The following is a 56,198-nucleotide window of genomic DNA, read 5'->3' as shown; positions in this document are numbered from 1 at the left end:
AAGAACTCACCGAGTTGCTCGATGTGGAGTTTCAGGTCGGTCGCACCGGTGCCGTGACGCCGGTAGCACGCTTGAAACCGGTCAAGGTCGCCGGCGTTACCGTGGCCAATGCGACGTTGCACAACATGGATGAGGTCGCGCGGTTGGGGTTGATGATCGGCGACACCGTGATCATCCGTCGCGCCGGTGACGTTATTCCGCAAGTGGTGCAAGTGGTCATCGAGCGTCGTCCTGAGGATGCGCGACCGGTACAGATTCCCGAGCAGTGCCCGGTCTGCGGTTCGCATGTCGAGCGTACGCAGCTGGTCAAGCGCAGCAAGGGGCGCGAGACTGTCAGCGAAGGCGCGGTGTATCGCTGCGTCGGCCGTCTGGCCTGTGGTGCGCAACTCAAGCAGGCGATCATTCACTTCGTTTCGCGTCGCGCCATGGACATCGAAGGGCTGGGCGAGAAGAGCGTCGAGCAACTGGTGGATGAAGGTCTGGTGAATTCGCCAGCCGATTTGTACGCATTGACCTTCGAACAAATCGTCGACCTTGAAGGCTTTGCCGAGCTGTCGAGCAAGAACCTGCTCGGCGCCATCGAAGACAGCAAGCAGCCGAGCCTGGCGCGGTTCATCTATGCCTTGGGTATCCCTGATGTCGGCGAAGAGACGGCCAAGGTGCTTGCGCGGTCTCTCGGCTCGCTGGAGCGTGTTCAGCAGGCGTTGCCGCAAGTGCTTACGTATCTGCCGGATGTCGGGCTGGAAGTAGCTCACGAGATTCACAGCTTCTTTGAAGATGCGCATAACCGACAGGTGATTGCCAATCTGTTGAAGCACGGCCTGCAGATTCAGGATCAGGGGGAGTTGGGTGCCGAGTTTGCGGCGAGCACCACGCTTGGCGGTTTTCTCGATAAGCTGAACATTCCTTCGGTCGGACCGGGCGGGGCGCAGAAGCTTGCCGACAAATTCGGCTCGCTAGAAGCGGTAATGAATGCGGATTGGCTGGACATGCGCCAGGCGCTACCGGAGAAGCAGGCGACTTCGGTTCGGGAGTTCTTTGCAGTGCCGCAAAATCGTCAGCTCGCCGAGGCCGCCGAAAAGCAGCTGCGCGATTTCGGCATGCATTGGCAGAGCGAGAAAAAAGTCGTCGAAGGATTGCCGCTGGCCGGACAGACCTGGGTGCTGACCGGTTCGCTGGAACTGATGAGTCGCGATGTCGCCAAGGACAAACTTGAAAGCCTCGGGGCCAAGGTGGCCGGTTCGGTATCGGCCAAGACCCATTGCGTGGTCGCCGGACCGGGCGCAGGTTCGAAGCTGGCCAAGGCTAATGAGCTGGGGTTGAAGGTGCTGGATGAGGAGGCGTTTGTCGAGTTTCTTGGCAGGCACAATATTTCGGTTTAACTGATCGTTCCCACTCTCTGCGTGGTAACGCATCCCGTGACGCTCTGCGTCACAGCGGACGCGGAGCGTCCGGGGCGGCATTCCCACGCAGAGCGTGGGAACGATCATGTCTGAGCAATGATCTAGTCTTGGCAGTCCCCAAAGAGAGATCGCCATGTACCGCTTCTTCGAACAGCTCAGCTCGCGCATCGCCGCGCCCTTCATGGGTGAGCATTTGCGCAACAGCAAGGTCTGGCATTGTCGCTGCGGGCAGTCGCTGTTCTTTCGCAACAGCCAGTGCCTGGCCTGTTCGGCGGCGCTGGGCTATCAGCCGCAGCAAAGTCGCTTGTCATCGCTGCAACCCGGCCCGCAAGCGGATACCTGGTTGCTCGACGCCGACCCTGACGCCGGTATTTTCCGCCGTTGCGCCAATCTCGATTCCCCGGCTGCGTGCAACTGGTTATTGCCGGCCAATCATCACGATGGGTTGTGCATCGCCTGTAGCCTGAATCGCACCATCCCCGACCTGTCGATTTCCGAGAATCACGAGCGCTGGCGCAAAGTGGAAACCGCCAAGCGTCGCCTGGTGGCGCAGTTGCTCAGCCTGGGCTTGCAGGTCATTCCCAAAACGGTGGACGAAGGGGCTGGTCTGGCCTTCGATTTCATCGGTATCGACCTCGAAGGCAAGCCGCCGACCACCGGGCACGCCAACGGCCTGATCACGCTCGATATCAAAGAAGCCGACGACGCCCACCGCGAGCAGGTTCGCGTGCAGATGCACGAACCCTATCGCACGCTGCTCGGTCACTTTCGGCACGAGACAGGGCATTACTACTGGGACCGGCTGATCGCCAACAGTGCCTGGCTGGAACCGTTCCGCGGCCTGTTCGGCGACGAGCGTGCCAGCTACGCTGAGGCTCTTGAACAGCATTATCAACAAGGTGCGCCGCTCGACTGGCAGCAACATTACGTCAGCGCCTACGCCACCATGCACCCTTGGGAAGACTGGGCGGAAACTTGGGCTCACTACCTGCACATGATGGATGCGGTGGACACCGCCCTGGGTTTTGGCATGAGTGCCCAGGAAATGGATTTCGACTATCAGCCGTTTCCGCCCAGCACGCTGTTCGATCCGCAGCACCCCGGCGGTCCGGCGTTCCTGTCGTTCGTCAATGCGTGGATCGAACTGGCCGGCATGCTCAACGAGCTGTCACGCAGCATGGGGCAGCCGGATTTCTATCCGTTCGTCTTGCCGCCGGCGGTGATCGCCAGGCTGCACTTCATTCACCTGGTGATCCAGCAAGAGGGTGGCCGGGCGGATGAAGTGTTGGTGCAATAGGATCAAAGGATCGCGGCCTGGTCGCGATCTTTTGAAGGCCGGCGCATGTCCTTGAAGCAGCTCATGTTTTTTAATCCGCCCGAACGGTTGTAACTTCGTCTCAGATAGGTACAATGGCGCGGCTCGCCGTCAGGTGAGCGTCGTTATGGTGACCCCATCGGTCCCCCCGCAACGATTACCCGTGAACCTGGTCAGATCCGGAAGGAAGCAGCCACAGCGGGAACATTGTGTGCCGGGGTGTGGCTGGTGGGGTTGCCTCCATAACGCAACACGAACCCTCTCTCGTGTTTTCTATCTAAAAATACTGTTTTTCTTTACCTGCCATGGAGTTCATCCAGGGCGGCTTTTCGTCGTTTCCGAATGAAACAGCGGGATATATAAAAGGAGGCCGATCTGTCGCGTTCGACAGGTCGGCCTCCTTTTTTATTTGTTAGCATCAAGGCTTGGACAAGGCCTGGTCAACCGCTGCGATCAGCTTTCCCAGATCCTTCGGGGTGGCTTTGTGTATGACGTTGAACAGGTACGCTCGCTGTTCATCCTCGTCGCCTAGATCTGCGAAAAAGGCTTTCAGCTTCACACCCAGCACGTCGGCAAGCAGGAACAATGCTTCCACGCTGGGGGTATAGGTGCCAGTTTCGAAGCGGCTGATGGTTTTGGGGTCAAAACCGGTTTTTTCGCCGAGTTCAGCCTGAGTAAGCCCTGCGACCTTGCGGTAGCGTCGGATGGCTGGACCCAAACTTGAAATTTGCATCGCTCAATTCCCATTTAGAATCAAGAACTTAACGATAGATTTTTGCATTAGGCAACTGCATGATCCATCACCTTGCTTTGCAAAATGTGATGCATTTCGTAGAATCGCCGCTTCGGAGGGGGTTTTGGTGATCTGCTGTCTGAAGTTTAGGCGATATGAAACAGCCAGCATTGTCTTCCCTTGCCGGGTGTGCAGAGAAGCCGTTGGCGGTCTGAAACCCTCGCGAAATGTTACCAGAGTCGGTGTTGCTACCTTGCCCGAGACTAGTTGATCTTCGGCGGTCCGGGGGCCATCAAATGCTGTTCATGGAGTGATAACGTGTCTCTGCGCTGTACGTCTCAAAACATCTCTTCCGGGCATCCTGCACTGGTCGAGCGGTACCTCCGCTAGCGACAGTGAGCCTCACTCATGGATGAGAAATACCGCAGGGCCGTGGATGCCGCCGCAATTTTTTCCGAGACTGATCTGAACGGCCGGATTACTTACGTCAATGATCAATTCTGCGTCGTGTCCGGCTACAGCCGCGAGGAATTGCTGGGGCAAAACCATCGCCTGCTGAACTCCGGCCTGCATTCCGCCGATTTCTTCGCTGCCATGTGGCGCACCATTGCCCTGGGCAATATCTGGAAAGGCGAAATCTGTAATCGCGCCAAGGATGGCAGGTTGTATTGGGTCGACAGCACCATGGTGCCGGTGCTCGACGACACCACCGGGCTCGTTGATCGATACCTGTCGATTCGTTTCGACATCAGCGAAAAACGCCAATTGCTGCAATCCCTGCAATGGCGAGTCGGGCATGACGTACTGACCGGGCTGCCCAATCGCGCGTTCCTGTCGGATTTGCTGGATCAGGCGCTGGAATTCTCCCGGCAGGAAAACATTCCGCTGGCAGTGTGCATGCTTGACCTCGACGGGTTCAAAGCGGTCAACGACGGCTACGGTCACGCCAGTGGCGATATGTTGCTGGTGGAAGTGGCCAAGCGTCTGCGTGACATTGTGCGCGGCGAAGATGTGGTGGCACGATTGGCCGGTGACGAGTTCGTGCTGGTGTTGCGTTACGTGCGTGATCTGCCGGAATTGCGCGCGGCGTTGAGTCGCGTGCTGGGGGCGATCTCGGCGCCTTACACATTGCACGGCAAGGACATCAATGTATTTGCCAGTATCGGCGTCACCCTGTTTCCCCATGACAATGAAGATGCCGAAACCCTGCTGCGCCACGCCGACCAGGCGATGTATGTGGCCAAGCAGCGCGGGCGAAACCGCTTTCATCTGTTCGATGTGTCCCGGGATCAAGAGGTCAAGGCCACGCACCAGACCGTCGAGCGGGTGCGTCAGGCGCTGGTCGCCGGTGAATTTCGCCTGCACTTTCAGCCCAAGGTGAACATGCGCCGTGGCGAGGTCGTCGGTTTCGAGGCCTTGTTGCGTTGGCAGCACCCGCAAAACGGCATGGTGCCGCCCCGGGAGTTTTTGCCGCTGGTAGAGGATACCGACCTGATCATCGATATCGGCGAATGGGTGATGGACCAGGTGCTGGCGCAGTTGCACCGCTGGCAGCAAGCGGGGCAGGGCTGGCCGATCAGTATCAACATCGCGGCGCGACATTTTCAGCGCGCGGATTTCGTTGACCGGCTCAGACAGGTACTCGCTCGGCATGCTCAGGTTGCCCCGCGGATGCTCGACCTGGAAATCGTCGAGTCGGTGGCGATCGAGAATATCCAGCATGTCAGCGCCTGTTTGCAGGCCTGTCAGGCGTTGGGGGTGCAGTTTTCCCTGGGTGATTTCGGCACCGGTTATTCGTCCCTGAGTTATCTCAAGCGTTTACGCACCCAGACTATCAAGATCGACAAGTCATTTGTGCGTGACATTCTGAATGACCGGGATGACCTGGCCCTGACCACGGCGGTGATTGGCCTGGCCCGCGCATTCGGTCGGCAGGTGATTGCCGAGGGGCTGGAAAGCCTTGAGCACGGTGAGTTGTTGTTGCGGCTGGGGTGCGAAGTCGCTCAAGGCTATTTCATCGCCCGTCCGATGCCGCCCTCCGAGGTGCCGGCCTGGGTGGCGGGGTTTGTCGCCCCGTCGCAATGGCAGGCACTCGATCAAATAGCCTGACTCGCTCTATATAGCAGCCTTCGGCAGCTGCTACGGGGTCGGGTTACCGGTATAGAGCCGGATGATGTCATTGATCTCCCCCGACGTTTTCATTTGCTGCAACGTACGCAAAATGCGTTGTACTGGCACTTTGGGGTCATTGCGCACGTAACAACTGATAGGCTGTTCCTGCACCAGCGCTACGCTTTTCAGTTGCTGGTCGGGCAGCAGGCGCTGGTTGAACCAGTCCAGGGTCCATTGGTTACTCACCGCGTAGCGATAGCGTCCAGCCAGCAGCTTTTCCAGCACCTGTTCCTGATTGCGTGCGTCCTCGCGGTGCAGCCGGTTGGCGTCGAACAGCGGTTGCAGGGTCGGGTAGCTATAGCCGAGCACGGTGCCGATCGACTGTTGTGGCAGGTCCGCTGGATTAACAGAGTCGGGTGGGCCTTGCCGGCCAATCAGCATGTCGCGCTGAACCAGCAGCGGAACGCTCCAGATATAGTCGCCGGACGGGGTCGGCAGCCAGTCTTGTGAGACGAAACAGCGCACATCGGCTTCGCCGTGTTCCATGGCGTTCTGTACTCGCGGCCGAGGCAACACGTGAAATTGCGCCGGCGCGCCGACCTGAGTCGCCAGGCTAAGCATGATGTCGTGCAGAATGCCCTGGGTCGGCCGGTCGCGCTCGATTTGCACCAAGGGCATGGCCCAGCTGTCCGGCACGACAAAGCGCAACGGCACTTCGGCGGCCGCGACGCTCAGGCTGACTAATAGCAGTGCCCCCAAGGCAAAGTGCATAAATGCTCCGGTACGGCTCAAGCCTGAGCTGATAAAAGCTCCTCAAAGTGCAGCTTAGCCAGAATAGACGAGCGCACCGGATGCAATTTTGGCCTTGCTCCGCTAGCATTAGCCGCTTCTGCTTCCTTCGCTGCGACGGTTTTCGATGAGTTATCAGGTTCTTGCACGTAAATGGCGTCCGCGCTCGTTCCGCGAAATGGTCGGCCAGACCCATGTGCTCAAGGCTCTGATCAATGCCTTGGACAGCCAGCGGCTGCACCACGCCTACCTGTTTACCGGTACCCGCGGGGTCGGCAAGACCACCATCGCGCGGATCATCGCCAAATGCCTGAATTGTGAAACAGGTATCACTTCGACGCCCTGTGGCGAGTGCTCGGTGTGCCGCGAAATCGATGAAGGCCGCTTCGTCGACCTGATCGAGATCGACGCCGCGAGCCGGACCAAGGTCGAAGACACCCGCGAACTGCTCGACAACGTGCAGTACGCGCCGAGCCGCGGGCGCTTCAAGGTCTACCTGATCGACGAAGTGCACATGCTTTCCAGCCATTCCTTCAATGCGCTGTTGAAAACCCTCGAAGAGCCGCCGCCCTACGTCAAGTTCATCCTGGCTACCACCGATCCGCAGAAACTTCCTGCAACGATTCTCTCGCGGTGCCTGCAGTTCTCCCTGAAGAACATGACCCCTGAGCGGGTGGTCGAGCATCTGAGCCATGTGCTGAGCGTCGAGAACGTACCGTTCGAAGACGATGCGCTGTGGCTGCTGGGTCGCGCCGCCGACGGTTCGATGCGCGATGCCATGAGCCTGACCGACCAGGCCATCGCCTTCGGTGAAGGCAAGGTTCTGGCCGCCGACGTGCGGGCGATGCTCGGCACCCTCGATCACGGCCAGGTCTACGACGTCCTGCATGCGCTGATCGAAGGCGACGCCAAGGCGTTGCTCGAAGCCGTGCGCCATCTGGCCGAGCAAGGCCCGGACTGGAACGGCGTGCTCTCGGAAATTCTCAACGTGTTGCACCGTGTTGCCATCGCCCAGGCCCTGCCTGAAGGTGTCGACAACGGCCATGGCGACCGTGATCGCGTATTGGCACTGGCCCAGGCACTGCCGGCCGAAGATGTGCAGTTCTATTACCAGATGGGCCTGATTGGTCGCCGGGATTTGCCGCTGGCACCGGATCCGCGCGGCGGTTTCGAAATGGTCCTGCTGCGAATGCTCGCATTCCGGCCAGCAGACACCGAGGGCGCTCCGAGGCAACCGCTAAAGCCAGTGGGGATCAGCCAGGCCACAGTTGATTCCGCAAACTCAGTGGCTGCCGCGCCGATTGTTGCGCCGGTAGTCGCTGCGGCCGTGGCACCGGTTCCAGTGGCGCCCGTGGTTGCACCAGCACCTGTCCCGGCCGTTGCGCCTGAACCCGTCGCGCCGGTGGTCGTGCCTGAGCCCGAGCCAGTGGTCGAGCCCGTAGCGGTCGAAGAAGTCGTCGATCTGCCCTGGAACGATCCGGTAGAGCCTGAGGTTGTCCAGCTGCCCGCCGTCGAGCCGGTGCTGGAGACGGCCGGCGAACAACCCGAATTACCACCGATGCCCATGCCGACGCCGGACAGCGTGGTGCCGGATGCGCCTGAGTGGGCCGCTGCGCCGATTCCGGAACCGTCCGTGGCCGAAGTCGATGCCGCCACGCCAGGCATCGACCTGGATGACGAACCGCCGCTGGACGAGGACTACATCGAGCCGGACATGGATTCGGCCTACAGCTACCTCGACGATCTGGCCAGTGAGCACACCGCCGAACCTGCGGCGCAGCCCGAGCCTGAACCGGCCGCGATGCCAGCCACCGGCCTGGCCCTGCAATGGCTGGAGTTGTTCCCGAAATTGCCGGTGTCCGGCATGACCGGCAGCATCGCCGCCAACTGCACGCTGATCGCCGTCGATGGCGACAATTGGCTGTTGCATCTGGACCCGGCTCACAGCGCCTTGTTCAACGCGACGCAACAACGTCGTCTCAACGATGCGCTGAACCAGCACCACGGGCGCACGCTGACCCTGAGCATCGAGCTGATCAAGCCTGAGCAGGAAACCCCGGCCCAGGCAGCGTCCCGGCGTCGTGCCGACCGTCAGCGCGAGGCCGAAGAGTCGATCCATGGCGATCCGTTCATCCAGCAAATGATGCAGCAGTTCGGAGCGGTGGTCCGTCACGATACTATTGAACCTGTCGAGGTCCTGGTCAGTCAGGGCTAATAACTGAAGGCGCTTGGCCGCACTCGCCGGGCGCTGTTTTTATCCAAGTACTTTTGAGGTGATTCCCATGATGAAAGGTGGCATGGCCGGCCTGATGAAGCAGGCGCAGCAGATGCAGGAAAAAATGGCCAAGATGCAGGAAGAGCTGGCCAACGCCGAAGTCACCGGTAAGGCCGGTGGCGATATGGTCACCGTGGTAATGACCGGTCGTCACGACGTCAAGCGCGTGACCATCGACCCAAGCCTGGTCGAAGGCCTGAGCGAAGACGACAAAGAGATGCTGGAGGCTGTATTCGCCGCCGCCGTCAACGATGCCGTGCGCAAGATCGAAGCCAACAGCCAGGACAAAATGGGCAGCATGACCGCTGGCATGCAACTGCCACCGGGTATGAAATTGCCATTCTGATTCGCCAACGCGCGTCGGATGGGTTAAAAAAAATGCCAGGCATCGCGCCTGGCATTTTTGTTTCTGCCCGCGGTTTACCCTGTGGCGAGGGGGCTTGTCGGAACGCCGCACCGCCCCGTTCGGCTGCGCAGCAGTCGTTAAATCAGTCAATACAGTTTTTGATGCTGGGCCCGCTTCGCGAGCCAACGGGGGCAAGCCCCCTCGCCACAGGGTAATTGGCGCTGCTATTTGACGCTAAACAGAGGCGCGGGTATAAACCGCGTCTCGTTGTTATGTCGGACTTTTCTCCATGAGCTTCAGCCCTTTGATTCGCCAACTGATCGATGCCCTGCGAATTTTGCCGGGTGTGGGTCAGAAAACTGCCCAGCGCATGGCGTTGCAACTGCTCGAGCGCGATCGCAGCGGCGGTTCGCGGCTGGCCCAGGCGCTGAGCCAGGCCATGGAAGGGGTGGGCCACTGCCGTTTGTGCCGCACGCTGACCGAAGACGATCTGTGCCCGCAATGCGCCGATCCACGTCGCGACGACACCTTGCTGTGTGTGGTGGAAGGTCCGATGGACGTGTACGCGGTGGAGCAGACCGGTTTTCGCGGTCGCTACTTCGTGCTCAAGGGCCACTTGTCGCCTCTGGACGGGTTGGGGCCGGAAGCCATCGGCATTCCACAACTGATGGCGCGTATCGAAGAGGCGGGCACGTTTACCGAAGTCATCCTCGCCACCAACCCGACGGTGGAAGGCGAGGCCACGGCGCATTACATCGCCCAGTTGCTCAGCAACAAGGGCCTGGTTGCCTCGCGCATTGCCCACGGCGTGCCGTTGGGTGGCGAGCTGGAACTGGTGGATGGCGGGACATTGGCGCATTCGTTTGCCGGGCGTAAGCCGATTTCGCTGTAACCGCATCTTCAATCCTCACTTGAAAACCAAGCAAGCGCTCGGTTAACTTCGCTGAACCTTCAGTGGAGTTCGCCGATGCCTGTCCTCCAGGAATACTTCGACCCCAGCCACCAATTGGTCCGCGACAGCGTCAGACGTTTCGTCGAGCGCGAGATTCTTCCGGACATCGATCAGTGGGAAGAAGCCGAAAGCTTCCCTCGTGAGCTCTACCTCAAGGCCGGCGCGGCGGGGATTCTGGGCATCGGCTATCCCGAAGCCTTCGGCGGTAGCCATGAAGGCGATGTGTTCGCCAAGATCGCCGCCAGTGAAGAGCTGATGCGCTGCGGTTCCGGTGGTCTGGTCGCAGGGTTGGGCTCGCTGGACATCGGCCTGCCGCCGATCCTCAAGTGGGCCAGGCCCGAAGTTCGCGATCGCGTAGTACCTCAGGTGCTGGCGGGCGAGAAAATCAGCGCCTTGGCCGTCACCGAGCCCAGCGGTGGCTCCGACGTCGCCAACCTGCAAACCCGCGCCGTGCGTGATGGCGACTTCTACCGGGTCAGCGGCAGCAAAACCTTCATTACCAGCGGCGTTCGCGCGGATGTCTACACCGTGGCGGTGCGCACCGGCGAGCCGGGGTTCGGCGGCATCAGTTTGCTACTGATCGAGAAGGGCACGCCGGGTTTCACCGTCGGTCGTCAGTTGAAGAAAATGGGCTGGTGGGCGTCCGACACCGCCGAGCTGTTTTTCGATGATTGCCGGGTGCCGGCCAGCCATTTGATCGGTGCCGAAAACGGGGGCTTTGCCTGCATCATGGGCAACTTCCAGAGCGAGCGTCTGGCTCTGGCGCTGATGGCCAACATGACCGCGCAGTTGGCGCTGGAGGAGAGCCTGAAATGGGCTGGTCAGCGTGAAGCTTTCGGTAAACCCATCGGCAAGTTCCAGGTGCTCAAGCACCGCCTCGCGGAAATGGCCACGGCATTGGAGGTGTCTCGGGAATTCACCTACCGCCAGGCGGCGAAAATGGCGGCCGGGCAGAGTGTGATCAAAGAGATTTCCATGGCGAAGAATTTCGCTACAGACACGGCGGATCGCATTACCACCGATGCGGTGCAGATTCTGGGGGGATTGGGTTACATGCGTGAAAGCCTGGTGGAGCGGCTGTACCGCGATAACCGGATTCTGTCGATTGGCGGCGGGACGCGAGAAGTGATGAACGAGATTATCAGCAAGCAGATGGGGCTGTAGTTGGCGGTATGGCAACTGACGCCATCGCGGGCAAGCCCGTGAAGGCGTCCTTCCAGACGCCGCTTACTTATCGCTCAACGCAAACTGCGTCAGACAGAAAGTCGCAATCCCCATGTCTTCCAGCCGTTGCGAACCACCCAGCTCCGGCAAGTCAATGATCGCCGCCGCTTCATGCACCCGCGCGCCCATGCGCCGAACCAGGTTGGCCGCCGCAATCAGCGTGCCGCCGGTGGCGATCAGGTCATCGAACAGCACCACCGAATCCCCCTCGCACAGGCTGTCGGCGTGGACTTCAAGGAAGGCTTCGCCGTATTCGGTCGCGTAACCTTCGGCCAGCACGTCGGCAGGCAATTTGCCCTGCTTGCGGAACAACACCAATGGCTTGTTCAGCTGATACGCCAATATCGAACCGATCAGGAACCCGCGCGCGTCCATGGCGCCGATGTGGGTGAAGTCGGCCTCGACGTAGCGATGGGCAAAGCTGTCCATCACCAGGCGCAGGGCCGTGGGCGACTGGAACAGCGGGGTGATGTCGCGAAAGATCACGCCCGGCTTGGGAAAGTCGATCACGGGGCGGATCAGGGATTTGATGTCGAAGGAGTCGAAGACCATCGTCGAAGTGTCCTGGCGGGCTGCAAACGTCGCAGTATAACGGCGGCTGAACCGTTTCGCTCAGCCGCCGTCGAGAGGATCAGCCTTCGATCGAGCCACCGGCCAGGGCGCAGAGCTGGATCGGGTCGAGGATGTGCACTTCCTTACCCTCGGCGGCGATCAGTTCGTTTTGCTGGAAGCGGGTGAACACCCGAGACACGGTTTCCACCGCCAGGCCCAGGTAATTGCCGATTTCGTTGCGCGACATGCTCAACCGGAACTGATTGGCCGAGAAGCCCCGGGCGCGGAAACGGGCCGACAGGTTGACCAGAAAAGTAGCAATGCGCTCGTCGGCGGTCTTCTTCGACAGCAGCAACATCATTTGCTGATCGTCACGAATCTCGCGGCTCATCACGCGCATCAACTGGCGGCGCAGTTGTGGCAGTTGCAGGGCCAGTTCGTCGAGGCGCTCGAACGGGATCTCGCACACCGAAGTGGTTTCCAGGGCTTGCGCCGAGACCGGATGCTGTTCGGTGTCCATGCCCGACAGGCCGACCAGTTCACTGGGCAAATGGAAACCGGTGAGTTGTTCTTCGCCGCCATCGCTCAGGCTGAAGGTCTTCAGGGCGCCGGAGCGTACTGCATAAACGGAATCGAACGTGTCGCCCTGGCGAAACAGGAATTCGCCTTTTTTCAGCGGGCGACCACGTTTGACGATATCGTCCAGCGCATCCATGTCTTCCAGATTCAGAGAAAGTGGCAGGCAGAGAGGGGCCAGGCTGCAATCCTTGCAATGGGCCTGGTTATGAGCGCGCAGTTTTACTGGCTCGGACATTTCTTTAATCCTTGTGGGAAAAAACACACATAAGCCGTAAGGGTACCCCACCGGAGGACATTCGGGCCAGCCTGCGACAATTTATCCTCAAGGGGGTGTTCTCAATTAGTTTCCCCGGCGCGGCGGGGAAACTAATTGAGAGCGCCCCCCCTAAATCACGCGTGAGAAACGCTGGCGATTACTGTGTTCCAGGTATGCATCGAACACCATGCACACCGAGCGCACCAGCAGCCGGCCTGCGGGCAGTACGGTGATTCTTTCATTGTTCAACTCGATCAATCCGTCCTCGGCCATGCCTCGCAGCTGTGGCCAGAGTTCGCCGAAGTAACCCCGAAAATCGATATTGAAGGCCTGCTCGACTTCCGCGAATTCCAGGTTGAAATGGCAAATCAGTTGCTGAATCACCGCCCTGCGCAAGCGATCGTCGGCATTGCACAGCAGGCCACGGGCGGTGGCCAGTTGCGCGGACGCCAAAGCGTTCTGGTACTGGGTCAGGTCGCTGCTGTTCTGGCAGTACAGGTCACCGATCTGGCTGATGGCCGATACCCCCAGACCGATCAGGTCGCAATGACCGTGGGTGGTGTAGCCCTGGAAGTTGCGTTGCAGGGTCGACTCTTCCTGGGCAATCGCCAGTTCATCATCGGGCAGGGCGAAGTGGTCCATGCCGATGTAGCGGTAACCGGCGGCCGTCAGTTGTTCGATGGTGCGCTGGAGCATTTCGAGCTTCTGCGCCGGTGCCGGCAGATCGTTGCTGTTGATCCGCCGTTGCGGCATGAAGCGCTCTGGCAGATGGGCGTAGTTGAACACCGAGAGCCGGTCCGGTTGCAGGCTGATGACTTCGTCGACGGTGCGGGCGAAGTTCTCGGGCGTCTGCTTCGGCAAGCCGTAGATCAGATCGATGTTGATCGAGCGATATTGCAGAGTCCGGGCGGCGTCGATCACCGCGCGGGTTTCTTCCAGGCTTTGCAGGCGATTGACCGCCCGCTGTACCGCCGGGTCAAGGTCTTGCAGGCCGATGCTGACCCGGTTGAAGCCCAGTTCCCGGAGCAGGCCCATGGTCGACCAGTCGGCCTCGCGCGGGTCGATCTCGATGCCGTAGTCGCCGGAATCGTCGTCCAGCAGATTGAAATGCTTGCGCAGCCGGGCCATCAGCTGACGCAGTTCATCGTGGCTGAGAAAGGTTGGTGTGCCGCCGCCGAAATGCAGTTGCTCGACTTTTTGCATGGGGTCGAGGTGGCAGGCGATCAGCTGGATTTCCTGTTCCAGGCGCTGCAAATAGGGCAGGGCGCGGCCGCGGTCCTTGGTAATGACTTTGTTGCAGGCGCAGTAGTAGCAAATGTTCGCGCAGAACGGCACGTGCACATAGAGGGATAACGGCCGCAGCGCCTTGCGGCTGTCGCGCAGGGCATGAAACAGGTCGAAGGTGCCGACCTGGCTGTCAAATTGTACGGCCGTCGGATACGAGGTATAGCGTGGCCCCGCCAGGTCGTAACGGCGGATCAGATCTGTGTCCCAACGAATGGCGTCGAGCATGCGGGCATTCCCCCGGATAGGCTGGCAGTGTCGGCGAGTCTAGGGGCTGCGACGTTGCGGCATCTTGATTTGCATCAACGGTGATTGGATGTGCGCCGCACTTTTGTAGCAGCTGCCGAAGGCTGCGTTCGAGGACGAAGTCCTCGCAAGAACGGCTACCCGGTATACCTGAAATGTTGAGGTGAATGGTTTACGACGGCTTCGCCGCCGAACGCAGCCTTCGGCAGCTGCTACAAGGGGCGCGTTGATCTAATGCCCCATGAGCCAATGCTGATGCGGCCCCGGCAAGGTCCAGATGCCGAACACCATCACCAACAAGCCGCCGGTCATGCGCACGCTGCGTTTACGCAACAACGCCGTGACCCGCTCGGCCGCCAGGCCTGTGGCGAGCAGCACCGGCCAGGTGCCCAACCCAAACGCCAGCATCAGCAACGCACTGTCCAGCGCATTACCCTGACTCGCCGACCACAGCAATGTGCTGTAAACCAGCCCGCACGGCAGCCAGCCCCACAGCGCGCCGAGCAGCAAGGCGCGGGGCAGGTTCGACACTGGCAACAGTGTGTTGGCCACCGGCTGGATATGCCGCCACAGGCCGCGACCGAGGCTTTCGATGCGGGTCAAGCCGCTCCACCAGCCGGCCAGGTACAGCCCCATGGCGATCAGCAGCAATCCGGCGAGGATGCGCATGAACATCGCCGCCGGGCTATTGGCCACGGCCCATCCAGCCAGGCCGATCAGCAGGCCGGCCGCGGCGTAGCTGAGAATCCGCCCCAGGTTGTAGGCCAGCAACAAGCGGAAGCGTCGGCTGCGCTGTTCCTTGGGGATCGCCAGGGTCAACGCGCCCATCAAACCGCCGCACATGCCCAGGCAATGGCCGCCACCGAGCAGGCCGAGGATCAGCGCAGAGACCAGCAGTGGCGCCAACTCAAGCATGGGGTGGCGCCTTGTCGTCCGGTTTGGCCGGATGGCCGCTGGCCTCGTCGACCGCTGCCGTGTGCTTCGGGTCCTGGTCGTCGAACAGGATGCTGTGGGCCGGGCCGTCGAGGTCGTCGTACTGACCGCTGTCGACCGCCCAGAAGAAAATGTAGACAGCGATGGCCACGATCAGCAGTGCGGCCGGGATCATCACGTAGAGAGCTGGCATCTGGACTCCATGCCCGCGCGGCTCAGGCCGGCAGCGGGCGGGTTTCTGGCGTGGCGCTGGCGGCAGGCGCGCTCGGCAGGCGAGTCAGGCGCAAAGCATTCAACACCACGGTCAACGAACTGATGGACATGCCGACTGCGGCCCACACCGGAGTGATCCAGCCGAGGGCGGCGAATGGCAACATGAGGCCATTGTACAGCGCTGCCCACAGCAAGTTCTCGATGATGACCCGACGGGTGCGACGGGCCAGGCTGAAGGCTTGCACCAGCGCGTCGAGGCGGTTCGACAGCAACACCGCGTCGGCACTGGTTTTCGCCAGATCGGTGGCCGAGCCCATCGCCACGCTGATGTCGGCGGCGGCCAGCACCGGCACGTCGTTGACCCCGTCGCCGAGCATCAACACCTTGCGACCTTCCAGGTGCAGTTGTTGCAGCACCTGCAATTTATCGTCCGGACGCAAACCGCCACGGGCCTCGTCGATGCCCAGTTCGGCGGCGACGCTGGCGACCATCGGCGAGCTGTCGCCGGACAGCAGCAAGGTGCGCCAGCCGCGAGCCTTGCAGGCCGCCAGCAGGGCGGGGGCGTCGGCGCGCAAACGGTCGTCGAGTACGAACCATGCCAGTGGTCCCTGGCTGTCGCCGAGCAGCAGCCATTGGCCGGGCTCATCGGGCATCACCGGCATTTGCGCACCGCTGAGCTCGCAGACAAAACCCGGTTGGCCAATGCGCAGGCGTTGCGCGCCGACCAAGCCTTCAAGGCCCAGGCCTGGCGTGCTGTGGACTTCTTCGGCAGCCAGCGGCGCGCGGCCAAAAGCCCGGGCGATCGGGTGTTCGGAGCGGTTTTCCAGGGCGGCGGCGAGGCTCAGGCATTGATCGCTGGCCAGTGCCCCAAGCGGTCGGATCGAACGCAAGGCCAGCCGACCTTCGGTGAGGGTGCCGGTCTTGTCGAAAATCACCGTGTCGATCTGGTTCAGGCCTTCCAGTACATGGCCGCGCGTCAGCAGCAAACCGAGTTTGTGCAGTGTGCCGGTGGCGGCGGTGAGGGCGGTCGGCGTGGCCAGGGACAAGGCGCACGGGCAGGTCGCAACCAGCATCGCCAGGACAATCCAGAACGCTCGCGATGAATCCAGCTCCCACCAGAGCAGGCCGATGGCGGCCACTGCGATAAGCGTCAGCAGCAAGAACCATTGCGCGGCGCGGTCGGCGATTTCCGCCAGCCGCGGCTTTTCGGCCTGGGCGCGATCCAGCAGGCGGACGATGGCCGACAGGCGCGTGTCCTGACCCAGCGCGAGGACCTCCACGGTCAACGCACCCTCGACGTTCAAGGTGCCAGCGGTGACAGCGTCGCCCAGGGTTCGTGGCTGCGGCAGGTATTCGCCGGTGAGCAGGGATTCGTCAATGCTCGACTGACCGTCAAGGATCTTGCCGTCGGCCGGAAGAATCGCACCGGGGTGCACCAACACCTGATCGCCCACGCGTAACTCGCTGAGCAGAATCCGCTCGCTCTGGCCGTCCGCACTCAGCCGCAGGCAGGAGGCGGGCAACAAATTGACCAGTTGTGCGGTCGCGGCAGCGGTGCGTTCCCGGGCGCGGCGTTCCAGATAGCGCCCAGCCAGCAGGAACAGCGCAAACATTCCCACCGCATCGAAATACAACTCGCCGACCCCGGTGATCGAGGTCCAGATCCCGGCGATATAGGCACTGCCAATTGCCAGTGACACCGAGACGTCCATCGTCAGGTGCCGGGTGCGCAGATCGCGCATCGCCCCTTTGAAGAAGGGCGCGCAGCTGTAGAACACGATCGGCGTGGTGAGAAACAACGCGACCCAACGCAGGATGGTGTGCAGTTCGGGGCTGAGGTCAATGTTGAATTCCGGCCAGGTGGCCATGGTCGCCATCATCGCCTGGAACCACAGCAACCCGGCGACCCCGAGTTGGCGCAGGGCCAGACGGTTTTCGCTGGCCAGTTGTTCGCTGGCACGGTCGGCCTGATAAGGGTGAGCGGCGTAACCGATGTGGCGCAATTCGCTGAGCAACTGGCTTAACGGCAATTGCGCGTCGGCCCAGCGCACGTGCAGGCGATGGTTGGACAGGTTCAGACGTGCTTCGGCCACCGCCGGCAGGCTGCGAAGATGCTTTTCGATCAGCCAGCCGCAGGCGGCGCAACTGATGCCTTCCATCAGCAGGGTGGTTTCGGCGAGTTCGCCTTCGTGGCGGACAAAGGGTTGCTGCACATCGGCGCGATCATACAGCGCCAACTCGTCGACCAACTGCACCGGCAAGGCTTCGGGGTTGGCCGAGGCTTCGCTGCGATGCTGGTAATAACTTTCCAGCCCACCGGCCACGATGGCCTCGGCCACCGCCTGGCAACCCGGGCAGCAGAATTCGCGGGTATCCCCGAGGACGGCGGCGGTAAAGCGGCTACCGGCCGGGACGGGCAGGGCGCAGTGGTAGCAGGGGATTGGAGTGGTCATGTTTGTTGCCATGAAAACCATTGTGGCAGGCCCAAAGGCCTCTGTGGCGAGGGGGCTTGCCCCCGTTGGACCGCGCAACGGTCCCAAAGACAGTCAGCGCGAACTTCTCGATAGATCGAGTAGACAACTTGCGGCTGCTGCGCAACCGAACGCGGGCAAGCCCGCTCGCCACAGGAGATCGTTGTGACTATTTCTTCAGGTCTTCGGCACCTTGCAACGGCTCATCACCGAGCAACAGATCCTTGGCATGGCTGACCTGTTCTTCCTCGAACATGCGCCAGGTCTTGTCATCCTGCACACCCAGCAACTCAACGAACCGGCGGCCTTCGACCTTGTCGCTCAACTGGCCAATGTAGCGGCCCTGTTCAGTTTCGCTGCGGACCAGGGTGATCTTGCGATCCTTCTCCGGCTGGGTCGGCGAAATCAGATTCAGCTCAAGGGTTTTCGGTTGGCTGTTGCCGCTCAGGCGCAGGTCGACTTCGCCGGTCAGCTCATCCAGGTGCACGCTGGCTCGCAGTTGCAGGGTCTGGGCCAGCAGTTCCCGGTCCAGGGAGCGATTGATGCCTTTGCCGGCCTCGTAATAGTTGTCATTGACCAGGTTGTCCGGGTGATTCACCGCGATGGTCACCATCGACAGGGTCAAGGTCACCGAGCAGGCCAGGATGGCGATGATGATCCACGGCCAAAGGTGCTTGTACCAGGGACTTGCGGCAGTTGCTGCGGGCATGATCACTTCTCTCAACGAATTTGTGGGCCGATGAATCGGCTCTTGGCTTCAACGTGGACGCTGGCGTCATCGGCATCCTTGAGGATGAATTTCACCTCGTTGGTGCTCGACGGCAGTTGCTCTGGCGAGCTGGACAACTCGACCGGCTGGCTGAAAATTTCCCCGGCGGCGACTTTGATCTCGCGCTTGCCTTGCAGCTTGAGGTCCGGCAGGCCGGTGGCTTCCAGCACGTAGGTATGGTCGCGCTGGTCCTTGTTCATGATCTTCAGGCTGTAGACGTTTTCGATCCGGCCTTCGGCGTTTTCGCGATACAGCACGCGGTCTTTGCTGACATCAAAACCGACCAGCGAGCGCATGAAGAACGCGGTCACCAGCAACGCGATCATGGTCAGCAACACCAGGGCATAGCCGATCAGGCGCGGGCGCAGTTTATGGGTTTTTTGCCCCGACAGGTTGTGCTCAGTGGTGTAGCTGATCAGGCCACGCGGGTAATCCATCTTGTCCATGATGCTGTCGCAGGCGTCGATGCAGGCCGCGCAGCCGATGCATTCGATTTGCAGGCCGTCGCGGATGTCGATGCCGGTGGGGCAGACCTGGACGCACATGGTGCAGTCGATGCAATCGCCCAGGCCCTGAGCCTTGTAGTCGATGCCTTTCTTGCGCGGGCCACGGCTTTCGCCACGGCGCGGGTCGTAGGAGACGATCAGCGTGTCCTTGTCGAACATCACGCTCTGGAAGCGGGCGTACGGGCACATGTAAATGCACACCTGTTCGCGTAGCCAGCCGGCGTTGCCGTAGGTGGCGAGGGTGAAGAAACCGACCCAGAAATACGACCAGCCATCGGCTTCACCGGTGAAGAAATCGATCACCAGTTCACGAATCGGTGAGAAGTAGCCGACGAAGGTCATGCCGGTCACGAAACCGATCAGCAGCCACATCGTGTGCTTGCTGAATTTGCGCAGGAATTTGTTGGCGCTCATCGGCGCCTTGTCGAGCTTGATGCGCTGGTTGCGGTCGCCTTCGGTGACCTTTTCGCACCACATGAAAATCCAGGTCCAGACGCTTTGCGGGCAGGTGTAGCCGCACCAGACCCGACCGGCATACACGGTAATGAAGAACAGGCCGAAGGCGCTGATGATCAGAATGCCCGAGAGCAGGATGAAGTCCTGGGGCCAGAAGGTCGCGCCAAAAATGAAGAACTTACGCTCCGGCAGGTTCCACCAGACGGCCTGATGACCGCCCCAGCTCAGCCACACCGTGCCGAAATACAGCAGAAACAGTGCGGCACCACCCGTCATCCGCAAGTTGCGGAACAGACCGGTGAAGGCGCGGGTGTAGATCTTTTCTCGAGAGGCGTAGAGGTCGACGCTGTTGTTCGCGTTCTTGGCGGGTGGAGTGACGTCGTGTACCGGAATCTGATTGCTCATCATTGCATCCCACGGCAGTGGAAAAATGCCCCGGTCAGTACGTGCCGACCGCGGTCAAAAAGAGGTGTTGCAGTGGCGCAATGATACGCCTGTAGCTCTAACTCAAGGGTGCGACCTTTGGTCACGTTGGTGGAAATCAACTGACAGTGTAATGACTTGAATCAATTGACTTGTGAATTATGGACGGTTACGCGAGTGTCGGCGCTCAATCGGCCCATGGATTGATCAGGGCAACACCACTGGATTGAAAATCGCTGATGTTACGGGTGACCACTGTAAGGCCATGAACCAGCGCGGTCGCTGCGATCAGTGCGTGGCTTTCGTTGGCGCGGTCCGGAACATGCAGGCTGGCACAGCGTAGCGCCACAGCGGCGTCGACCGGCAAGATTCTGGCATCGAAGGCCGGAATGACATGTCGCTTCAGCCACGCACGCAAAACCTTCCCTTGCGCGGGGTCACGTCGCTCCATTCGTAATACCCCTGTCTCCAGTTCCTTCAAGGTAATGGCCGAAATAAACATGCGTGGCGCGATGATACTTTTAGCCCAGGCGACGACATTTACATCAGCCTGGGGTTTGCGTAGTTCAGAAATCACGTTGGTGTCGAGTAGAAACATCAGGACAAGTCCACGGGGCGATGAATAATCACGGCGCGCTCGGTTTCGAATTCGATGTCGGCTGCTTCTGGCATCACCAACAGATCGACGATGTTGGCGTTTATGCCAGTCAGTTTTTGGTACTCCTCAATGCTTAGCAGTACGTGAGCAGGCTTGCCACGGTCGGTGATGATAACCGGCCCCTGACGCGTGGCTTTTTTGGCACTACTTGTGTCCTGATTGAATTCACGGCTGGAAATGGTGGTGATGGCCATCATGGCTGACCCTCTTGAAAGTGCTTTGTAGAAACGTTACTACTCGGTAGGTCGTATCGCAACCTCATGGATGACGGGGCTGCTACCACTGGTCGGTAGGGGGCAGGCATGATTGTGTTGAAAACAAAACGGCCCCGCCAATTCTCATTGGCGGGGCCGTTTTGTTTGCATCGAGCGTTTGCCTTACTGGGCGTCTGTCACCGGCGCTTTCTCACCGTGAGAGAGGCTGTAGACGTAAGCGGCCAGCAGGTGAACTTTGTCGTTGCCTTGCAGCTGTTCTTGCGCAGGCATCTGGCCCTGACGGCCGTAACGGATGGTCTGCTGCAGTTGAGCGAAGCTCGAACCGTAGATGAACGCTGCCGGGTGAGTCAGGTTAGGGGCGCCCATGGCCGGGGTGCCTTTGCCTTCCGGACCGTGGCAAGCCACGCAGTTGGCAGCGAACAGCTTCTGGCCGGCAACCGGGTCAGCCTTGGCGCCTTCCGGCAGTTTGCGGCCATCGAGGCTAGTCAGCACGTAAGCGGCAACGTCGCTGACGCCTTGTTCGCCGATCACTTCGGCCCAGGCCGGCATCACGGCGTGACGGCCGCCCATGATGGTGGTCTTGATGGTTGCCGCTTCACCGCCCCAGCGCCAGTCGGCGTCGGTCAGGTTAGGGAAGCCATAAGCGCCCTTGGCGTCGGAACCGTGGCAGACCGAGCAGTTGGAGGCGAACAGGCGGCCACCCATCTTCAGGGCTTGCGGGTCCTTGGCGACTTCTTCGATTGGCATGGAAGCGAACTTGGCGAAGATCGGGCCGAACTTGGCGTCCGACCTGGCCATTTCCTTTTCCCACTCGTGAACGCCGGTCCAGCCGGTCTGGCCGTTGGCGAAAGCGGTCTGCTTCTCGTTATCCAGGTAGTTGTAACCTGGCAACAGGCCTTTCCAGTTACCCAGGCCCGGGTACAGGACCAGATAGCCAAGGGCGAAGATGATGGTGCCCACGAACAGCATGAACCACCATTTCGGCAGTGGGTTGTCGTACTCCTCGATCCCGTCGAAGGAGTGGCCGACCGTCTCGTCGGTCTGCTCGGCGCGCTGGCCCTTGCGGGTGGACAGCAGCAGCCAGGTCAGGGCGAAGATGGTGCCGAGACTGAGGACTGTGACGTACAGACTCCAGAACGTAGTCATTCTTTGTTACTCCTAGAAGCTTGCTCGACGTGCTTGATGGCTTCGGGATCATCCGCGAAAGGCAGCAAGGTCGCGTCTTCAAACTCCGACTTGCGCTTGGGACTGAATACCCACAACGCCAGACCGATGAAGGCCACCATCACAACAACGGTGCCCAGGCCACGAATCATCCCGATATCCATCTAAATCACCGTTTGCTTTTGATGATGGTGCCCAGGCCTTGCAGATAGGCCACCAGCGCGTCCATTTCGGTTTTGCCCTTCACAGCATCCTTGGCGCCGGCGATGTCTTCGTCGGTGTAAGGGACGCCGAGCGTGCGCAAGACTTCCATTTTCTTGGCGGTGTCTTTGCCGTCGAGCTTGTTTTCCACGAGGAACGGGTAAGCTGGCATTTTCGACTCGGGCACCACGTTGCGCGGGTTGTACAAGTGCGCACGCTGCCAGTCATCGGAGTAACGACCGCCGACACGGGCCAGGTCCGGACCGGTACGCTTGGAACCCCACAGGAACGGGTGATCCCAGACGCTTTCACCGGCGACCGAGTAGTGGCCGTAGCGTTCGGTTTCAGCACGGAACGGGCGGATCATCTGCGAGTGGCAGCCGACACAACCGTTGGCGATGTAGATGTCACGGCCTTCCAGTTCAAGGGCGGTACGAGGCTTCATGCCCTCGACCGGCTTGTTGGTAACGTCCTGGAAAAACAGCGGAACGATCTGGGTCAGGCCGCCGATGCTGACGGCGATAACCATGAAGAAGGCCAGCAGGCCAATATTCTTCTCGACTGCTTCATGCTTCATCAGTGAGCTCCAACTACAGCAATCTTGGCGGCGGCTTCAGCTTCAGCCGGGTCCGAGGCACGAACGGTACGGAACACGTTGTAGGCCATCAACAGCATGCCGCTGGCAAAGAACGCGCCGCCCAGGGCACGAACGATGAAACCAGGGTGGCTGGCCTGCAGCGCTTCCACGAACGAGTAGGTGAGGGTGCCATCGTCGTTGATTGCACGCCACATCAGGCCCTGGGTGATGCCGTTGACCCACATCGAAGCGATGTACAACACGGTACCGATGGTCGCGAGCCAGAAGTGCGCGTTGATCAGACCGGTGCTGTGCATTTGTGCACGGCCGAACAGTTTCGGGATCATGTGGTAGATGGCGCCGATCGAGATCATCGCTACCCAGCCCAAGGCGCCGGCGTGTACGTGGCCGATGGTCCAGTCGGTGTAGTGCGAGAGCGAGTTGACGGTCTTGATGGCCATCATCGGGCCTTCGAAGGTCGACATGCCGTAGAACGCCAGCGATACCACGAGGAAGCGCAGGATCGGGTCGGTGCGCAGCTTATGCCAGGCGCCCGACAGGGTCATCATGCCGTTGATCATGCCGCCCCAGCTCGGAGCCAGCAGGATGATCGACATCGCCATGCCCAGGGACTGAGCCCAGTCCGGCAGTGCGGTGTAGTGCAAGTGGTGCGGACCGGCCCAGATGTACAGGGTGATCAGCGCCCAGAAGTGCACGATCGACAGGCGATAGGAGTAGATCGGACGCTCGGCCTGTTTCGGCACGAAGTAGTACATCATCCCCAGGAAGCCAGTGGTCAGGAAGAATCCCACGGCGTTGTGGCCGTACCACCACTGGATCATCGCGTCGGTCGCACCCGAGTAGGCCGAGTAGGACTTGAACAGGCTGACCGGCAGCGACATGTGGTTGACGATGTGCAGCATCGCGGTCACGACGATGAAGGCACCGTAGAACCAGTTACCGACATAGATGTGCTTGGTCTTGCGCTTGACGATGGTGCCGAAGAACACCAGACCGTAGGTGACCCAGACGATGGCCAGCAGAATAGCCAGGGGCCATTCCAGTTCCGCGTATTCCTTGGTGGTGGTGAAACCCATCGGCAAGGTCACGATCGCGCCGACGATCACCGCTTGCCAACCCCAGAAGGTGAAGGCCGCGAGGCTGTCGGAGATCAGTCGCGTTTGGCAGGTTCGCTGCACGACGTAATAAGAAGTGGCAAACAGAGCACAACCACCGAAGGCGAAAATCACCAGGTTGGTGTGCAACGGGCGTAAGCGTCCAAAAGTCGTCCACGGCAGACCGAAGTTCAATTCCGGCCATACGAGCTGTGAGGCGATGAAGACACCAAGCCCCATGCCAAGGATCCCCCAGACCACCGTCATGATGGCGAACTGGCGGACTACCTTATAGTTATAAGCAGTCGGACTGATTGCTGTGCTCATTCTAAGGTTCCACGGTTTGGGTGTTTTATTAGGAGTAAAAATCGGCCGCAAGTATGGAGAAAGCGGGGGGTCATTGCAACGCGCCATGACCTGGGTCAATGCTTTCAAAACCTGATTCTGCGGCCTTTCCATGCGCCGCGTAAGGACAAAATTGCCCTCTGACAAAATGTCGCAGCGGATGAAAAAGGCGAGGGGTTCAAGTCAGATGTAACGGGGTGTGTTCAAACGCAACGATCGAGGGACAGACGGCAATTTGCGCGACAGCCGGTATCTACCAGCCTTTGCGGCCTGTCATCGAACAGAATCGTCGAACACATCGGGTAAAATCGACCTGGAACCGACTCATGCCAGTCCGCACCGAGGAAGCTTAGACCCGAATCTGGTGAACCGAAAGGAAGGGGAACGGGAGGGTGCGACAATGAGTCGCAAAGAGGCAGGGAACTGCCGCATTCCGCAGAATGCGGCAGCAGAGCGGTCAAAAATTATTCGCTTTTGCCTTGTGCCTGCAAACGCTCGGTGCCGACTCCGTGGGACAAGCTGTACACATAAGCGGCCAGCAATTGCACCTTGTCGTTGCCCAGCAGTTCGTTTTGCGCTGGCATATGGCCCTGGCGGCCGTGGCGAATAGTCTGTTGCAGTTGCGCCAGGCTGGTACCGTAGATAAAACCGGCCGGGTGCGTCAGATTCGGCGCGCCCATGGCTTCAGTGCCCTGGCCGTTTGCCCCATGACAGGCTACGCAGGTGGTGCTGAACAGTTGCTGTCCGGCTTGCACGTCGGCACCACTGTCGGCCGGCAGCGGCAGGCCGGCCAATTCGTGACGCACGTACGCGGCGACGTTCTTCACCCCGGTCTCACCCAACACTTCACCCCAGGCCGGCATGGCCGCCATCCGGCCACCCATGATGGTGGTCTTGATGGTCTCGGCATTGCCGCCCCAGCGCCAATCGCTGTCAGCCAGGTTGGGAAAACCGAACGCGCCCTTGGCATCCGAGCCGTGGCACACCGAGCAGTTGGAGGCGAACAGGCGGCCGCCCATTTTCAGCGCTTGCGGGTCTTTCGCTACTTCTTCCACCGGCATTGCCGCGAATTTGGCGAAGATCGGCCCGAATTTGGCGTCCGCCTTGCTCATCTCCTTTTCCCATTCGTGCACGCCGGTCCAGCCGTTTTCATAACCGGGCAATATGCCTTTCCAGTTGCCCAGGCCCGGATAAAGAATCAGGTAGCCGACCGAGAACACCAGGGTGCCGGCGAACAGCATGAACCACCACTGCGGCAGCGGGTTGTCGTACTCCTCGATGCCGTCGAAGCTGTGGCCCATGGTCTGGTCGACGCTGCCCTTGGTTTCGCCGCGGCGGGTGCCGATCAGCAGCCAGGTCAGGCCGATCAGGCTGCCGATGGTCAGTACGCAGATCCACGCACTCCAGAAGGTGGTCATGGCCGGGCGCTCCTTGTTGTTGCAGATTCTTGGGTAGTTTCGGGTTGCGGCTCGTCAGCGAACGGCAGCAGGCGCGCTTCGGCGAATTGCGGATTGCGCTTGCTGTTGAACACCCACAGTGTCAGACCGACGAAGGCCACGAACACCACGACTGTGCCGAGGCCGCGGATCAGGCCTGTGCTCATATCAATGACCATGACTCACCTCTTGCTCTTGATGGCAGTGCCGAGCACTTGCAGGTAGGCAACCAGCGCGTCCATCTCGGTCTTGCCCTTGAGCGAAGCGACCGAGCCTGCAATGTCTTCGTCGGTGTACGGCACGCCGAGGGTGCGCATGGCGCGGATCTTGGTTTCGGTGTGGCTGCTGTCGAGCGGGTTGGCCACCAGCCATGGATACGCCGGCATCTTCGATTCCGGCACCACGTTGCGCGGGTTGTACAAGTGCGCGCGGTGCCAGTCTTCGGAGTAGCGCCCGCCGACTCGCGCCAGGTCCGGGCCGGTGCGCTTGGAGCCCCAGAGGAACGGGTGATCCCACACGCTTTCCCCGGCCACCGAGTAATGGCCGTAGCGTTCGGTTTCGGCGCGGAACGGGCGGATCATCTGCGAGTGGCAACCGACGCAGCCTTCGCGGATGTAGATGTCGCGACCTTCCAGTTGCAGCGCGGTGTAGGGCTTCATGCCTTCCACCGGTTTATTGGTCACGTCCTGGAAGAACAGCGGGACGATCTGGGTCAGGCCGCCGATGCTCACGGCGAACACCATCAGCAACATCAACAGGCCGACGTTTTTCTCGATTGTTTCGTGTTTCATGGCGGACTCCTCAGGCGATCTGCGCGGCAGCGACGGCTTCGGCAGGCTGCGAGGCCCGCACGGTGCGCCAGGTGTTGTAAGCCATCAGCAGCATGCCGCTGAGGAAGATCGCGCCGCCCACCAGTCGCACGATGAAGCCAGGATGGCTGGCCACCAGGGTTTCGACGAAGGAGTAGGTCAGCGTGCCGTCCTCGTTGATTGCGCGCCACATCAGGCCCTGGGCGATGCCGTTGACCCACATCGAGGCGATGTACAGCACTGTGCCGATGGTGGCGAGCCAGAAGTGCGCGTTGATCAGGCCGATGCTGTGCATCTGCTCGCGGCCGAAGACTTTCGGGATCATGTGATACAGCGCACCGATGGAAATCATCGCCACCCAGCCGAGCGCGCCGGCGTGAACGTGGCCGATGGTCCAGTCGGTGTAGTGGGAGAGGGCGTTGACCGTCTTGATCGCCATCATCGGCCCTTCGAAGGTCGACATGCCGTAGAACGCCAGGGACACCACGAGGAAACGCAGGATCGGGTCGCTGCGCAACTTATGCCAGGCACCCGACAGGGTCATCATGCCGTTGATCATCCCGCCCCAGCTGGGCGCCAGCAGGATCAGCGACATCACCATGCCCAGCGACTGTGCCCAGTCCGGCAGCGCGGTGTAGTGCAAGTGGTGGGGACCGGCCCAGATGTACAGGGTGATCAGCGCCCAGAAGTGCACGATCGACAAGCGATAGGAATACACCGGGCGTTCGGCCTGTTTCGGCACGAAGTAGTACATCATCCCGAGGAAACCGGCGGTGAGGAAAAAGCCTACGGCGTTGTGGCCGTACCACCACTGCACCATGGCATCGGTCGCACCGGAGTACAGCGAGTAGGACTTGGTCAGACTCACCGGCAATTCCAGGTTGTTGACGATATGCAGGATTGCCACGGTGATGATGAATCCACCGAAGAACCAGTTACCGACATAGATGTGCTTGGTCTTGCGCTGCATGATCGTGCCGAAGAACACGATGGCGTAAGCCACCCAGACGATGGTGATCAGGATGTCGATCGGCCATTCCAGTTCGGCGTATTCCTTGGAACTGGTGTAACCCAGCGGCAGGCTGATCGCCGCCAACAGGATCACCAGTTGCCAGCCCCAGAAGCAGAACGCGGCGATTTTCGGCGCAAACAATCGAGTCTGGCAGGTACGCTGTACCGAGTAGAACGAACTGGCGAACAACGCGCAGCCGCCGAAGGCGAAGATCACCGCGTTGGTGTGCAGCGGGCGCAACCGGCCGAAACTGGTCCATGGCAGATTGAAGTTGAGTTCGGGCCAGACCAACTGGGCGGCGAGAAAAACCCCGAGCCCCATGCCGACGATGCCCCACACCACCGTCATAATGGCGAATTGGCGGACCACCTTGTAGTTGTAGGCGGTACTGATAGAAGTGTTCATGGTTCCCCATCCACGGTTCAGCCGAAGGAGAACGCGTGCGCAAGGCAACGCTCCCTTCGCCTGGAGTTATAGGCAGACTAAAAGCGAGGCAAGCATGGACAAACAGCACAAGGCCAGTATTGACGGGGATCAATGGGCGCAGTGCGTGCGGGATCACGGATGGCTGTGGAATGCCGCCTCGGTACCGGCCTCGGCGACACTGATTCTCGCCCATGGCGCCGGTGCGCCGATGGACAGCGGCTGGATGAGCGACATGGCTGCGCGCCTTGCCGCGCAAGGCGTCAACGTGTTGCGCTTCGAGTTTCCGTACATGGCCCAGCGGCGAGTGGACGGCTGCAAGCGCCCACCGAACCCGACGCCGAAACTGCTGGAATGCTGGCGCGAGGTGTACGCCGTGGTGCGACGCCATGTCACTGGGCGTCTGGCCATTGGCGGCAAGTCCATGGGCGGGCGGATGGCCAGTCTTTTGGCTGATGAACTGGGTGCGGATGCCTTGGTGTGCCTCGGTTATCCGTTCTATGCCGTCGGCAAACCGGAGAAACCTCGGGTTGAGCATTTGGCTGCGCTAAAGACACGGACGTTGATTGTGCAGGGCGAGCGCGATGCGCTGGGGAATCGTGAAGCCGTTGAGGCTTACACGTTGGCACCAGGTATCGAAGTGTTCTGGCTGGGGGCGGCGGACCATGATTTGAAACCGTTGAAGGCTTCGGGGTTTACGCATGAGCAGCATTTGGACGCGACAGCGAAGAAAGTCGCCGGGTTTCTGTGAGAAGCAAGATCAAAAGATCGCAGCCTTTGACTTTGTTGTCAGCGGTTAAACCGCTCCACCAACGAATACTGGGTATTCGCGGTCTTGGTCAGTTCCTCACTCAGCAGCGCCGAGTTTTGTGCCTGTTCCGAGGTCTGGTCCGTCATTTGAATCAACAGTCGTCCAGGTCGGGAAAGATGACTTTACCCACTACCTAAGGCCCAACGATTTCACAATGCACAGTGCGCAGGAATGAACCCCACTCACTTCGGTTATGGGCATCAGGGCCGGTGACAGTCAGCAAAAGGTATTCATCCCGAAAGGCGTCAAAGGCATAGATCAGCCAGAAGTCATTGTCAGGATCTTCAACCAGAGCGGTTCGGTAATACTGGCGGTCGATTTTTGCCCATTGGGCTTGAATCGCTTGAGTGCTTGCCAGGTGGATGTGGTGCATATCGCTGAGGTCGAGCCGTTCGTCTCGCCCGAAAATAGTCGGCAGTTCGCCGCACAACTTTGTAGTTGTAAAAGTGTGCGGCGAAGTTTTGCCAGTTGTTTATTTGTTCAAAAAGTGCAGAGATTTTGGCAGCTGGCATCCATGGCCATGCAGGTGGAAACTGTGTTTGCCAATGTCGATACCGAGAAGCGTCATCGTGTTCATGAGAGATCCTCCGCCGAAAACGAGAAAAGCCCTGCAAGCGTAAACCTGCAGGGCTTCTCGGTCAGGCTGACCATCTCATTAAACCCGGAAGCTTTCGCTGTCCGGGTTTTTTGTTTTTCGACCACGATCAGCGGTTAAACCGCTCCACCAACGAATACTGGGTATTCGCGGTCTTGGTCAGTTCTTCACTCAGCAGCGCCGAGTTCTGTGCCTGTTCCGAGGTCTGATCAGCCAGTTGCGAGATGTTGCTGATGTTGCGGCTGATTTCTTCGGCCACCGAACTTTGCTCTTCGGTCGCAGCAGCGATTTGGGTGGTCATGTCAGTGATGTGGGCTACCGCTTCGCTGATGCCCACCAGCGCCTGATCCGCTTCCAATACCCGCGCCACACCTTCTTCGGCCTGGCGATGGCCGGCCTCCATGGTTTGCACCGCCGTGCTGGCGGTTTGTTGCAGCTTGGCGATCAGGGCGTGGATCTGCCCGGTGGATTCGCTGGTGCGCTGCGCCAATTGGCGCACTTCGTCGGCCACCACCGCAAAACCACGACCCATCTCACCGGCACGCGCGGCTTCGATCGCAGCGTTCAAGGCGAGCAGGTTGGTCTGGTCGGCAATGCCTTTGATCACGTCGACCACGCCGCCGATTTCGTCGCTGTCCTTGGCCAGTTGCGTAACGGTCAGGCCGGTTTCACCGACCACCACTGACAGGCGTTGAATGGCTTCGCGGGTTTCACCTGCGATGTCGCGACCGCGACCGGTCAGGCGATTGGCTTCCTGAGTGGCGTCGGCGGTGCGCTGCACGTGACTGGCGACTTCCTGAGTGGTAGCGGCCATCTGATTGACGGCGGTCGCCACTTGCTCGGTTTCGACGCGCTGACGTTCCAGGCCGGTGGAGCTGTTGTGAGCCAGCGTGTCGGACTGTTTCGCTTGTTCGTTCAGATGCTCGGCGGTGTCTTGCAGGCGCGTCAGGCAGGTTTTCAGGCGAGCTTCCTGGCTGAGAATGGACATTTCCAAGCGTGCCTGGGCACCGCGGCTGTCGGTGTACATCTGCGCGATCAGCGGGTCGGACGTGGTCTGTTCGGCCAGGCGCAGCAAACGCTTGATGCCGCGCTGTTGCCAGCTCAAGCCCATCAAGCCCAACGGCACCGAAAGACCGGCGGCGAGGGCGAAGCCCCATTGCGACGTCAGGGTGGCGCCGATCATGAAGCTCAACTGGCTGACCAGAATGAACGGCAGCCAATCCTGAAGTACTGGCAACCACTTATCTCTTTGAGGAACGGCGGACTTGCCCTGGTTGATGCGTTGGTAGAGCGCTTCGGCACGGCGGATCTGCTCGGCGGTGGGCTTGACCCGCACCGACTCGTAACCGATCACCTGATTGCCTTCGAACACCGGTGTGACATAGGCGTTAACCCAGTAGTGGTCACCGGTCTTGCAGCGATTCTTGACAATGCCCATCCATGGCAAGCCTTGTTTCAGTGTGCCCCACATGTGCGCGAACACCGCAGCCGGGACGTCGGGGTGACGAACCAGGTTATGCGGCGCACGGATCAGTTCCTCACGCGAAAACCCGCTGATTTCGATGAAAGCATCGTTGCAGTAGGTGATCATGCCCTTGGCATCGGTGGTGGAAATCAACCGTTGCTGAGCCGGGAAGGTCCGTTCGCGTTGTGTAATGGGCTGGTTGTTACGCATGGCTTTTTCAATCCGCAAGGCTTTGATGGTGTATCGGCATCGTCGGGCATTTATTGAAGTTTTTTTTCAATAGATCAGTAACGCGTCGCAAAACGACCGCTGCGTCATCATCCCGCGAGCATCGGATACGTGAACAAGCCGAAATGCAGCAGATTCAAACCAAAATGGGTGGCGATGGCCGCACCTAACCCACCGAATCGGTAAGCCAGGCCATAGCCGATACCGGCCAGGCTCGCCAGCAACACCCATTGCCAGCCAGCGCCCAGATGAACGAGGCCAAATAGCAATGATGCGAGCACCAGCGCGAGGCTTTCGCCATAAGGCAGGTGTTTAAACTGCCGGCTCAGACCGCCCTGGATGTAGCCGCGAAACAGCGCTTCTTCCACCAGCGTCACCAGCAACAGATTGTTCAGCATCCACAGCCAGGCCTGATCCGGCCATTTCGGTGCCCAACTGATCACCCCCAGCAACAGCGCACCACCCAGAGCCAGTACGGCACTCACGGTCAGGGCGAGGGCGGTGGCATACACGGACAGGCGCAGGGAGCGCCGACCGATAATCCACGGACAAACCAGCAACAGCCAGAAGCCGATCAGGGGTTTGTCCAGATTCAGGTACATGGCGAACCGCACGGCATCGTCGGTGAAACGCTGGGGATCGATGGCTCGACCGTTGTAGAAACCGGGAAGCCAGTGTGTCGCCAGCGCCACCGCCAGGACGATGAACAAGCCGTGGCCGAGGTAGCGGCCGAGGGGAATCTGTTGTTGGCGAACGGCGAAACCGGCGATCAGCAGTAACCCGAAAGAAATGGCAGCCAGCCAGCCGAGATGGCCGTAGATCAAAGCCAGGCCGTAGCCGAGCGAGAGAAGTGCCAGATAGATCCATGGCAGAGCGATCATTTGAAGTCCTTGAGGGCGGAGGTGCCTGTTTTCTTGGGGCGCGCAATTATAGAGACATACACCGCCCAAACAAAAACACCGCCCGAAGGCGGTGTCGTTGTCAGCTGGCTGTTACGAGGCAATCAACTGCCGCAACACGTAATGCAAAATCCCTCCGGCCTTGAAGTACTCCACTTCGTTCAGGGTATCGATCCGGCACAATACCTCGACCTTCTCCTGGCTGCCGTCTTCACGGGTGATGACCAGCGTCAGGTTCATCCGCGGAGTCAGTTCGACGCCCGTCAGGCCAAGAATGTCCAGGGTTTCCTTGCCGGTGAGGTTCAGGCTCTTGCGGTTCTGATCCAGCTTGAACTGCAGCGGCAACACGCCCATGCCCACCAGATTTGAACGGTGAATCCGCTCGAAGCTTTCTGCGATGACGGCTTTGACCCCCAGCAGGTTGGTGCCCTTGGCCGCCCAGTCACGGCTCGATCCGGTGCCGTATTCTTGCCCGGCGATCACCACCAGCGGCGTGCCCGATGCCTGGTAACGCATGGCCGCGTCGTAGATCGGCAGTTTTTCCCCGGTCGGAATGTAAATCGTGTTGCCGCCTTCTTCACCGCCGAGCATTTCGTTGCGAATGCGGATGTTGGCGAAGGTGCCGCGCATCATCACTTCGTGGTTGCCGCGACGTGAGCCGTAGGAGTTGAAGTCCCGCGGTTCCACTCCTTGTTCACGCAGGTAACGGCCGGCGGGGCTGTCGGTCTTGATGTTGCCGGCCGGGGAGATGTGGTCGGTGGTCACCGAGTCGCCGAGCAGTGCGAGGACTTTCGCCCCTTCGACATCCTTGACCACCGGCGCAGGACCGCCAATGTCATCGAAGAAGGGCGGATGCTGGATATACGTCGAATCGTTGTTCCAGACATAAGTCGCCGCCTGCGGCACTTCGATGGCTTGCCACTGCTCGTCGCCGGCGAACACTTCGGCGTACTCCTTGTGGAACATCGCGGTGTTCACCTGAGTCACCGCGTCGGCGATTTCCTTGGTGCTCGGCCAAATGTCTCGCAGATAAACCGGGTGGCCGTCCTTGTCGTGTCCCAAGGGCTCGCTGCTGATGTCGATGCGCACCGTGCCGGCCAACGCATAGGCGACGACCAACGGCGGGGAGGCCAGCCAGTTGGTTTTCACCAGCGGATGCACGCGGCCTTCGAAGTTGCGGTTGCCCGACAGCACCGAGGCGACGGTCAGGTCGGCTTTCTGGATGGCTTTTTCAATGGGCTCCGGCAACGGCCCGGAGTTGCCGATGCAGGTGGTGCAGCCATAACCGACCAGGGCAAAACCGAGTTGGTCGAGGTAGTGGGTCAGGCCGGCTGCCTTGTAGTAGTCGGTGACCACTTTCGAACCGGGGGCCAGCGAACTCTTGACCCAGGGTTTGCGCTTGAGGCCTTTTTCCACGGCTTTTTTTGCCAATAGTCCAGCCGCCATCATCACGCTGGGGTTGGAGGTATTGGTGCAAGAGGTGATCGCGGCAATCACCACCGCACCGTTTTTCAGCCGATGCGTATGGCCTTCGTGGGCGTAGTCCGCCTCACCGATCAGATCGGCGTTGCCCACTGCGACACCACCGCCGCCCTCACTTTCGAGGCGACCTTCTTCCTTGCTGGTCGGTTTGACTTGCAGGCCGAGAAAGTCAGTGAACGCTTGCGCGACATTCGGCAACGAGACGCGGTCTTGTGGGCGCTTCGGCCCGGCGAGGCTGGCTTCGACGCTGCCCATGTCCAGCGCCAGGCTGTCGGTGAACACCGGCTCTTTGCCGGGCAGGCGCCACAGGCCCTGGGTCTTGCTGTAGGCCTCCACCAGTTTCACGGTTTCCGTGGTGCGGCCGGACAGGCGCAAGTATTCCAGGGTCACCTCGTCCACCGGGAAGAAGCCGCAGGTGGCGCCGTATTCCGGAGCCATGTTAGCAATGGTCGCGCGGTCGGCCAGCGGCAGGTCGGCGAGGCCGTCGCCGTAGAACTCGACGAATTTGCCGACCACACCTTTCTTGCGCAGCATCTGGGTGACGGTCAGCACCAGGTCGGTGGCGGTGATGCCTTCCTTGAGCTTGCCAGTGAGTTTGAAGCCGATCACTTCCGGAATCAGCATCGACACCGGTTGACCAAGCATCGCCGCTTCCGCTTCGATCCCGCCGACGCCCCAGCCGAGTACGCCGAGTCCGTTGATCATGGTGGTGTGGGAATCGGTGCCGACCAGGGTGTCCGGGAAGGCATAGGTGCGGCCGTCCTCATCCTTGGTCCAGACCGTGCGACCCAGATATTCAAGGTTTACCTGGTGACAGATGCCGGTGCCCGGCGGCACCACGCTGAAGTTGTCGAAGGCGCTCTGGCCCCAGCGCAGGAAGGCGTAGCGCTCGTGGTTGCGCTGCATTTCGATGTCGACGTTCTGTTCGAAGGCGCTACTGCTGGCGAATTTGTCGACCATCACCGAGTGGTCGATCACCAGGTCCACCGGCGACAGCGGATTGATGCGCTGCGGGTCGCCACCGGCCTTGGCCATGGCGGCGCGCATGGCGGCCAGGTCGACTACGGCCGGGACGCCGGTAAAGTCCTGCATCAATACCCGCGCGGGGCGGTATTGGATTTCGCGGTCGGAGCGACGCTCCTTGAGCCAGGCGGCAATCGCCTTGAGATCGGCGCCGGTGACGGTTTTCTCGTCCTCCCAGCGCAGCAGGTTTTCCAGCAACACTTTCAACGACATGGGCAGCTTGTCGAGATCACCCAGGCTCTTGGCGGCTTCGGGCAAGCTGAAGTAGTGATAGGTCTTGTCGTCGACTTGTAAGGTTTTAAGGGTTTTCAGGCTATCGAGGGACGGCATTGAAATGACTCCTTTAAGTCCACACGGCTACGGACTGAGGGACGGGCAGAGGTTTAAACCTAGTCCTGTTTGGTGCTTAAGGCTAATAACTGGACCCTAAGGGCAAGTCCAAGGTTCCGAACTCGGCTATCATGCGCCGGTTTTCGTGACAGGCTTTGCTTCAACGCAAGTCTGGGCATCGCGCAGTGGCGCAATTTTTCCGCCAACTGCCCAGGAGTAAGAATGAACACCCTCTTTATGCATTGCCGACCGGGCTTCGAAGGCGAAGTCTGTTCCGAGATTTCCGAACATGCCGCGCGGCTGAACGTGGCCGGTTATGCGAAGGCCAAGACCGCCAGCGCCTATGCCGAATTCATCTGCACCGAAGAAGACGGTGCCGAGCGCCTGATGCGTGGCCAGCGTTTCGCCGACCTGATCTTCCCGCGCCAGTGGGCCCGTGGGATCTTTATTGATCTGCCGGAAACCGACCGCATCAGCGTGATCCTCGCCCACATGGCGGACTTCCCGCTGTGCGGCAGCCTGTGGCTGGAAATGGTCGACACCAACGATGGCAAAGAGCTGTCGAACTTCTGCAAGAAGTTTGAAGTGCACCTGCGCAAGGCGTTGATGGCGGCCGGCAAGCTGGTGGAAGACCCCAACAAGCCGCGTCTGCTGCTGACCTTCAAGAGCGGCCGCGAAGTGTTCATGGGGTTGGCGGAGTCGAACAATTCGGCGATGTGGCCGATGGGCATCCCACGCCTGAAGTTCCCCCGTGAAGCGCCGAGCCGTTCGACGTTGAAGCTGGAAGAGGCCTGGCATCACTTCATTCCCCGCGACCAGTGGGATGAGCGTCTGCACAGCGACATGACCGGTGTCGACCTCGGCGCCGCCCCGGGCGGCTGGACCTGGCAACTGGTCAACCGCGGCATGCTGGTGACCGCCATCGACAATGGCCCGATGGCCGAAAGCCTGATGGATACTGGTCTGGTGCAGCATTTGATGGCGGACGGTTTCACCTTCAAGCCCAAGCAGCCGGTGGACTGGATGGTCTGTGACATTGTCGAGAAGCCGGCGCGCAACGCGGCGATGCTGGAAGAATGGATTGGCGAGGGGCATTGCCGGGAAGCGGTGGTCAACCTCAAGCTGCCGATGAAACAGCGTTATGCCGAAGTGAAGCGCTTGCTGGAGCGTATTGCCGAGGGGTTCAAGGCGCGGGGCATTCGGGTTGAAATCGGCTGCAAGCAGCTGTATCACGACCGTGAAGAAGTGACCTGCCATTTGCGCCGGCTTGACGTGAAAAAACCGAAATCCCGCTGATTCACACGGTCCCGCTCCCACAGGTGACCGAACACCCGGCAATGCGCGACAATGCCGGCAAGTTTCAGGAGTAAACCATGAGTGAAATGATCGATACGCCGGTCGACGGCACCCTCGACGCCACCGGCCTCAATTGCCCGGAACCGGTGATGATGCTGCACCAGCACATCCGTGACCTGGTGCCCGGCGGCCTGCTGAAGGTGATCGCCACTGACCCGTCGACCCGTCGCGACATCCCCAAGTTCTGCGTGTTTCTCGATCACGAACTCGTCGCGCAGCATGAAGAGGCAGGCACCTACCTGTACTGGATCCGCAAGAAACTCGCTTAAAGGGCACAAAAAAGGGCCTGCATGTGCAGGCCCTTTTTTTGCGCTCGCTTAACCGGCCGAACGGCTGATGCGGATCCGTTTGCGTGCGCTGCGCGCCAAGCGGATCGACAGCATCAGCGCCGCGCAACTCAAGCCGACGATCAAACCCTGCCACAGCCCGCTCGGGCCACTCGGCGCGCCGAACCAATCGGTCAGGCCCAAGGCGTAACCCACCGGCAAACCGATGCCCCAATAAGCGAACAGCGTCAGGATCATCGTCACTCGCGTGTCTTGATAGCCGCGCAGTGCGCCGGCCGCTGTCACCTGGATCGCATCGGAAAACTGGAACAGCGCCGAGTACACAATCAGCATCGCGGCTACGTGAATCACCGTCGGATCGGCGGTGTAGATTGCGGCGATGGGTTCACGCAGCAACAGCATCATGCTTGCGGAAATGCACGCATAAGCCAGTGCCGTGCCCATACCGACCCCGGCGGCGAAGCGTGCTTCGCGTGGTTCTTCACGGCCCAGTGCCTGGCCGACCCGCACGGTCACGGCCATGCCCAGGGAGTAGGGGATCATGAACACCAGTGAGCTGAAATTCAGGGCGATCTGGTGCCCGGCGACCACCGTGGCGCCGAGGCTGCCGATCAGCAGGGCGATCACCGCAAAGATGCTCGACTCGGCGAAAACGGCGATGCCGATTGGCAGGCCGATGCCCAGCAAACGTTTGATCACCGCCCACTGGGGCCAGTCGAAACGGCTGAACAACTGGCTCGACTGATAGGCTGGCGCCCACCGTTCCCAGCCGGCCATCCCCAGGGCCATCACCCACATCACGATTGCCGTGGCCCAGCCGCAGCCGACACCGCCCATCGCGGGCACACCAAAGTGGCCATAGATGAAAATGTAATTGAGCGGAATATTCAGCGCCAGCCCGCACAAGCCAAGGACCATGGCCGGACGCGTGCGACCCAGGCCATCACTGAAGCAGCGCAATACGTGATAGAACGCGACGGCGGGCAGGCCGCTGGCGATGCCGTGCAGGTACTGCATGCACGGGCCGATCAGCTCGGGATCGACCTTCATGATATGCAGGATCGGTTCGGCGCTGAACAGCAGGCCGGTCGCCATCAAACCCACCACCAACGCCAGCCACAAGGCCTGACGCACGATCGGGCCGATCTCGCTGTGAGTGCCGGCACCGAAGCGCTGGGCGACTTTCGGGGTGGTGGCCAGCAGCGTACCGGTCATCAACAGAAACACCGGCACCCAGATCGAGTTGCCTAACGCGACGGCCGCAAGATCGCGAGGCCCGACCCGTCCCGCCATCACCGCATCGACGAAGCCCATGGCGGTGGTCGCCAGTTGCGCGATCATGATCGGCAACGCCAGGCCGAGCAGGTTTTTCAGCTCCAGGCGAACCCGGGCCGGGCGGTTGAGGGAAATAGCGGCGGTGGGGTCGGTCACGGAATTCAAGGCGAAACGTCCAAAGGATTTTGATGCGCGAGGCGGCGCATTCTACGCCTTGACGCAATGGTCAGGAAAAATCCTGTGTTGCGGATTTGTAATCAGTTTTACAGGCATCCCCCACTCCCTGTGGCGAGGGAGCTTGCTCCCGCTGGGCTGCGCAGCAGCCCCAAAAGCAGCTGTCCAGTTCCTTCAGACACACCGCGGCATCAGTCTTTGCGACTGCTTTGCAGCCGGATGGGAGCAAGCTCCCTCGCCACAGGGGGGCAACTAAGGTGCTTAATACCTGCTGGCCCATCACCTCCATCTGCGCCTAAACTGCCGGTCCGCCAAAGGAGCCTGCCATGTTGATTGTTGCCGACGAAAATATCCCGCTGCTCGATGCCTTCTTCGAAGGTTTCGGTGAAATCCGCCGAGTGCCGGGACGTTCCATCGACCGCGCCACCGTCGAACAGGCCGATGTGCTGCTGGTGCGCTCAGTGACCAACGTCAATCGCGCATTGCTCGAAGGCAGCAAAGTGCGCTTTGTCGGCACATGCACCATCGGCACCGATCATTTGGATCTGGACTACTTTCAGCAGGCCGGCATCACCTGGTCCAGCGCGCCAGGCTGCAATGCCCGGGGTGTGGTCGATTACGTGCTGGGCAGCTTGCTGACCCTGGCCGAAATCGAAGGTGCCGACCTGACTCAGCGCACTTACGGCGTGGTCGGCGCCGGCGAGGTGGGCGGGCGGCTGGTCAAGGTTCTGCAAGGCCTGGGCTGGAATGTGCTGGTTTGCGATCCGCCACGGCAAGCCGCTGAAGGGGGCGATTACGTCAGTCTCGAGCAGATCATCGAGCAATGCGATGTCGTCAGCCTGCACACGCCGCTGGACAAACAGGGCCCCCAGGCAACCTGGCATCTGTTCGATAAAAAACGTTTAAACCAACTCAAACCCGGCACCTGGCTGATCAACGCAAGTCGTGGCCCGGTGATCGACAACGCCGCCCTGCGTCAGGTGCTGTTGCAGCGTGAAGATCTGCAAGCGGTGCTGGATGTCTGGGAGGCTGAGCCTGAAGTCGATGTAGCGCTGGCGGAGTTGTGTGTCATCGCGACGCCGCACATTGCCGGCTACAGCCTCGACGGCAAACAGCGCGGGACGGCGCAGATCTATCAGGCGTTTTGCAAATTTCTTGGGCAACCGGAACAGGTCAGCCTGAACGATTTGCTGCCAGCGCCATGGCTGTCGGCTGTTACGTTGAATGCTGACACCGATCCGGCCTGGGCGCTGGCGATGTTGTGCCGTGGCGTGTATGACCCGCGCCGTGACGACGCGGATTTCCGTCGTAGCCTTGTAGGTAATGTGAACGAACAACGTGTGGCGTTCGATGCGTTGCGCAAACATTACCCGCTGCGGCGTGAAATCGATGGGTTGAAAGTGCGGGTCGAAGGGGATTCGCCGGCGTTGCAGCAGATCGTGGCGGCCTTAGGCGCAACCTCTGCCTAGCAAACTGACCGGATCCCTACAAAAGCCACACAAAACAGACACCCATAAAAAACCCGGTCAACAGGGCCGGGTCAAGAAGACGGTGGCTATATCACTTTTGTTCGGCAGGCTTGACCAATCGCTTTTCCAGTTCGCGGCAAGCGTCCTGGATCATGCTTTCAGTGATCGGTACTTCGCGCCCATCCTCATCAATAATCGAGCAACCCAGAGACTGGTCTGGCTGCGTGCGGATCACTGGAATCTTGTCATCGCTGCTGTTTTGCAAGGACATGGCCTGTCTCCTCATCAGGTTGTTTGCTTACTGTAGAACCGCCAAGTGACCGGGCTGTGACAACTCCCTGCGATCTTTCAGGTCGGCCTCTTCAGTCCATCAGAAATACCCTGACGTTTCCACCCGGACTTTAGACCAATAACCTCTAGCCACTAGTCTTGGTGGTCATAATTAACGTTACTCATTGTGATTTACAGCGTTCAAGCCGATTGACCGGTGTAGGCTTGATCGGGTCAAAACCCATTGGTTGCATCATCGGATGATCTTCATGCTCTCTGCCCGTCACCGCCGCGCCATTCGCCTGGCCAGCCGTTTCATCACGCCTTATCGCTGGCCGGCCTTAGGCGCCTTGCTGGCGTTAATTGTCACTGCCGGCATCACCTTGTCCATGGGGCAGGGGATTCGCCTGTTGGTGGATCAGGGTTTCATGACCCAGTCGACGCATTTGCTCAATCAGTCCATCGGCCTGTTCATGTTGCTGGTGATCGGTCTGGCGATCGGCACCTTTGTCCGCTTTTACCTGGTGTCGTGGATCGGCGAGCGCGTTGTCGCGGACATCCGCCGTCGGGTGTTCAACCACCTGGTCTATCTGCATCCGGGCTTTTATGAAGACAACCGCAGCTCCGAGATCCAGTCACGACTGACTGCCGACACCACGCTGCTGCAATCGGTGATCGGCTCTTCGCTATCGCTGTTCCTGCGCAACGGGCTGATGGTGATCGGCGGGATTGTCTTGTTGTTTATTACCAACCCCAAGCTGACCAGCATCGTAGTGGTCGCGTTGCCGTTGGTGGTCGCGCCGATTCTGATTTTTGGCCGCCGGGTACGCACCCTGTCGCGCCAGAGCCAGGATCGGGTTGCCGATATCGGCAGTTATGTGTCCGAAACCCTGAGTCAGATCAAAACCGTGCAGGCCTACAACCATCAGGTGCAGGACGAGCAGCGTTTTGCCGCGACCGTGGAAGAGGCTTTCAATACCGCCCGCAAGCGCATCTTCCAGCGGGCCTGGTTGATTACCCTGGTGATCCTGCTGGTGTTGGGGGCTGTCGGGGTAATGCTCTGGGTCGGCGGCATGGATGTGATCGCCGGGCGGATTTCCGCAGGCGAACTGGCAGCGTTTGTCTTCTACAGCCTGATCGTCGGCGGCGCCTTCGGCACCTTGAGTGAAGTGATCGGCGAACTGCAGCGAGCAGCAGGGGCGGCGGAACGGATTGCCGAATTGCTGCGTTCGGAAAACATCATTCAGCCCCCGACCCATGGGCTGGTGACCTTGCCTGAGCGGGTGAAGGGCGATCTGGTGCTGCAAGATGTGCGCTTTTCCTACCCGTCGCGTCCTGAGAGCTATGCCGTCGATGGTTTGAGTCTGACGATCAACGCCGGCGAAACCCTCGCTCTGGTCGGGCCGTCAGGTGCTGGCAAATCGACGGTGTATGACCTGCTGTTGCGCTTTTATGACCCCGCTGAAGGACGCATCCTGCTGGACGGTGTGCCGCTGACCCAACTCGACCCTCTGGACCTGCGTCGCTGCTTCGCCCTCGTCTCGCAAACCCCGGCGCTGTTCTTCGGCAGCATCGAAGAGAACATTCGCTACGGCCACCCGACGGCGACTTTGGCCCAGGTCCAGGAAGCCGCCAAAATTGCCTACGCCCACGACTTCATCGAGCAAATGCCCAACGGCTACCAGACCCACCTCGGCGACGCGGGTCTCGGTTTGTCCGGCGGTCAACGCCAACGCCTGGCTATCGCCCGGGCACTGTTGGTGGACGCACCGATCCTGCTGCTCGACGAAGCCACCAGCGCCCTCGACGCCCAGAGCGAGCACCTGATCCAGCAAGCCCTGCCCAGCCTGATGAAAAACCGCACCACACTGGTCATCGCCCATCGACTGGCGACAGTGAAAAACGCTGACCGAATCGCGGTGATGGACCAAGGTAAACTGGTGGCGGTGGGGACGCATCAAGAGTTGATTGCGAGCAATGCGTTGTATGCGCGATTGGCTGCATTGCAGTTTAGTGATGGGCTCCATACCCCAATCGACCAAGTAACTGACTAAGTAACCGACCAAGTCGAGCACCATAAAAATGCCCGCATCAATCGATGCGGGCATTTTTGTCAGCGTTTCAAAGCAGGCTTATTGATCGTCAAAGTAACGTTCATGCCAATCCACCAGCGGCTGCGGTGAATTGAGCTTCTGGCCGTAGATCACCGAATACGACAGCACGTTCTGCACGTACTGGCGGGTTTCGTCGAACGGGATGCTTTCCACCCACACATCGAAACTCAAGTGATCGGCGCCGCGCAGCCATTGACGCACGCGGCCGGGGCCGGCGTTGTAGGCAGCGGAGGCGAGGACGCGGTTGCCGTTGAACTGGCTATGGACCTGGCTCAGATAAGCGGCGCCGAGCTGGATGTTTTTGTCCGGATCGAGCACTTGCTGTGGCGAGGCCAGGGGAATGCTGAACTTGCGCGCGGTTTCCTTGGCGGTGCCGGGCATCAGTTGCATCAGGCCGCTGGCGCCAACGCCGGAACGGGCGTCGTCCATGAAGGCGCTTTCCTGACGAGTGATCGCGAACACCCAGCTCGAGTGCAGGCCACGGACCTTGGCTTCACGCACCAGGGTATCGCGGTGAGCCATCGGGAAGCGGATGTCCAGGTCGTCCCAGTACTGCGCCTTACTGATGGTGCGGATTGCCGGGAAATACCATTTCAGGTCATAGGCCAGTTTCGCCTGGGCGACCATCTCGTCACGACTGAAATGCTGGCTGACGTGGTACCACTCGCGTCGGCCGTCGACGATCTGTCCGCGTGCATGGAACTCCAGCGCGCGGCGCACGCCGGGTGTATTGCGCACCTTGTTGATCAGCGCTTGGCTGAGCATCAGCGGTTTGTTGATCAGCGAGTAGGGAGACTGCGAACGATCGGCCGCCAGGAAGCCGTAGAAGTCGCGTTCGCGAGCCAGGCCCTTGTAAAGCGTTTGCGCTTGTGGATTCTGTGGCTGCGCCAACTCCAGGGTGCGAGCCTGCCAGTAACGCCAGCGGTTGGTGGTGGCCAGGTCCTGAGGCAGGCGGCGGGTCAACTGATAGGCGTCGTCCCAGCGAGCCAGGCGCAACAGCAGGCGCAAGCGCCATTCCGAAACGGTGTTGTCCCGCAGTTCCGGGTCATATTTGGTCATCACGTCCAGTGCGCGACTGTCAAAACGTCGAGCGAGGGTCAGCCCGATTTCCCGGGCGATCGCGACTTTCTCGTCCCGGGAGAAGTGCATGCTGCTGGCGTAGCCGTCGAGCAGGGCCATGGCCCTGTCCGGATCCTGACGGGCCAGGCGGCGCAGGCCAAGGCTGACGATGTCGGACATCGGCTCATCGGCCGGGGTAAAGCGCGACGGCTGATTCAGCAGTTCGGGTTTCTGCGCCACATCCACCAGCAGGCGACCGCGCGGGGCGAGGGTCGTCAGGCCATTGATCAGGCTGTTGGCCAGCGGGTAATTGCCGGCCTGGGCGGCGAGCTTGGTGCGTTCCCAGCGTTTCTGTTCAGTCAGTTGACCATCGGCGGCCCACATGCCGAACACTGCATCGCATGCCTCGGGCCGGGTTTTGCCGCTCAGCCAGAGTTTGTCAGCGTTGGCGTAACCTTCGGCCTTACGGTTATGGCTGATCTGATACTGCGCGTTCAGGCAGTCCAGTTCGGTGAAATTGAGCTTGGGGTCATAATATTTGACGAACGTTTCCCAATCGCCGCGTTCAGCCAGCCAGCGCAGCCAGCGCAATTTCATCCAGTTGGCTTGCGGCAGGTCACCATGTTCGGCGAGGAAACTCTCGATTTCGGCGTTGTTCGCGGTTTTCAGTCGCGCGGTCAGTTCGTCATAGGCCAGGTAGGGTGTCAGCGGATAATCGCTGAGCGCCTGGCTATAACGGAAATATGGGCCGGAATCGCCCTTGGCCAAGGCACGCTTGGCTTCGTCGTAATATTGTCGTTGGGTAGACAGGTCTACCGCCTGGGCGGATTGAACGGCAGCGGCTGTAAGAAGCAAGCATGAAAAAAGACTGAAAAGGCGACTGCGCATGAGACATCCGGGCAGAGAAATCATGACAAGTGCCGATAAAACCGGCACCTAATTATCTGTAGCTTAGCCTTTTGCCAGCAACGGGCGAAAGCTTTGCCGACATGCCAGCATAAGTTCGCAACAATTGTTGTGCAGAGTGCTTCGACATTGAAATTGCCGGCCTTCTGTAGCCTCAAGTCAGGTAGAATGCGCGCCCGGTTTTTGGAGAAGCTCATGACCCTGCTCAAATTCAGCGATGTGTCCCTTGCTTTCGGCGCTATGCCGTTGTTGGACAAGGTGTCCTGGCAGATCGCCCGTGGTGAGCGGGTGTGCATCATCGGCCGCAACGGCACTGGCAAGTCCAGCATGATGAAGCTCGTCAAGGGCGACCAGAAGCCCGACGATGGCTCCGTTTGGCGCGCACCTGGCCTCAAGATTGGTGAATTGCCGCAAGAATTGCCGGTAGCCGACGAGCGGACCGTGTTCGACGTGGTCGCCGAAGGCCTCGACGGCGTTGGCGCGTTGCTTGCCGAATATCACCATCTGAGCCAGAACATCGTCACTGACGCCGATCTGGACAAACTGATGCACGTCCAGCACGACCTCGAAGCCCGAGATGGCTGGCGCTTGCAGCAACTGGTCGACAGCACCTTGAGCCGTCTGCAGTTGCCTGCCGACAAGACCCTCGCCGAATTGTCCGGCGGCTGGCGTCGTCGCGTCCTGTTGGCTCAGGCGCTGGTTTCCGAACCGGACCTGCTGCTGCTCGACGAACCGACCAACCACCTGGACATCGGTGCCATCGCCTGGCTTGAAGAAGCGCTGAAGGATTTCCAGGGCGCCGTGCTGTTCATCACGCACGACCGTTCATTCCTGCAGAACCTTGCAACCCGGATCCTGGAACTGGATCGCGGCGGCTTGATCGACTGGAACGGCGATTACGCCAGCTTCCTCGTGCACAAAGAGGCCACATTGGCCGCTGAAGAAACCGCCAACGCGCTGTTCGATAAGAAACTGGCCCAGGAAGAAGTCTGGATCCGCCAGGGCATCAAGGCGCGTCGCACCCGTAACGAAGGTCGTGTCCGTGCACTGAAAGCCCTGCGCGTCGAGCGTAGCGAGCGTCGTGAGCGTACCGGCAAGGCCAACATTCAGCTGGATACCGCCGACAAGTCCGGCAAGCAGGTAATGGTGCTCGAGAACGTGAGTTTCGCTCACCCGGGCGGCCCGTTCCTGATCAAGGATTTCTCGATGGTCCTGCAGCGCGGCGACCGCATCGGTCTGCTCGGCGCCAACGGTACCGGCAAGACCACGCTGTTGAAGCTGATGCTCAACGGTCTGCAACCGACCAGTGGCACAGTGGAAGAGGGGACGCGCATCGACGTGGCCTATTTCGACCAGTTGCGCCATCAGTTGGATCTGGAAAAGACCGTGATCGACAACGTGGCTGAAGGTCGCGACTTCATCGATATCGATGGCCAGAGCCGTCACGTGCTGAGCTACCTTGGCGACTTCCTGTTCAGCCCGCAGCGTGCCCGCACGCCGGTCAAGGCGTTGTCCGGTGGTGAGCGTGCGCGTCTGCTGCTGGCCAAACTGTTCAGCAAACCGGCGAACCTGCTGGTGCTCGACGAACCGACCAACGACCTCGACGTGGAAACCCTCGAACTGCTGGAAGAGGTCTTGCTGACCTTCAACGGCACCGTGTTGATGGTCAGCCACGACCGGGCATTCCTCGACAACGTGGTCACCAGCACCCTGGTCTTCGAAGGCGAAGGCAAGGTTCGCGAATACGTCGGCGGTTATCAGGACTGGCTGCGTCAGGGCGGCTCGCCGCGCCTGCTGGGTGTGACCGAGAGCAAGTCCGGCAAAGCCGACCTGAATTCGGCTGTCGTGACGGCCGAACCTGCGCCGGTTGCTGCAGTGGAAACGCCAGCGCCGGTGGCAAAAAAGAAACTCAGCTACAAGTTGCAGCGCGAGCTGGAAGCCTTGCCTGGCCAGATCGAAGCCATGGAGCAGCAGATCGCGGTGGTTGAAGCGCAGATGGCGGACGCCGGTTTCTATCAGCGTCCTCCTGCCGAGACGGCTGCAGTGATCGCTCAGCTTGAGCAGTTACAGGCTGAACTCGACGTGATGGTCGAGCGCTGGGCAGAACTGGATGCCTGATTGATCCGGCTATAAAAAAGCCCGGCTTCACTCGTGTGAATGCCGGGCTTTTCGTAAGGGTTTTATTGTTGCTAGTTGTCAGCTTTTTTGCAGGCGCACGGCAAGTACATCGCAAGGCGCGCCGTGCAGCACGTCATTGGCAGTGGAACCGAGCAACAGTGCCAGGCCATGCCGGCCATGACTGCCCACCACGATCAGGTCGCACGTTTGCTCCTTGGCGAGATGGTGAATCTCCTGTCGCGGCTGGCCGTAGGTCAAGTGGCTGTATTCCTTGGAGAGCTCCGGGTATTTCAGGATCAGCCGCTCAAGGCGCTCCTTGGCCTGATCGAACTGTTGCTGTTGCAACTGGGAAAGGTCCATCGGCACGTCGCCGCCAAAGGCCATGGCCATCGGCTCGACGATATGCACCAGGGACAGCTTTGCGCCATTGCTCACCGAAAGTTCGCGGGCGCGGTGGATTACAGGATCGCACTCTTCGGTTAGATCTACAGCGACCAGAATATGGTGGTAGGGCATGAGGTGCTCCTCCTGAGGATTGCAATATTGGTAAGTATGGCTGGTTTCAAGCGCATTGGTTTCAACGTGACCCAATGGGCTCATCAAGAATCGGGAGTACAGATATGACGGTCTGGATAGTGGTGTCAATCCTGCTGGTGGTGCTGAGCCCGCTGGCCTGGTTGCGACCGTCTCGTGTCCAGAGCGGTCGCATGGCCCTGCGCATGGAGGCGCGGCGCATCGGCCTTGCCATGCAATTGTCGCCCCAGGAGTGGCCGCACTGGCTGAGCCAGGAGCCGCCAAGCCCTTGCGCCCAGTACCACCGGCCGCGCCGTGGCACTCAGCCGGCGTGCTGGAGCTATTGGCAGAAGGCGCCGGGTGTGTGGGTCAATCAGTGGCAGGAAGTCTGCGAGGATGGAGTGCTGCTGAATCATTTCGAAAAATTGCCTGCCAACGTCTACAAGGTCGAGGCAGACAAGCAAATGATTGCCCTGTATTGGGGCGAGAAGGGCGAAGCCGAGGTTCTGCAACAGATCGACGCTACGCTCAAAGCACTCGCCTGAACCCCGATCTGCTGCGGAAGGCAATAAAAAGCCCGACATCATCATCGGGCTGGGGTTGGCCAGGCAGGCCGGTAATTCTTTGTGGCACAGATCTTACGCTGGGCATTCGTCAAAAGCGTTCAATTTTTTCTCCAGGGTCCCGCCAGCGTAGCCTGTTAAACACAGGTTGCGGCGAATTAGGGCGACTTTTCTAACTATTGATTCTATGAATGGCCTCACATGCATCCGCGTGTTGCAGGGCTTCGTGGTACGGAAGTGACCGGAAAGTCGCGTTTCAACCAGTATTTTGGGCGATTGACAATTGCCGGAAATTCCGTGAAGGTGACACACCCAAATCAAACGGGCGTATGAATTGAGCGTTTGTATTACAGACTGCTCCTACAGAATCCCGACTATCGCGTTGGCGGGTGTGCCGGGTGAGTTGGCGTTAGCATTGACGATAAACGTCCCTGCCGAGCCAGCCGCCTGCGTCCGACGTGTACTGTTCAGCTTCCATATCGTGGAGATCAGTTGATGATTTACGAAGGTAAAGCCATCACGGTTAAGGCTCTTGAAAGTGGCATCGTCGAACTGAAGTTCGACCTCAAGGGTGAGTCCGTCAACAAGTTCAACCGTCTTACCCTGAACGAACTTCGTCAGGCTGTAGACACCATCAAGGCAGATGCTTCGATCAAGGGTGTGATCGTCAGCAGTGGCAAGGACGTATTCATCGTCGGCGCCGACATCACCGAATTCGTCGACAACTTCAAGCTGCCGGATGCCGAGCTTGTTGCTGGCAACCTCGAAGCCAACAAGATTTTCAGCGATTTCGAAGACCTCAACGTCCCGACTGTTGCCGCGATCAATGGCATCGCACTGGGTGGCGGTCTGGAAATGTGCCTGGCGGCGGATTTCCGCGTCATGGCCAGCACCGCCAAAATCGGTCTGCCGGAAGTCAAGCTGGGCATCTACCCAGGCTTCGGCGGTACCGTCCGCCTGCCGCGCATCATCGGTGCCGACAACGCCATCGAGTGGATTGCCGCCGGTAAGGAAAACCGCGCTGAAGACGCACTGAAAGTCGGTGCCGTCGACGCGGTGGTCGACTCGCAGAAGTTGCACGAAGCGGCGCTGAACCTGATCAAGGGCGCCATCTCCGGCACGTTTGACTACAAGGCCAAGCGTCAGCCGAAGCTCGAAAAGCTCAAGCTCAACGCCATCGAACAAATGATGTCGTTCGAAACCGCCAAAGGTTTCGTGGCCGGCCAGGCGGGCCCGAACTACCCGGCGCCGGTCGAAGCGATCAAGACCATCCAGAAAGCCGCGAACTTCGGTCGCGACAAGGCCCTGGAAGTCGAAGCCGCCGGTTTCGTCAAACTGGCCAAGACCTCTGCCGCACAGAGCTTGATCGGTCTGTTCCTGAACGATCAGGAGCTGAAGAAAAAGGCCAAGGCCTACGACGAAATCGCCAAGGAAGTGAAGCAGGCCGCCGTATTGGGCGCCGGCATCATGGGTGGCGGTATCGCTTATCAGTCGGCCTCCAAAGGCACGCCGATCCTGATGAAGGACATCAACGAGCACGGTATTGAGCAAGGTCTGGCCGAAGCCGCCAAGCTGCTGGTTGGCCGCGTTGATAAAGGTCGCATGACCCCGGCGAAGATGGCTGAAGTGCTCAATGGCATTCGTCCGACCCTGTCCTACGGCGATTTCGGTCACGTCGACCTGGTGGTCGAAGCCGTGGTCGAGAACCCGAAGGTCAAGCAAGCCGTTCTGGCCGAAGTCGAAGACAAGGTCAAAGAGGACACCATCCTCGCGTCCAACACTTCGACCATTTCCATCACCTTGCTGGCCAAAGCCCTCAAGCGTCCGGAAAACTTCGTCGGCATGCACTTCTTCAACCCGGTGCACATGATGCCGCTGGTTGAAGTGATCCGTGGCGAGAAGTCCAGCGAAGTGGCCGTTGCCACCACCGTTGCCTACGCCAAGAAAATGGGCAAGAACCCGATTGTCGTCAACGACTGCCCGGGCTTCCTGGTCAACCGCGTGCTGTTCCCGTACTTCGGCGGTTTCGCCAAGCTGGTCAGCGCCGGTGTGGACTTCGTCCGCATCGACAAGGTCATGGAGAAGTTCGGCTGGCCAATGGGCCCGGCATACCTGATGGACGTGGTCGGCATCGACACCGGCCACCATGGTCGTGACGTCATGGCTGAAGGCTTCCCGGATCGCATGAAGGACGATCGCCGTTCGGCCGTCGACGTGCTCTATGAAGCCAAGCGCCTGGGCCAGAAAAATGGCAAGGGCTTCTACGCCTACGAGACCGACAAGCGCGGCAAGCAGAAGAAAGTCGCCGATCCGTCGGTGCTGGAAGTGCTCAAGCCGATCGTGTTCGAACAGCGCGAAGTCACTGACGAAGACATCATCAACTGGATGATGATCCCGCTGTGCCTGGAAACCGTACGTTGCCTGGAAGACGGCATCGTCGAAACCGCTGCCGAAGCCGACATGGGTCTGGTCTACGGTATTGGTTTCCCTCCATTCCGTGGCGGTGCGCTGCGCTACATCGATTCGATCGGTGTTGCAGAGTTCGTTGCCCTGGCTGACCAGTACGCTGATTTGGGCGCGCTGTACCACCCGACCGCGAAGCTGCGTGAAATGGCCAAGAACGGTCAGAGCTTCTTCGGTTAAGCGCCCACACTAGAGCGAGAGTGAAAGTATATGAGCTTGAATCCTAGAGACGTCGTGATTGTCGACTTCGGTCGTACGCCGATGGGCCGCTCCAAGGGCGGCATGCACCGCAACACCCGCGCCGAAGACATGTCGGCACACCTGATCAGCAAATTGCTGGAACGCAACGTCAAGGTCGACCCGAGCGAAGTCGAAGACGTGATCTGGGGCTGCGTTAACCAGACCCTGGAGCAGGGCTGGAACATCGCCCGCATGGCGTCCCTGATGACTCAGATTCCACACACCTCGGCCGGCCAGACCGTCAGCCGTCTGTGTGGCTCCTCGATGAGTGCGCTGCACACTGCCGCACAAGCAATCATGACCGGCAACGGTGACGTGTTCGTCGTTGGCGGCGTCGAGCATATGGGTCATGTGAGCATGATGCACGGTGTCGATCCGAACCCGCACATGTCCCTGTACGCGGCGAAAGCCTCGGGCATGATGGGCCTGACTGCAGAAATGCTCGGCAAAATGCACGGCATTACTCGCGAACAGCAAGACGCCTTTGGCGTGCGCTCCCACCAACTCGCCCACAAGGCGACCGTGGAAGGCAAGTTCAAGGACGAAATCATCCCGATGCAGGGCTACGATGAGAACGGTTTCCTGAAACTGTTCGACTACGACGAAACCATTCGTCCGGAAACCACCCTGGAAAGCCTGGCGGCTCTGAAACCAGCGTTTAATCCGAAGGGCGGCACCGTGACCGCGGGTACTTCGTCGCAGATCACCGACGGTGCTTCGTGCATGATCGTGATGTCGGCACAGCGTGCCCAGGACCTGGGTATCCAGCCGCTGGCGGTGATTCGCTCGATGGCAGTGGCAGGTGTGGACCCGGCGATCATGGGCTATGGTCCAGTACCGGCAACGCAGAAAGCATTGAAGCGCGCGGGTCTTGGCATCAACGATATCGACTTCTTCGAGCTCAACGAAGCTTTCGCTGCACAGGCCCTGCCAGTGCTGAAAGATTTGAAAGTGCTCGACAAGATGAACGAGAAGGTTAACCTGCACGGCGGCGCGATCGCCCTGGGTCACCCGTTCGGTTGCTCCGGTGCACGTATTTCGGGCACCTTGCTGAACGTGATGAAGCAGAATGGCGGCACCTTCGGGGTGGCTACCATGTGCATTGGTCTCGGCCAAGGTATCTCCACCGTCTTCGAACGCGTTTAAGCGTTTCGTCGATGGAAGCCGGGGCCAAGTGCCCCGGTTTTTGTTTTTCCGGATTTATTTTTGTTTTTATTTTGAAAAAATTTGAGTGAGGGCCAAAGCATGCCGATACAACCTGGGCTCTACCAACATTACAAAGGTCCGCAGTACCGCGTATTCAGTGTTGCGCGGCATTCGGAGACCGAAGAAGAAGTGGTCTTCTACCAAGCCCTGTATGGCGATTACGGCTTTTGGGTGCGCCCCTTGAGCATGTTCCTGGAATCGGTCGAGGTTGACGGCGAACAGGTGCCACGCTTTGCTTTGGTGCAAGCCGAACCGAGCATTTTTCCGCAGCCATAAGGGGAGTGCGCGCAGAACCCTGCGCTTGACCTCACCTTGTAGCCACTATATATAGCGGTGCCGCGTCAGGCGCCAACCGCCTTTCACTTCTAGAATTCAGGAATTTTCTGATCCATGGGCAAATCGCTGGTCATTGTGGAATCCCCGGCTAAGGCCAAGACCATCAACAAGTATCTGGGTAACCAATACGTGGTGAAGTCGAGTATCGGCCATATCCGAGACCTGCCCACCAGCGGTTCGGCTAGCGCCAGCAAAGAGCCTGCCGCCAAGCGTGGCAAGGCCGCCGCAGGCGAAGGTCCGGTGCTCACGCCGAAAGAGAAAGCGCGCAAGCAGCTGGTCTCGCGCATGGGTGTCGATCCCGATCATGGCTGGAAAGCCAAGTACGAGATCCTCCCGGGCAAGGAAAAGGTTATCGAAGAGCTGCGCCGGCTCGCCAAAGATGCTGACACCATCTATCTCGCAACCGACTTGGATCGCGAGGGGGAAGCCATTGCATGGCACCTGCGCGAAGCCATCGGTGGTGACGACAGCCGCTACAAGCGCGTGGTGTTCAACGAAATCACCAAAAAAGCGATCCAGGAAGCTTTCTCCCAACCGGGCGAGCTGGACATCGATCGCGTAAACGCTCAGCAGGCGCGTCGCTTCCTCGACCGCGTGGTGGGTTACATGGTTTCGCCACTGCTGTGGGCCAAGGTTGCTCGTGGCCTGTCCGCCGGTCGCGTGCAATCGGTTGCCGTGAAGCTGGTGGTTGAGCGTGAGCGTGAAATCCGCGCGTTCAACCCGGAAGAGTACTGGGAAGTTCACGCTGACCTCGGCACCGCCAAGGGCGCGACTGTGCGCTTCGATGTGGCTCGCGAGAAAGGCGAAGCCTTCAAGCCGCTCAACGAAGCCCAGGCCATGGCCGCGCTGGAGAAGCTCAAGGCTTCCAGCTACAGCATCGTCAAGCGCGAAGACAAACCGACCAGCAGCAAGCCGTCGGCACCGTTCATCACCTCCACCCTGCAGCAGGCCGCGAGCAATCGCCTGGGCTTCGGTGTGAAGAAAACCATGATGATGGCCCAGCGTCTGTACGAAGCCGGCTACATCACTTATATGCGTACCGACTCCACCAACCTCTCGGCTGATGCCGTGACGATGGCGCGTACTTATATTGAAGGCGAATTCGGCAAGAAGTACCTGCCGGAAACCCCGAACGTCTACAGCAGCAAGGAAGGCGCACAAGAGGCTCACGAAGCGATTCGTCCGTCTGACGCCAATACCGAGCCAAGCAAGCTGTCGGGCATGGAGCGTGATGCCGAGCGGCTTTACGAGCTGATCTGGCGCCAGTTCCTCGCCTGCCAGATGCTGCCGGCCCAATACCTGTCGACCACGGTCACCGTCGGTGCCGGTGACTTCGAGTTGCGCGCCAAGGGCCGCATCCTGAAGTTCGACGGCTACACCCGTGTCATGCCGCAAATCACCAAGCCTGGCGATGACGACGTGCTGCCGGACATGGCCCAGGGCGACGCGATGAAGCTGATCAAGCTTGATCCGACCCAGCACTTCACCAAGCCGCCGGCGCGTTACTCGGAAGCGAGCCTGGTAAAGGAAATGGAAAAACGCGGCATCGGTCGTCCTTCGACCTACGCTGCGATCATTTCGACCATCCAGGACCGCGGCTACGTGGCGCTGCACAACCGTCGTTTCTATTCGGAAAAGATGGGCGACATCGTCACCGAGCGTCTGGCCGAGAGCTTCTCCAATCTCATGGACTACGGCTTCACCGCCGGCATGGAAGAGAATCTCGATGACGTGGCCCAGGGCGAGCGCGACTGGAAAAACGTGCTCGACGAGTTCTACGGCGACTTCAAGAAGAAACTCGAAGTGGCCGAAAGCGCCGAAGGCGGCATGCGCGCCAACCAGCCGGTAATGACTGATATTCCATGTGTGGTGTGCGGTCGTCCGATGCAGATTCGTACTGCATCGACTGGCGTGTTCCTCGGTTGCTCGGGCTACAGCCTGCCGCCGAAAGAACGCTGCAAGGCCACCGTCAACCTGGTGCCGGGCGACGAAATCGCTGCGGACGACGAGGGCGAGTCGGAGTCGCTGGTTCTGCGCGGCAAGCACCGTTGCCCGATCTGCAGCACGGCGATGGACGCTTACCTGCTCGACGAGAAGCGCAAGCTGCACATCTGCGGTAACAACCCGGATTGCGCAGGCTACGAGATCGAAGAGGGCGCTTACCGCATCAAGGGCTACGAAGGTCCGAGCCTGGAATGCGACAAGTGCGGCAGCGAGATGCAGCTCAAGACCGGCCGTTTCGGCAAGTTCTTCGGTTGCACCAACGCAACCTGCAAGAACACCCGCAAGCTGCTGAAAAGCGGTGATGCGGCGCCGCCGAAGATGGATCCGGTGAAGATGCCTGAGCTCAAATGCGAAAAGGTCAACGACACCTATATCCTGCGTGACGGTGCTTCCGGCCTGTTCCTGGCGGCCAGCCAGTTCCCGAAAAACCGCGAGACCCGTGCGCCATTGGTCGTCGAGATCGTGCCGCACAAGGATGAGATCGATCCGAAGTACCACTTCCTCTGCGAAGCACCGAAGAAAGATCCTGACGGTCTGCCAGCAGTGATCCGTTACAGCCGCAAGACCAAAGAGCAATACGTGCAGACGGAAGTCGACGGTAAGCCGACTGGCTGGAAAGCGTATTACGATGGTGGCAAGTGGACGGTTGAAGACAAGCGTCCAGCAGCCAAGGCTTAAAAGCCGCTGCACATAAAAAGGCCGCATGACAACCCTCGGGTTTTCATGCGGCCTTTTTGTTTTGGGCTTGCGGTGAGCTTGGGTGATCCATGACACTGTCAGACCTGCGTGAAGCAATTATTTCGTTGTGGAGGCTGCCGTTATGGCCCACGAACTCTATACCCGTACCAACCAGAAAATTTATTTCGCCGGCTTGTCGCTGGAAGCGCTCGCCAAGGCCGAAGAGGGGCGAGCGATGAACTCCCTGGCGCTGATTCAGGCCGGTCGCGAATCGGCGTTGTTTCACCTGTACGGGGCGCTGTTGGGGCTGTGCCATGAAATCGCCGGTTTCTATCGCTTGCCTCAGGCCAATGCGCCACGGGCAGAGATGCTGCTGACCCGCGAAGTACTCGAAACCATCGCTATTCCGGAAATGGCCGAGATGGTCGAGTTGGCGCAAAACCCTGAAACCTGGCTGGCCAAGCTGCTGTCGGCTTATGCCGCACTGTTTCAACCGCCTCGTGCTCCACACAAGCCCAAGGGTGATGTGACGCAGCCGCTTATTCTGGCCGTCAACCTGGACGAAGAAGAGGCGTCTGAAGAGCTGAGCCGGGAAGAACTGGAGAGCTGGCGCCAGAATCTGAAAAGCTTGGCGATCCGGTTTCGCGACGGGCTGAACGAGTGCTGAAAGATTGAGTGCTCGGTGAATGGTCCGCTCAAGGAAGCGTGATGTCAGAAATTTCTCTTCGTGATGGCATCTGGTCAAGATCCTGAGCGAAGCTTGGCCGATGCCTATATAATCCCTGCCTTTCGTGGAGAACAGTCCTTTATGCCAACGTCCTTTCTAGAAATTGTCGAGTTACCAGACGGCCGAATCGAGCTGCGTAGGGCCGAGGACGAGGGTTCTCTGGTTACTTTGGATTTCTCCGAGGATGCCAAGGCTTTCCTGCAAGGCCAGCACGTGGAAGTCGCCAAGGCGATGTTGAGCGTCGGTGTTCAGATGGCAGGACGCCTGGTTGAAGGCGAATTTGATAAGGAAGAGGGGCCACGGGTTCTTCATTGATCCCGCCCGTCGGATTTTGCGGATACCTCTACAGACCGGCTTCTCTATCCTTGGAGAAGCCCCGCGCTGCTCGGCGCGCATAGTGTTTTTCAGTTAACCCAGTCGAATATTCAGACTTTGCGCGTCCCCAGTACGGGCGGCGCTGATCAGCTGTTGCCGCGACGATGTACTCAACGGGTTTAGCCAGCTGACGACCGTATGGCTGCGGCCAAGTCGCAAAGCTTCACAGGTCAGCTGCTGAGCGCTCTGTGTGCCGCGTGGTTGCAGCAGCAGAATGCGTTCACGGTTCAGGCCGGCGTCTCGCAGCCAGGCCTGGGTCAGGCTGGCGGGCGGGGCGATCAGAGTCAGCCAGCGAGCGTCCTGATCCTGGCTCAGCTCCCTGAGGATTGGTGCCAGAAGGTTCAGGCAGTTCCCGGCCGCGCCACGCAATGACAGCTCGCTGAAGACTTCGGGCTCGGCGCTCCAGGGCGACTCGACCACTTCTTTCAGGATTGGCGCCATAGGCTGCGCCATGAACGCCTCGAACAACGGCAGTTGGGCTTGCTGTGAAGTGTGTGGGAACTGCATAAAGCCTCCTTTAGCGGCGAATCACGCCGACGCTCAAGCCTTCGATCACCAGTTCCTGATCTTTCAGGTTGACTTCGATAGGGGCGAATTCAGGGTTTTCGGCAATCAGCCAGACTTTGCTGCCGTCGCGCTTGAAGCGCTTGACGGTCACTTCGTCGCCAATCCGCGCCACCACGATCTGACCGTTACGGGCTTCGCGGGTGGTATGGACGGCCAGCAGGTCTCCGTCGAAAATGCCGACATCCTTCATGCTCATGCCATGGACCCGCAACAGATAGTCAGCGCGAGGGTGGAAGAACGAAGGGTTGATGTTGCAGGATTCTTCGATGTGCTGCTGGGCGAGGATCGGAGCGCCCGCTGCCACTCGGCCGATGATCGGCAGGGTAGATTCGTCGGCCTTGGCTTCGAAGCCGGGGATGCGAATGCCGCGGGAGGCGCCCGGGGTCATCTCGATCGCGCCCTTGCGGGCCAGTGCCTTGAGGTGTTCTTCCGCCGCGTTGGGCGACTTGAAGCCCAGTTCCTGAGCGATTTCCGCGCGGGTTGGCGGGTAGCCGTTGTCTTCGAGGCAACGTTTGATGAAGGCCAGAATCTCTGCTTGGCGTGGCGTCAGCTTTAGCATATTGATCGCTCTGTCTTTTTATACAGTGACTGGGATTATATACAGTGAACCGGTCTTGGCAATGCCCCTTTTTTGCCGGCCGCTGGACGGTCATTCAGCTCGCCGATTGAAGCGCCAGTGTTGTATGGTTAAATAGCTGACCGACCATTCCCAAAACGAACCGCCAGACTTGACAAGGCCTGGGCTGAAACGTATGTTTCAAACAAGTGTTTGTCAGGCGGAGTAGCCATGGCCCAGTCGGAAACCGTTGAACGCATTCTCGATGCTGCCGAGCAATTGTTCGCGGAAAAAGGTTTCGCTGAAACCTCGTTGCG

The 56,198-nt window shown here is 59.8% G+C and carries 51 protein-coding genes, 1 other RNA gene and 1 pseudogene (2 of these 53 running past the window's edge); 22 read left to right on the top strand and 31 right to left on the bottom strand.

Features of this window, described 5'->3' with window-relative positions; genetic code table 11:
- The 3 genes from ligA to ffs all read left to right on the top strand — a co-directional run.
- Positions 1-1,382, top strand: partial view of an NAD-dependent DNA ligase LigA gene (gene ligA / locus AC1RL4_RS07655; RefSeq protein WP_019579887.1) — the 3' portion only. The gene continues 976 nt to the left of window position 1, outside the view; only the last 1,382 of its 2,358 coding nucleotides appear in the window; its start codon lies beyond the left edge, outside the window; the stop codon is at positions 1,380-1,382.
- A gap of 154 nt (positions 1,383-1,536) precedes the next feature.
- The gene (locus tag AC1RL4_RS07650) at positions 1,537-2,700 is read left to right on the top strand and encodes a zinc-binding metallopeptidase family protein (RefSeq protein WP_230174160.1); all 1,164 of its coding nucleotides are present in this window, start codon (positions 1,537-1,539) and stop codon (positions 2,698-2,700) included.
- Positions 2,701-2,855: 155 nt separating this feature from the next.
- Positions 2,856-2,952, top strand: an RNA gene (ffs, locus tag AC1RL4_RS07645) — signal recognition particle sRNA small type.
- A gap of 184 nt (positions 2,953-3,136) precedes the next feature.
- On the opposite strand, the gene AC1RL4_RS07640 is transcribed toward ffs, so the two are convergent.
- Positions 3,137-3,451: a helix-turn-helix domain-containing protein gene (locus AC1RL4_RS07640; RefSeq protein WP_018925286.1), complete on the bottom strand. Its 315-nt coding sequence runs from the start codon at positions 3,449-3,451 to the stop codon at positions 3,137-3,139.
- 408 nt (positions 3,452-3,859) lie between these two features.
- Between AC1RL4_RS07640 and AC1RL4_RS07635 the strand changes: the two genes are divergently transcribed.
- Positions 3,860-5,560, top strand: a complete 1,701-nt coding sequence (locus AC1RL4_RS07635; RefSeq protein ID WP_019579889.1) for a putative bifunctional diguanylate cyclase/phosphodiesterase — start codon at positions 3,860-3,862, stop codon at positions 5,558-5,560.
- 30 nt (positions 5,561-5,590) lie between these two features.
- On the opposite strand, the gene AC1RL4_RS07630 is transcribed toward AC1RL4_RS07635, so the two are convergent.
- The gene (locus AC1RL4_RS07630; RefSeq protein WP_096479819.1) at positions 5,591-6,334 is read right to left on the bottom strand and encodes a substrate-binding periplasmic protein; all 744 of its coding nucleotides are present in this window, start codon (positions 6,332-6,334) and stop codon (positions 5,591-5,593) included.
- Positions 6,335-6,479: 145 nt separating this feature from the next.
- On the opposite strand from AC1RL4_RS07630, the gene dnaX reads away from it, so the two are divergent.
- From dnaX to AC1RL4_RS07610, 4 genes are all read left to right on the top strand, one after another.
- Entirely contained in the window at positions 6,480-8,567 is a 2,088-nt protein-coding gene (gene dnaX / locus AC1RL4_RS07625) for a DNA polymerase III subunit gamma/tau (protein ID WP_230174152.1), read from the top strand.
- A gap of 67 nt (positions 8,568-8,634) precedes the next feature.
- Positions 8,635-8,973 carry a YbaB/EbfC family nucleoid-associated protein gene (locus tag AC1RL4_RS07620; RefSeq protein WP_007933349.1) on the top strand — a complete coding sequence of 113 codons (339 nt, stop codon included), beginning with the start codon at positions 8,635-8,637 and terminating at the stop codon, positions 8,971-8,973.
- A 289-nt stretch (positions 8,974-9,262) separates the two neighbouring features.
- On the top strand, positions 9,263-9,865 hold the full coding sequence (recR, locus tag AC1RL4_RS07615) for a recombination mediator RecR (RefSeq protein WP_019648283.1): 603 nt from the start codon (positions 9,263-9,265) through the stop codon (positions 9,863-9,865).
- Positions 9,866-9,940: 75 nt separating this feature from the next.
- Positions 9,941-11,089, top strand: coding sequence for an acyl-CoA dehydrogenase family protein (locus tag AC1RL4_RS07610; RefSeq protein WP_019579892.1), 1,149 nt, complete (start codon positions 9,941-9,943; stop codon positions 11,087-11,089).
- A gap of 63 nt (positions 11,090-11,152) precedes the next feature.
- On the opposite strand, the gene AC1RL4_RS07605 is transcribed toward AC1RL4_RS07610, so the two are convergent.
- From AC1RL4_RS07605 to ccoN (AC1RL4_RS07520), 18 genes are all read right to left on the bottom strand, one after another.
- Complete coding sequence (locus AC1RL4_RS07605; RefSeq protein WP_019579893.1) at positions 11,153-11,701, bottom strand: adenine phosphoribosyltransferase; 549 nt, start codon at positions 11,699-11,701, stop codon at positions 11,153-11,155.
- 79 nt (positions 11,702-11,780) lie between these two features.
- A complete protein-coding gene (gene fnr / locus AC1RL4_RS07600; protein ID WP_019579894.1) occupies positions 11,781-12,515 on the bottom strand; it encodes a fumarate/nitrate reduction transcriptional regulator Fnr in 735 nt (244 codons plus the stop codon).
- A gap of 150 nt (positions 12,516-12,665) precedes the next feature.
- On the bottom strand, positions 12,666-14,048 hold the full coding sequence (hemN, locus tag AC1RL4_RS07595) for an oxygen-independent coproporphyrinogen III oxidase (RefSeq protein ID WP_230174150.1): 1,383 nt from the start codon (positions 14,046-14,048) through the stop codon (positions 12,666-12,668).
- 249 nt (positions 14,049-14,297) lie between these two features.
- Entirely contained in the window at positions 14,298-14,981 is a 684-nt protein-coding gene (locus tag AC1RL4_RS07590) for a sulfite exporter TauE/SafE family protein (protein ID WP_007933361.1), read from the bottom strand.
- Positions 14,974-15,192 (bottom strand): cbb3-type cytochrome oxidase assembly protein CcoS, encoded by a 219-nt coding sequence (gene ccoS / locus AC1RL4_RS07585; protein ID WP_019579896.1) that lies wholly within the window; start codon positions 15,190-15,192, stop codon positions 14,974-14,976. The genes AC1RL4_RS07590 and ccoS overlap by 8 nt, the downstream gene beginning before the upstream one ends.
- A gap of 22 nt (positions 15,193-15,214) precedes the next feature.
- Entirely contained in the window at positions 15,215-17,665 is a 2,451-nt protein-coding gene (locus AC1RL4_RS07580; RefSeq protein ID WP_230174148.1) for a heavy metal translocating P-type ATPase, read from the bottom strand.
- Between the two features lie 187 nt (positions 17,666-17,852).
- Positions 17,853-18,392 carry a FixH family protein gene (locus AC1RL4_RS07575; protein ID WP_230174146.1) on the bottom strand — a complete coding sequence of 180 codons (540 nt, stop codon included), beginning with the start codon at positions 18,390-18,392 and terminating at the stop codon, positions 17,853-17,855.
- Between the two features lie 11 nt (positions 18,393-18,403).
- Complete coding sequence (gene ccoG, locus AC1RL4_RS07570) at positions 18,404-19,819, bottom strand: cytochrome c oxidase accessory protein CcoG (RefSeq protein WP_007933370.1); 1,416 nt, start codon at positions 19,817-19,819, stop codon at positions 18,404-18,406.
- A gap of 205 nt (positions 19,820-20,024) precedes the next feature.
- Positions 20,025-20,435 (bottom strand): type II toxin-antitoxin system VapC family toxin, encoded by a 411-nt coding sequence (locus AC1RL4_RS07565; protein ID WP_028941155.1) that lies wholly within the window; start codon positions 20,433-20,435, stop codon positions 20,025-20,027.
- On the bottom strand, positions 20,435-20,689 hold the full coding sequence (locus AC1RL4_RS07560; RefSeq protein WP_026331761.1) for a type II toxin-antitoxin system Phd/YefM family antitoxin: 255 nt from the start codon (positions 20,687-20,689) through the stop codon (positions 20,435-20,437). Before AC1RL4_RS07560 ends, AC1RL4_RS07565 begins: the two co-directional genes overlap by 1 nt.
- Before the next feature lie 183 nt (positions 20,690-20,872).
- The gene (gene ccoP, locus AC1RL4_RS07555) at positions 20,873-21,856 is read right to left on the bottom strand and encodes a cytochrome-c oxidase, cbb3-type subunit III (protein ID WP_230174144.1); all 984 of its coding nucleotides are present in this window, start codon (positions 21,854-21,856) and stop codon (positions 20,873-20,875) included.
- Positions 21,853-22,038 carry a CcoQ/FixQ family Cbb3-type cytochrome c oxidase assembly chaperone gene (locus AC1RL4_RS07550; protein WP_003175465.1) on the bottom strand — a complete coding sequence of 62 codons (186 nt, stop codon included), beginning with the start codon at positions 22,036-22,038 and terminating at the stop codon, positions 21,853-21,855. Before AC1RL4_RS07550 ends, ccoP (AC1RL4_RS07555) begins: the two co-directional genes overlap by 4 nt.
- 5 nt (positions 22,039-22,043) lie before the next feature.
- Positions 22,044-22,652 carry a cytochrome-c oxidase, cbb3-type subunit II gene (gene ccoO, locus AC1RL4_RS07545; RefSeq protein ID WP_018925301.1) on the bottom strand — a complete coding sequence of 203 codons (609 nt, stop codon included), beginning with the start codon at positions 22,650-22,652 and terminating at the stop codon, positions 22,044-22,046.
- Complete coding sequence (gene ccoN / locus AC1RL4_RS07540) at positions 22,652-24,094, bottom strand: cytochrome-c oxidase, cbb3-type subunit I (protein ID WP_019579901.1); 1,443 nt, start codon at positions 24,092-24,094, stop codon at positions 22,652-22,654. Before ccoN (AC1RL4_RS07540) ends, ccoO (AC1RL4_RS07545) begins: the two co-directional genes overlap by 1 nt.
- A 482-nt stretch (positions 24,095-24,576) precedes the next feature.
- Entirely contained in the window at positions 24,577-25,530 is a 954-nt protein-coding gene (gene ccoP, locus AC1RL4_RS07535) for a cytochrome-c oxidase, cbb3-type subunit III (protein WP_019579902.1), read from the bottom strand.
- Complete coding sequence (locus AC1RL4_RS07530) at positions 25,527-25,727, bottom strand: cbb3-type cytochrome oxidase subunit 3 (protein ID WP_018925303.1); 201 nt, start codon at positions 25,725-25,727, stop codon at positions 25,527-25,529. The genes ccoP (AC1RL4_RS07535) and AC1RL4_RS07530 overlap by 4 nt, the downstream gene beginning before the upstream one ends.
- Positions 25,728-25,730: 3 nt before the next feature.
- Entirely contained in the window at positions 25,731-26,339 is a 609-nt protein-coding gene (gene ccoO, locus AC1RL4_RS07525) for a cytochrome-c oxidase, cbb3-type subunit II (RefSeq protein ID WP_007942211.1), read from the bottom strand.
- 10 nt (positions 26,340-26,349) lie between these two features.
- Positions 26,350-27,774, bottom strand: a complete 1,425-nt coding sequence (gene ccoN / locus AC1RL4_RS07520) for a cytochrome-c oxidase, cbb3-type subunit I (protein ID WP_230174142.1) — start codon at positions 27,772-27,774, stop codon at positions 26,350-26,352.
- A gap of 94 nt (positions 27,775-27,868) precedes the next feature.
- Between ccoN (AC1RL4_RS07520) and AC1RL4_RS07515 the strand changes: the two genes are divergently transcribed.
- Positions 27,869-28,543: an alpha/beta family hydrolase gene (locus tag AC1RL4_RS07515; protein WP_230174140.1), complete on the top strand. Its 675-nt coding sequence runs from the start codon at positions 27,869-27,871 to the stop codon at positions 28,541-28,543.
- Between the two features lie 38 nt (positions 28,544-28,581).
- Here AC1RL4_RS07515 and AC1RL4_RS07510 read toward each other — a convergent pair.
- From AC1RL4_RS07510 to acnA, 5 genes and pseudogenes are all read right to left on the bottom strand, one after another.
- Positions 28,582-28,686: pseudogene (locus AC1RL4_RS07510) on the bottom strand (methyl-accepting chemotaxis protein); the annotation flags it as partial.
- Positions 28,687-28,736: 50 nt separating this feature from the next.
- Positions 28,737-28,976, bottom strand: coding sequence for a type II toxin-antitoxin system YafO family toxin (locus tag AC1RL4_RS07505; RefSeq protein WP_230174139.1), 240 nt, complete (start codon positions 28,974-28,976; stop codon positions 28,737-28,739).
- Between the two features lie 331 nt (positions 28,977-29,307).
- Positions 29,308-30,873, bottom strand: coding sequence for a methyl-accepting chemotaxis protein (locus AC1RL4_RS07500; protein WP_019579905.1), 1,566 nt, complete (start codon positions 30,871-30,873; stop codon positions 29,308-29,310).
- A 107-nt stretch (positions 30,874-30,980) separates the two neighbouring features.
- Entirely contained in the window at positions 30,981-31,772 is a 792-nt protein-coding gene (locus AC1RL4_RS07495; protein ID WP_028941157.1) for a CPBP family intramembrane glutamic endopeptidase, read from the bottom strand.
- A gap of 111 nt (positions 31,773-31,883) precedes the next feature.
- A complete protein-coding gene (acnA, locus tag AC1RL4_RS07490) occupies positions 31,884-34,625 on the bottom strand; it encodes an aconitate hydratase AcnA (RefSeq protein WP_028941158.1) in 2,742 nt (913 codons plus the stop codon).
- A gap of 222 nt (positions 34,626-34,847) precedes the next feature.
- Here acnA and rlmM point away from each other — a divergent pair, with 222 nt between their 5' ends.
- Positions 34,848-35,921 carry a 23S rRNA (cytidine(2498)-2'-O)-methyltransferase RlmM gene (rlmM, locus tag AC1RL4_RS07485; protein ID WP_018925308.1) on the top strand — a complete coding sequence of 358 codons (1,074 nt, stop codon included), beginning with the start codon at positions 34,848-34,850 and terminating at the stop codon, positions 35,919-35,921.
- A gap of 77 nt (positions 35,922-35,998) precedes the next feature.
- Entirely contained in the window at positions 35,999-36,250 is a 252-nt protein-coding gene (gene tusA / locus AC1RL4_RS07480; protein ID WP_007907805.1) for a sulfurtransferase TusA, read from the top strand.
- A 48-nt stretch (positions 36,251-36,298) separates the two neighbouring features.
- Here the strand turns inward: tusA and AC1RL4_RS07475 are convergent, their stop codons facing one another.
- Positions 36,299-37,708 carry an MATE family efflux transporter gene (locus AC1RL4_RS07475; protein ID WP_230174135.1) on the bottom strand — a complete coding sequence of 470 codons (1,410 nt, stop codon included), beginning with the start codon at positions 37,706-37,708 and terminating at the stop codon, positions 36,299-36,301.
- Positions 37,709-38,043: 335 nt separating this feature from the next.
- Here AC1RL4_RS07475 and pdxB point away from each other — a divergent pair, with 335 nt between their 5' ends.
- A complete protein-coding gene (pdxB, locus tag AC1RL4_RS07470) occupies positions 38,044-39,186 on the top strand; it encodes a 4-phosphoerythronate dehydrogenase PdxB (RefSeq protein WP_230174133.1) in 1,143 nt (380 codons plus the stop codon).
- A 91-nt stretch (positions 39,187-39,277) separates the two neighbouring features.
- Here pdxB and AC1RL4_RS07465 read toward each other — a convergent pair whose 3' ends face one another.
- Entirely contained in the window at positions 39,278-39,457 is a 180-nt protein-coding gene (locus tag AC1RL4_RS07465; protein ID WP_019579910.1) for a PA1571 family protein, read from the bottom strand.
- 268 nt (positions 39,458-39,725) lie between these two features.
- On the opposite strand from AC1RL4_RS07465, the gene AC1RL4_RS07460 reads away from it, so the two are divergent.
- Positions 39,726-41,510 (top strand): ABC transporter transmembrane domain-containing protein, encoded by a 1,785-nt coding sequence (locus AC1RL4_RS07460; RefSeq protein ID WP_026331762.1) that lies wholly within the window; start codon positions 39,726-39,728, stop codon positions 41,508-41,510.
- A 78-nt stretch (positions 41,511-41,588) separates the two neighbouring features.
- Here AC1RL4_RS07460 and AC1RL4_RS07455 read toward each other — a convergent pair whose 3' ends face one another.
- Positions 41,589-43,517: a transglycosylase SLT domain-containing protein gene (locus AC1RL4_RS07455; RefSeq protein ID WP_019579912.1), complete on the bottom strand. Its 1,929-nt coding sequence runs from the start codon at positions 43,515-43,517 to the stop codon at positions 41,589-41,591.
- Between the two features lie 213 nt (positions 43,518-43,730).
- On the opposite strand from AC1RL4_RS07455, the gene AC1RL4_RS07450 reads away from it, so the two are divergent.
- Positions 43,731-45,653, top strand: coding sequence for an ATP-binding cassette domain-containing protein (locus AC1RL4_RS07450; protein ID WP_018925314.1), 1,923 nt, complete (start codon positions 43,731-43,733; stop codon positions 45,651-45,653).
- Positions 45,654-45,731: 78 nt separating this feature from the next.
- Here AC1RL4_RS07450 and AC1RL4_RS07445 read toward each other — a convergent pair whose 3' ends face one another.
- Positions 45,732-46,169, bottom strand: a complete 438-nt coding sequence (locus AC1RL4_RS07445) for a universal stress protein (RefSeq protein WP_007933196.1) — start codon at positions 46,167-46,169, stop codon at positions 45,732-45,734.
- Between the two features lie 104 nt (positions 46,170-46,273).
- On the opposite strand from AC1RL4_RS07445, the gene AC1RL4_RS07440 reads away from it, so the two are divergent.
- The 7 genes from AC1RL4_RS07440 to AC1RL4_RS07410 all read left to right on the top strand — a co-directional run bounded on the left by AC1RL4_RS07440 (position 46,274) and on the right by AC1RL4_RS07410 (position 54,698).
- Entirely contained in the window at positions 46,274-46,711 is a 438-nt protein-coding gene (locus AC1RL4_RS07440; protein ID WP_019579914.1) for a hypothetical protein, read from the top strand.
- Between the two features lie 513 nt (positions 46,712-47,224).
- Entirely contained in the window at positions 47,225-49,372 is a 2,148-nt protein-coding gene (fadB, locus tag AC1RL4_RS07435; RefSeq protein WP_096479824.1) for a fatty acid oxidation complex subunit alpha FadB, read from the top strand.
- Between the two features lie 30 nt (positions 49,373-49,402).
- Positions 49,403-50,578: an acetyl-CoA C-acyltransferase FadA gene (gene fadA / locus AC1RL4_RS07430; RefSeq protein ID WP_007933190.1), complete on the top strand. Its 1,176-nt coding sequence runs from the start codon at positions 49,403-49,405 to the stop codon at positions 50,576-50,578.
- 99 nt (positions 50,579-50,677) lie between these two features.
- Entirely contained in the window at positions 50,678-50,914 is a 237-nt protein-coding gene (locus AC1RL4_RS07425; protein ID WP_007933188.1) for a DUF1653 domain-containing protein, read from the top strand.
- Positions 50,915-51,028: 114 nt separating this feature from the next.
- Entirely contained in the window at positions 51,029-53,656 is a 2,628-nt protein-coding gene (topA, locus tag AC1RL4_RS07420) for a type I DNA topoisomerase (protein ID WP_018925317.1), read from the top strand.
- A gap of 142 nt (positions 53,657-53,798) precedes the next feature.
- Positions 53,799-54,323: a DUF6586 family protein gene (locus AC1RL4_RS07415; protein WP_064619098.1), complete on the top strand. Its 525-nt coding sequence runs from the start codon at positions 53,799-53,801 to the stop codon at positions 54,321-54,323.
- A 141-nt stretch (positions 54,324-54,464) separates the two neighbouring features.
- Complete coding sequence (locus AC1RL4_RS07410; RefSeq protein WP_007933173.1) at positions 54,465-54,698, top strand: hypothetical protein; 234 nt, start codon at positions 54,465-54,467, stop codon at positions 54,696-54,698.
- Between the two features lie 93 nt (positions 54,699-54,791).
- Here AC1RL4_RS07410 and sulA read toward each other — a convergent pair whose 3' ends face one another.
- Entirely contained in the window at positions 54,792-55,265 is a 474-nt protein-coding gene (gene sulA / locus AC1RL4_RS07405) for an SOS-induced cell division inhibitor SulA (protein ID WP_230174131.1), read from the bottom strand.
- A 10-nt stretch (positions 55,266-55,275) separates the two neighbouring features.
- Complete coding sequence (gene lexA / locus AC1RL4_RS07400; protein ID WP_007933171.1) at positions 55,276-55,884, bottom strand: transcriptional repressor LexA; 609 nt, start codon at positions 55,882-55,884, stop codon at positions 55,276-55,278.
- A 228-nt stretch (positions 55,885-56,112) separates the two neighbouring features.
- On the opposite strand from lexA, the gene AC1RL4_RS07395 reads away from it, so the two are divergent.
- Positions 56,113-56,198 carry the beginning of a TetR/AcrR family transcriptional regulator gene (locus tag AC1RL4_RS07395; RefSeq protein ID WP_019579916.1) on the top strand. The gene runs 622 nt beyond the window's last position, so only the first 86 of its 708 coding nucleotides appear in the window; it begins with the start codon at positions 56,113-56,115; its stop codon lies off the right edge, out of view.

This window comes from Pseudomonas sp. GW822-FHT07A10, assembly GCF_058798795.1.
Note: the sequence above shows the minus strand (reverse complement) of the source record. Positions and strands in the feature narration are given on the sequence as shown.

What these genes read in the sequence shown, in the direction of transcription:
- AC1RL4_RS07650 (WP_230174160.1), top strand. Translation starts at nt 1,537, where the DNA reads ATGTACCGCTTCTTCGAACAGCTCAGCTCGCGCATCGCCGCGCCCTTC.
- AC1RL4_RS07640 (WP_018925286.1), bottom strand. Translation starts at nt 3,451, where the DNA reads ATGCAAATTTCAAGTTTGGGTCCAGCCATCCGACGCTACCGCAAGGTC.
- AC1RL4_RS07635 (WP_019579889.1), top strand. Translation starts at nt 3,860, where the DNA reads ATGGATGAGAAATACCGCAGGGCCGTGGATGCCGCCGCAATTTTTTCC.
- AC1RL4_RS07630 (WP_096479819.1), bottom strand. Translation starts at nt 6,334, where the DNA reads ATGCACTTTGCCTTGGGGGCACTGCTATTAGTCAGCCTGAGCGTCGCG.
- dnaX (WP_230174152.1), top strand. Translation starts at nt 6,480, where the DNA reads ATGAGTTATCAGGTTCTTGCACGTAAATGGCGTCCGCGCTCGTTCCGC.
- AC1RL4_RS07620 (WP_007933349.1), top strand. Translation starts at nt 8,635, where the DNA reads ATGATGAAAGGTGGCATGGCCGGCCTGATGAAGCAGGCGCAGCAGATG.
- recR (WP_019648283.1), top strand. Translation starts at nt 9,263, where the DNA reads ATGAGCTTCAGCCCTTTGATTCGCCAACTGATCGATGCCCTGCGAATT.
- AC1RL4_RS07610 (WP_019579892.1), top strand. Translation starts at nt 9,941, where the DNA reads ATGCCTGTCCTCCAGGAATACTTCGACCCCAGCCACCAATTGGTCCGC.
- AC1RL4_RS07605 (WP_019579893.1), bottom strand. Translation starts at nt 11,701, where the DNA reads ATGGTCTTCGACTCCTTCGACATCAAATCCCTGATCCGCCCCGTGATC.
- fnr (WP_019579894.1), bottom strand. Translation starts at nt 12,515, where the DNA reads ATGTCCGAGCCAGTAAAACTGCGCGCTCATAACCAGGCCCATTGCAAG.
- hemN (WP_230174150.1), bottom strand. Translation starts at nt 14,048, where the DNA reads ATGCTCGACGCCATTCGTTGGGACACAGATCTGATCCGCCGTTACGAC.
- AC1RL4_RS07590 (WP_007933361.1), bottom strand. Translation starts at nt 14,981, where the DNA reads ATGCTTGAGTTGGCGCCACTGCTGGTCTCTGCGCTGATCCTCGGCCTG.
- ccoS (WP_019579896.1), bottom strand. Translation starts at nt 15,192, where the DNA reads ATGCCAGCTCTCTACGTGATGATCCCGGCCGCACTGCTGATCGTGGCC.
- AC1RL4_RS07580 (WP_230174148.1), bottom strand. Translation starts at nt 17,665, where the DNA reads ATGACCACTCCAATCCCCTGCTACCACTGCGCCCTGCCCGTCCCGGCC.
- AC1RL4_RS07575 (WP_230174146.1), bottom strand. Translation starts at nt 18,392, where the DNA reads ATGCCCGCAGCAACTGCCGCAAGTCCCTGGTACAAGCACCTTTGGCCG.
- ccoG (WP_007933370.1), bottom strand. Translation starts at nt 19,819, where the DNA reads ATGAGCAATCAGATTCCGGTACACGACGTCACTCCACCCGCCAAGAAC.
- AC1RL4_RS07565 (WP_028941155.1), bottom strand. Translation starts at nt 20,435, where the DNA reads ATGTTTCTACTCGACACCAACGTGATTTCTGAACTACGCAAACCCCAG.
- AC1RL4_RS07560 (WP_026331761.1), bottom strand. Translation starts at nt 20,689, where the DNA reads ATGGCCATCACCACCATTTCCAGCCGTGAATTCAATCAGGACACAAGT.
- ccoP (WP_230174144.1), bottom strand. Translation starts at nt 21,856, where the DNA reads ATGACTACGTTCTGGAGTCTGTACGTCACAGTCCTCAGTCTCGGCACC.
- AC1RL4_RS07550 (WP_003175465.1), bottom strand. Translation starts at nt 22,038, where the DNA reads ATGGATATCGGGATGATTCGTGGCCTGGGCACCGTTGTTGTGATGGTG.
- ccoO (WP_018925301.1), bottom strand. Translation starts at nt 22,652, where the DNA reads ATGAAGCATGAAGCAGTCGAGAAGAATATTGGCCTGCTGGCCTTCTTC.
- ccoN (WP_019579901.1), bottom strand. Translation starts at nt 24,094, where the DNA reads ATGAGCACAGCAATCAGTCCGACTGCTTATAACTATAAGGTAGTCCGC.
- ccoP (WP_019579902.1), bottom strand. Translation starts at nt 25,530, where the DNA reads ATGACCACCTTCTGGAGTGCGTGGATCTGCGTACTGACCATCGGCAGC.
- AC1RL4_RS07530 (WP_018925303.1), bottom strand. Translation starts at nt 25,727, where the DNA reads ATGGTCATTGATATGAGCACAGGCCTGATCCGCGGCCTCGGCACAGTC.
- ccoO (WP_007942211.1), bottom strand. Translation starts at nt 26,339, where the DNA reads ATGAAACACGAAACAATCGAGAAAAACGTCGGCCTGTTGATGTTGCTG.
- ccoN (WP_230174142.1), bottom strand. Translation starts at nt 27,774, where the DNA reads ATGAACACTTCTATCAGTACCGCCTACAACTACAAGGTGGTCCGCCAA.
- AC1RL4_RS07515 (WP_230174140.1), top strand. Translation starts at nt 27,869, where the DNA reads ATGGACAAACAGCACAAGGCCAGTATTGACGGGGATCAATGGGCGCAG.
- AC1RL4_RS07505 (WP_230174139.1), bottom strand. Translation starts at nt 28,976, where the DNA reads ATGCACCACATCCACCTGGCAAGCACTCAAGCGATTCAAGCCCAATGG.
- AC1RL4_RS07500 (WP_019579905.1), bottom strand. Translation starts at nt 30,873, where the DNA reads ATGCGTAACAACCAGCCCATTACACAACGCGAACGGACCTTCCCGGCT.
- AC1RL4_RS07495 (WP_028941157.1), bottom strand. Translation starts at nt 31,772, where the DNA reads ATGATCGCTCTGCCATGGATCTATCTGGCACTTCTCTCGCTCGGCTAC.
- acnA (WP_028941158.1), bottom strand. Translation starts at nt 34,625, where the DNA reads ATGCCGTCCCTCGATAGCCTGAAAACCCTTAAAACCTTACAAGTCGAC.
- rlmM (WP_018925308.1), top strand. Translation starts at nt 34,848, where the DNA reads ATGAACACCCTCTTTATGCATTGCCGACCGGGCTTCGAAGGCGAAGTC.
- tusA (WP_007907805.1), top strand. Translation starts at nt 35,999, where the DNA reads ATGAGTGAAATGATCGATACGCCGGTCGACGGCACCCTCGACGCCACC.
- pdxB (WP_230174133.1), top strand. Translation starts at nt 38,044, where the DNA reads ATGTTGATTGTTGCCGACGAAAATATCCCGCTGCTCGATGCCTTCTTC.
- AC1RL4_RS07465 (WP_019579910.1), bottom strand. Translation starts at nt 39,457, where the DNA reads ATGTCCTTGCAAAACAGCAGCGATGACAAGATTCCAGTGATCCGCACG.
- AC1RL4_RS07460 (WP_026331762.1), top strand. Translation starts at nt 39,726, where the DNA reads ATGCTCTCTGCCCGTCACCGCCGCGCCATTCGCCTGGCCAGCCGTTTC.
- AC1RL4_RS07455 (WP_019579912.1), bottom strand. Translation starts at nt 43,517, where the DNA reads ATGCGCAGTCGCCTTTTCAGTCTTTTTTCATGCTTGCTTCTTACAGCC.
- AC1RL4_RS07450 (WP_018925314.1), top strand. Translation starts at nt 43,731, where the DNA reads ATGACCCTGCTCAAATTCAGCGATGTGTCCCTTGCTTTCGGCGCTATG.
- AC1RL4_RS07445 (WP_007933196.1), bottom strand. Translation starts at nt 46,169, where the DNA reads ATGCCCTACCACCATATTCTGGTCGCTGTAGATCTAACCGAAGAGTGC.
- AC1RL4_RS07440 (WP_019579914.1), top strand. Translation starts at nt 46,274, where the DNA reads ATGACGGTCTGGATAGTGGTGTCAATCCTGCTGGTGGTGCTGAGCCCG.
- fadB (WP_096479824.1), top strand. Translation starts at nt 47,225, where the DNA reads ATGATTTACGAAGGTAAAGCCATCACGGTTAAGGCTCTTGAAAGTGGC.
- fadA (WP_007933190.1), top strand. Translation starts at nt 49,403, where the DNA reads ATGAGCTTGAATCCTAGAGACGTCGTGATTGTCGACTTCGGTCGTACG.
- AC1RL4_RS07425 (WP_007933188.1), top strand. Translation starts at nt 50,678, where the DNA reads ATGCCGATACAACCTGGGCTCTACCAACATTACAAAGGTCCGCAGTAC.
- topA (WP_018925317.1), top strand. Translation starts at nt 51,029, where the DNA reads ATGGGCAAATCGCTGGTCATTGTGGAATCCCCGGCTAAGGCCAAGACC.
- AC1RL4_RS07415 (WP_064619098.1), top strand. Translation starts at nt 53,799, where the DNA reads ATGGCCCACGAACTCTATACCCGTACCAACCAGAAAATTTATTTCGCC.
- AC1RL4_RS07410 (WP_007933173.1), top strand. Translation starts at nt 54,465, where the DNA reads ATGCCAACGTCCTTTCTAGAAATTGTCGAGTTACCAGACGGCCGAATC.
- sulA (WP_230174131.1), bottom strand. Translation starts at nt 55,265, where the DNA reads ATGCAGTTCCCACACACTTCACAGCAAGCCCAACTGCCGTTGTTCGAG.
- lexA (WP_007933171.1), bottom strand. Translation starts at nt 55,884, where the DNA reads ATGCTAAAGCTGACGCCACGCCAAGCAGAGATTCTGGCCTTCATCAAA.